Genomic DNA, 56,410 nt, shown 5'->3' on the forward strand with positions numbered 1-56,410 from the left:
CAGTGATCGGCCAGCATCGCGGCGAGCGCAGCGGCCTGGCCCACGGTGGGCCGCATGAGGAACTTGTACGCACGGATCATCCAGCCCACCCCCTTCCGGTCGGGCCCGTCGATCATACTACGCTTGGTCTATGTCACCACGCTGGGAACCAAATACCGATATCCGCCGGGGTCGCCACGTCATCCACAACCTTCATGTCCACTTGGTCTTCGTGACCAAGTACCGGCGTGAGGTCTTCAACGACGAGATGCTGACGCGCTGCGAGGAGATCATGCGGAACGTGTGCACGGACTTCGGCGCGGACCTGACCGAGTTCAACGGGGAGGGCGACCATGTCCACCTGCTGGTGCACTACCCGCCCAAGGTCGCCCTCTCGAACCTGGTCAACTCGCTCAAGGGCGTGTCCTCGCGCTACCTGCGCCAGGAGTTCACCGGCCGCGTCAACCGCTTCATCATGCACGGCCGGTTCTGGTCCGGCTCCTACTTCGCCGGATCATGCGGCGGAGCTCCGCTGTCGATCGTCCGTCAGTACATCGAGCAGCAAAAACGTCCGTCGTAACCTGCGGGTCAGAGCAGGTCAGAGCAGCCCTGAGATCGGATTCCCTCCCCGCCCAAAGGCGGGGATTCCCTCCGAAGAGAGGGATGGCGGGACAGAGCGTCCAATCTCTCCCCATCACCCCCCCAGATCGATGCCGATCGCCCTCGCCTCGCCGCCGAACCGGCGCCGGAGAAGAGCCGCGCCGGGGACCCTTCCCCCACCCCCACCAGCCGTCACCCGCCGAGACGGCCCGGCGTGCATGCGAGGCGCTGGTGCGCACCGCCCACGCCGGGTGCCGACGCAGCGGGCGGCTGATCGCAAACCCGGCTCGGCCACCCGTCTTTCCGGGCCGCCCGCTCGCTTCTCACCCGTGCTGGAGCGACCCGAATCAAGGGTCGGCCGTAGGCCGATCGCCGAAGGCGACGCGCAGCGCCCTTTACTCGGGTCGTGGAAGCACGACACTGGCAAAGAAGCGGGCGGCCCCCACGGCCACTTCGCGACGTACGTTTGCCGACAGGAGAGGCGAGGTGGCACAGGGCAGCCCCCGTGGTTGCTAGAAGTGGTCGGGCAGCCAGGGCTCGAACTGTGTCGTGCTGCGGACGAGGGTCGCGAGTGTCTTCTCCGATACGGCGTGGACTCCGGCCAGGCGTGCTGAGGTGGTGGACCGGTAGCCGCCGGCGTACCAGACCGCGAGCTGGTGCCGTGTAAGGGTCACCTGTCCCTGAACGTGGGTGGGGACGATCTCGGCCGTTCCAGCCTTGATCTGGAGCATCCACTTGCCCCGGTCGCCGACCTCGTTCTCGATCTCGATCGGTACGGCGGTGGTGAGGTCGCCCGGCCAACCGCGGAGCCGGATGGCCTCGGGGAGGTCGAGGATGCGGAGCATCCAGGGGTGCCAGGCTTCGGCGGTGGTTCGGTGGTGGCGGAGTCCGTGGAGGAGGGTCGGGCAAGGGGGGAGGGCGCCGCGCCGGAAGGTGATAGTGCGGGCGCGGGTGTTGTGACGACCGAGGAAGGCGAGCATGGCGGCGGCGGCTGGCTGGCTGGCGGCCCAGAAGTCGTGGACGGTCAGGCTCGTACCGTGGCGCTCGTGCCGTTTGGTGGTGAGGCTGAGCAGGCCGGCGGTGGGGTGGCCGGGCTGGGCGAAGCGGTAGGTGGTGAGGTTGCTCTTGTCCTGCTTCCACCGGGTCCACCAGGTGGGCCGGTGGACGGGGCCGTTCCACTGGCGGGCGAGGTCGCGTTGGAGAGCTTCGGCTTCGTCGGTCAGTCCGTGCTCGACTTCGAAGTCCTCAGTGGTGAAAGAGCGCTTGAGGTCGTCGGTGGCCACAGCCCAGGCGAGAACGTTGGTGGGGGCTTCCCATCCGAGGCGGCGGGCATAGCCGGTGGAGGAAGTGCTGATCGTGGAGATCACGGCTCCGCGCTCGATCAGAGGGCGCAGCCGTTCGGCCGTCATTTCGGTGGCCAGGTGCTCGCCGCGTTCCTCGGGGGCCACGCAGCCGTCGCCGAGGCAGGCGCTGGGGACGGGAGCGCCGCCGAAGAACTGGTCGACGAGGAGGCCGAGGCCGCCGGCGACGACCCGGCCGTCGCGGACGGCGACCTGGAGGTCGGCGTGTTCGCACAGGTGGGTGATGTCGCCGATCGGGTGGCCGTAGGCGCGGGTGGCGAGCTGGTCGTATTGCTCCCACCGGCCGTCATCGGCTGGGGCGAAGGTCAGTTGGTTCATGGTCCGCCTTCAGTAGTGGGTGGCGTCGCGGGCGGCGTCGGCGTCCAGGGGGACGAGGAAGGCGCGGGTGAAGGTCAGGACGCTGATGCCCGCCTGGTTGTGGGCGGTGGTGTGGCAGGTGATGACCCCAGTGTGGGGACGGCTCTCGCAGGCCCGGCGGGTGAGGATCTTCGTTTCGGCGTACAGGGTGTCGCCGATGTGGACGGGCGCGGTGAAGCGCACGTGGTCGACGGCGAGGTTGGCGGTGGTCAGGCCGCTGATGCTGCGGACGGTCATGCCGGCCACCAGATTGAGGGTGACGCCGGAGCAGGCCAGGATGCGGCCCCACTCGGTCTGGCTGCTGTAGTGGGCGTCGGTGTGGATGGGGCCGACGTTGCCGCTCAGGGCGGTGCCGAGGAGATTGTCGACTTCGGTGACGGTCCGGCCGGGCCGGTGCTCAATGACCAGGCCGGGGGCGAGTTCGGGGTAGGAGAGGCCGACGCTCTCTCGGATCCTGTCCTCACCGATCTGTCGGTAGCCGTGGGGCAGGCCGGTGCTCATGACGTACGGTCCGCTTCCGCGACGAGAGTGCGGGCGGCGTCGAAGAAGGGGGTGCCGCGCATGTGTCCGTCCACAGTGGTCACCGTTCCGCCACTGGCGTCGGCGGCTGCGACGATGGCGCGGGCCTGGGCGATCTCCTCGATGGTGGGGGTGAAGACGTCGTTGATCACTTGGACGTGGCGGGGATGTACGCAGCCCTTGCCGTAGAAACCAAGTTCCTTGGCCCGTTCGGCGTCGCGGCGCAGGATGCCGGGGTTGTCGAGTTCCCAGGTGGGGGCGTCGACGGCGAGGATGTTCGCGGCGGTGGCCGCGTTGATGAGGGCCGAGCGGGCGTAGTGGAGGGCGTCCCAGCCCAGGCCGCAGTGGACGGAGGCGGCGTAGTCGGCGGAGCCGAAGATGACGCCGTCGAGCCGGGCCGCGCGCATGATCGCGGGGAGGGTGTCGAAGGCACGGGGGCTTTCGATCAGCGCCCAGATGCCGGGGGCGTAGTCGTCGGTGTCGAGCGCGGCGGCGACGAGTTCGATGTCGCGGGGGGATTCCACCTTGGGGACCACGATGAGGTCGGGCCGGGCGGTGTAGACGGCGAGGGCGACGAGGTCCTTGATGCCGTGGATCGTCGTGAGGCTGTTCATCCGGATGCCGCGGGTGCACGGCGGGTCGGGGAGGGCGAAGAACGACTCCGAGGCAGTGCGGGCGGTCTGCTTGTCGGGGAGGGCGACGGAGTCCTCGATGTCGACGACGGCGACCGCGGCGCCGGACTTCTGTGCGCCGGCAAAGCGGTCCCTGTGCAGGCCGGGGGTGATGATCCAGGCCCGCCCGGGCCGACGGCTGGTGCTGGTCATGGGGTGGTCACCTTCCGCTGCGCTTGCTGATGATGAGGAGGTCGAGCCGGCCGAGGGTGGTGGCGTCCTTGATGTCGCTGTCGCTGATGTCGATGCCGTAGCGGTCGGTCAGGAGGACGGACAGTTCGACGACGGCCAGGGAGTCGAATCCGGCGTGGTCGAGGCTGGCGTCGTCGGTGAGCCGTTCGGCGGGCAGCTTGAGGTCGTCGGTCAGGATGTGGACAAGATCACCGGTCATGCCCGGCTCCTTCCGGAAGGTGGGTGAGGGGGAGGTCTGGCCAGATGAGGGTGGTGGCGCCCCAAGTCAGTCCGGCGCCGAATGCGGTGAGCAGGGTGCGATGTCCGGGCTCCAGGCTGCCGTCGGCGGCGGAGCGGGCCAGGAGCAGGGGGATGGACGCGGCGCCGGTGTTGCCGAAGTCGCCCACGTTGCCGAGCTGGTGGTCGTCGGGGACACCGAGGTGTCGGGCGACGAACGAGGTGATGCGGCGATTGGCCTGGTGCGGGATCAGACGGTCGATGTCTGTAACGTCCCAACCGGCGGCGGTGACAGCTTGGCGGGAGGCGGTGGACATGCGGTCGACCGCATGTCGGAAGACGTCGGCTCCGTCCATGTGCAGGGTGCCGGAGCGGGAGGCCCGGATCAGGTCGGCGCCGGTTCCGTCGCTGCCCAGGACCACCGGCCCGAGCGCTCCGGCCTCGTCCGCGCTGCCGCGGCGCAGCACCACGGCTCCGGCGCCGTCACCGAACAGCGGGACGGTCGTGCGGTCCTCAGGGTCGGGAAGGGAGGCGAGACGGTCGGCGCCGACGACCAGGACGGTCCGCGCGGTGTCGGCGGCGATGAGCCCGGCCGCGGTGGCGAGGGCGTAGAGGAAACCGGTGCAGCCGGCCGCGAGGTCGTAGGCGGGAACTCCAGTCAGCCCGAGCCGGGTGGCCACGGCAGGTGCGGTGGCCGGACAACAACGGTCCGGGGTGGTCGTGGCCACCACCGCGGCCTCCACCGTGACCGGTTCACCGTCGGCGAGGGCCTGGGCCGCCGCACGGACGGCGAGGTCGGTCGTGGACAGGTCTACTCCGGCGACATGCCGTTGGGTGATGCCGGTCCGCGAGCGGATCCACTCGTCCGTGGTGTCCAGACGTGCGGTCAGGTCGGCGTTCGTGACGATGTGCGGGGGCAGCGCCGCGCCGACTCCGCAGATCACGGCTGCCCTTGCGGCGGCCTCGGATGCGGCGGTCATCAGGTGGCCGCCTTGAGCTGCCGGGCGACGTCACCGATCAGGTCTTCCTGCCCGGCGACGACCTGCCGCTCACCAAGGGCGAGGAACAGGTCGACGGGGTCGACGCCTTCGGCGTGGGCGATCTGCTGGACAGGCCGCCTGAAGCCGGAGAACACCCCGGCGAGCCCGCTGGCCACGGCGGTCGAGTCGATGGCCGACGGGGCCTTCATCAGGCGGTCGGCGGTGATGTCCGCGGCGGTCAGAACCTCGCGCAGACCGATACCGGTCTCGATGCCATGGCGTTCGAGAACGGCCACGAGGACTTCGAGCTGAGTGTTGCCGGCCCCGGCGCCGAACCCGCGAGCGGTCGCGTCGATGACGGACGCCCCGGCGTCCACGGCGGCAAGGCTGTTCGCCACGGCCAAGCCCAGGTTGTTGTGGCCATGGAAGATGACCGGCACGTCGACGGCGCTGGCGACGGCGCGCACCCGCTCGGTGACGTCGGCCGGGAGGTAGTGGCCTGCAGAGTCCATGATGCCCACAGCCTGGGCGCCGAACGTCGCCATCAGGGCGCACTGTTCGGCGAGTTCGTTGGGTCCGGTCATGTGGCTCATGAGTAGGACGCCCTGGGCTTCGGCACCGAGGTCGCGGGCAACGCCGAGGTGACGTTCGGTGACGTCGGCCTCGGTGCAGTGCGCGGCGATCCGTACGACGTCGGCGCCGTGGTGGACGGCGGCCACCAGGTCATGGGAGGTGCCCCAGCCGGGGGCCATGAATACGGCCATCCGCGAAGAGGTGAGGGCCTCGCGGACGATGGTGAGCATCGTGGCGTCGTCGAGCGCGGCGCGGCCGATCTGGAGACTGGAGGCGCCCAGGCCGTTGCCGTGGCCGACCTCCACCACCGGCACTTTGGCGGCGTTCGCGGCGGTGGCGTAGGCGCGGAGCTGGTCGGCGTCGAGCTGGTGGCCGACCGCGTGGTGGCCGTCGCGCAGGGTCGGGTCGTGCAGGAGGATCCGGGACCGCTTGCGCGGGGGTGTGTCCATGGACGGGTTCCCTTCATCGGGAGGTGGCGGCCGACTGCTCGGCGAGCAGGACGGCGGCGGCGTTGATGATGTCGACGCTTCCGGCGTGGCGGGGCAGGCGGCTGCCGGAGGCGGTCACCTCCACCGCGACCGAGATCCGGCCCGGGGCCACGGCAAGGGAGGTCACCTTGTATCCGGGCGTATAGGCGCGCACGGCCTTGGCGGCGGTCGCGATGCTCGTGCGGACCGGTGCGGCACGGATGTCTTCTGCGAGGGCGGTCATGGCCACCCGGAACGGCGGGGCGGGACGGGCGGGGCTGAGGTTGACCATCACCTTTGCGTCCGGGGCGGCGGTGAAGGTCCGGATCGCGGCGGAGGTGGTGGCGATGTACTGGTCGAGGTTCAGGCGAGTGGCCCGGCCGGCGCTCGCGCTCGCCCCGGTGGAGACCACTTCGATGTAGGTGGGGGTGCAGCGCTGTGCGATGGCGTGCAGGACCGGAATGGCCGCCTGCCCGCCGCAGCTGACGAGGTTCAGGTGCCGGTGGGTCGCCGCCCGGTGGCTGTTGACGCCCGGGACGATGACCGTGCCGAGTCCCGTGGGGGTCAGGTCGATCAGCGTGGTGCCGGTCGGGCGCAGCGCGGCCCAGTGCTCGGCGTGGCTGTCGGCGTTGGTGGCATCGAAGACCGCGTCGAACGGGCCGCCCTCCACCACGGCGTGAATCCCGCCATCGGTGGCCGGGTGGCCCATGGCGGCCGCCCGACGCAGTCCCAGACTGTCCCGGTCGCGGCCTGCCACCAAGGCCAGTTCCAGCTTCGCCGACCGACGGATCTTGTCGGCGAGGTCGATCCCGATCAGGCCCGCGCCGAGTACGGCGACACGCAGACGCTGTCCATCCGTAGCCATCGGCCGCTCCTTCGTCCAAGGGGAGGGGTGGTGCATGAGGGGTGCGGCGCCGGGGTCGGCACCGGGCTCCGAGGATCAGCACACGTGCAGTTCGACCGGCGGCAGATGCGGCGAGCGGGCGCGTACCGTGCTCCGGACTTCCAGAGGGAGGCTGGCGTGCACGGCCCCGGCCAAGGCCAGCTGCCCGGCGCGCAGCCGGTCGCCGCAGTGGTGGAGCCGACCGGCGAGCCAGACCAGGGCACGGAGCGGGTCCCCCAGGACGGCACGGCCCGCTCCGGTGACCACCGCGGAGCCGTCGACACTGACGACCAGCGCCTCGGCGGACAGGTCCATCTCCGCACTCAGCGGCACCATGGACCCGGTGACGACCCGAGCGCACGACGCGTTGTCGGCGATGCTGTCCGCGATCGTGATCCGCCAACTGGTGAAGCGGGTGTCGATCACTTCCAGGGCGAGGAACACCTCCTTCACCGCCGCCCGTGCCTCGTCCTCGCTCACGTTCGGGCCTGCCAGATCGCAGCCGAGCCGGAACGCGATCTCGGCCTCTACCCGCGGCTGCATCAGCACCGAACGGGCCACGGCGCTGCCGGTAGGGAGCACCATGTCGTCCAGCAGAACGCCCCAGTCCGGCTCGTCGACGCCCATCTGCTCCTGCATGGCCTTGGAGGTCACCCCGGCCTTGTGGCCGACGACGCGGGCGCCACCCGCGATCCGCTGGGTGACCGCCGCCTTCTGCACCCGGTAGGCCGTAGCCAAGGGCAGTCCCGGCCGCCGCGCGGTCAGCGCCTCGATCGGCACCTGCTCGTACTCCGCCGCGAGCAGAGCCGACGCCGAGGCGGCGATCCAGCGATCCTCCTGGTCGTCCATGGCAATCCCTCCTCGGGGCATGGGGCATCACATGCGGTTCGCGGATGTGGGCACAGGAGCAGATCCGGGGGCGGCACTGGTACCAGCCGCCGGGATCTGGCCTGATGGAGAGTCAACCGGCGTTCGCCGCACAGCGGTACCGTGTCGGGCAGGCCAAGCGGTATATCGCGTATATCCGGACAGGTGCTCATGACCACCCGTATGCCGAACATCCAGCTCAGCGCGCTTGTCGCCGAATCCGGCCTCACCTACGAGGCGCTGGCCAAGGCGGTCTGCGCGGTCGCCGCCGAATGCGGCACACACTTACGCACGAACAAGTCCAACGTCGAGCACTGGCTCAGCGGATCCGTGCCCCGCGGCGACACACCCCGTTACCTTGCGGTCGCGCTCTCCCGACGCCTGGGATGCCTCCTTACCCCCGCCGACCTCGGCTTGCTCTCCCCACCAGAGGCCGAAAATGACACCATCGGGCTGTCCCTCGGGAGCGACCCGATGGATGTTCTGCTACCGATGTGGAGGTACGAGTTGGACCGCCGCCGCTTCCTGACGGCCTCCGCCTACTCCGTGGCAGCCGCAGCCCTACCCCTCAGCCACCTTCAGGACATCGCCTCCCGCACCCAGGCCGCTCGCACCGGCCACATTGTCGGCATGGCCGAAGTCGCCGCCGTCCGCGACATGATCCACGCGTTCTCGGAGATGGACGAACGTCACGGCGGTCAACACGGCCGCAGCGCCCTGGTCACCTACCTCCGCGATGACGTCGCCTCGCTGTGCCGGGCTCGGTTCCGTACTGACGAAGCCCGCCGGCAGATGCTCTCCGCCGCCGGCCGAGGCGTCCACCTGCTGGGCTGGAAAAGCTACGACGCGGGTCAGCAGGGACTCGCCCAGCGCTACTACCTCCAGTCCTACGCCCTGGCCGCCGAATCCGGACTGCGCGGGCACGACGGATTCGTGATGCGCACGATGGCCATGCAGGGCCTCAAGCTTCACCGCCCCGAGCACTGCCTGGGCCTGGCCGAGACCGGCCTGTACCGCGCCAAGGGGCGGGTCGACGCCCAGACCGAAGCCCTCTTCCGCGTCGTCCACGCCCACACCCTGGCCAAGAGTGGCAAGCGCCGCGCGGCCCTCGCCGAGGCCGAACACGCCCGTACCCTGCTGACCGCCGCTCCCGGCGACGAGGTGCCGTTCTGGGCGCTGGCCTGGGGCCCACCGGCCGCGTCGGTGTACTCCCGCACCGCCAAGGTCCATGAGACCCTGGGAGACCACCGGGCCGCCGCCGAGCAGTACGCGCTGGCCGCCACGGCCCGCCCGGCAGACACCTACGCGCGCATCGTCGCCCTGGACCTGGTCGCGGGCGCCGAGATGCACCTCAAGCGCGGCAGCATCGAGCAGGCGTGCGCCACCTGGCATCGGGCCATCGACCACATGGACGGTGTCCGCTCCGTCCGTACCCGAAAGGCGGTCTCCCGCATGCGCGGCGACCTCGCACGCTTCCGGTCCCGTGGCCTGCGGTGCGTGGCCGAGCTCGACGAACGGGGACGCGACCTCCTCTCCGGCGTCTGACCTCAGCGGCACCCGGAGAAACGGCGGACGACCGGCTCCAGGTAGTCCGCGTGCGGACCGGCCAGAACGGCCAGTTCGTCCGGTGAGCGCACCAGAGCGATGCCGTCGAGTTCAGGTTCACGGCCCTGGGCGCGCTCGACCGCCGCAGCAGCGGTGAAGTCCGCGCGCAGCGTCGCCTCGGGAAGGGCCGGTGCCAGGTAGGTCAGGCCGACACTGCCGTTCTCGCCGCGCGTGACCACCCACAGCTGCAGGTCCTCGAAAGCCAAGCCGATCCCCAACTCCTCTACCAGCTCCCGCGCGGCCTGGCCGGCTAGTGCCGACTCGTCCAGTCCCGCCTCGCCCCGGGGCGGCTCCACCGATCCCCCTGGCAGCTGCCAGCGGCCCGGGGCGGCCGTGGAGGGCGACATCCTCGCCACCAGCACACGGCCGTCGTCAGTCGGCTGGACGACGTTTACGAACAACGAGGGCAGCGCAGTGGCACCAGGAACGCGACGCAGAGCGTAGTGCCGGTAGGTCACACGCACCCACGACAGACGCAGGACGCGCGGCCCAGTCCACTCCAGCCCCCCACACGCCACCACAGGCCCGTCGAAGAGAGAGGGGTTGGCCCGCACTGCCATGTCCCACACCCGGTCCCGGGCCTCAGCGTCCCGGGGCGGCACCGGCGGCTCCGCAGCTTCGGCCAGCAAGACCCGTTCAGCCTCGAAGAGGGCAATGCCCGCGGGGGGCAGCGTCTCGGTCACCGGCCCATCGTAGAACCCACTCCGACTCGCGTCCCTCGCCGTCCGGCGTGACTCGCCGACCACCTGGGAGAACGCGGGCCGCCCCGCACCCACTGTCAAGATCATCTCGTAGCGGCTTTTGGGCTCACCTTGGATTGGACTCGAGACAGGGGCCTGACGCGTTCGCCCCGGGCCTTCGAAGGATCCGTCGTCGCCGACGTAGGAGGCGCGTGGCCGTCAGGACCCGCTCGGCCGGCACAGCAGGGGCTTGTCCAACTCCGAGCAGGGGCGGTGGCCCTCGGCGCGGATGATGTCCTTGCCGACCTCGTTGGCGAGGTAGCGCAGGAAACCCGCGGCGATCGAGTCGGCCGGCGGTTCGCCGTAGGTGTAGGCGATCTCCGTCTGCCAGTACGGGTACGCCCCCTGGTCGGCGCCCTCCAGGGTGGCCGGCAGCGGCTCGCCGTCCAGGACCTGTTCCTGGAGCGTGGTGCGGGTGCCGGAGCCCGGATTGCGGCTGACGAGGTGGACGGGCAGGTCGTTGCCCTTCACCTGGTTCCAGTTGGTGATCTCTCCCGCGTAGAGGCGCCTGACCTGTTCCAGCGACAGGTCGCGGACCCCGGCGTCCTTGTTGACCACCAGGGTGAACAGGGACAGGGCGACCGGTCTGGGCAGCAACTGCGGGCGGCCGTCGGACTTGGGGCCGTCGCTGAACGCCAGCCGGTCTCCCAGGCCTTGTCCCTCTTCGGGTGCTGCCTTCCCGCCCGCCGAGGCGAGGGCGTCCAGGCCGGGGACACTGCCCTTGAAGGAGTTGTCGGTGAACGGGATGCGGGCGCCGGGGCAGGTCTTCACGTACTGCTCGGCGGCACGCTCCAGCACCGGCTGGAACGCGGTGGAACCGGACAGGTGCAGCGTCCCCTCGGCGCAGTCCAGCGGCGCTGCCCGGGTGTCGTCGTCCCGGACGAAGGTGGACACGGACTGGGCCGTGCTGACCAGCACCAGCAGGGCGAGCAGCCAGCGGACCGGGCGGGAGGCGAAGGGGTAGTACTCGGTCCTCTTGATGGTCCCGCCGCGCACCCCTCCGACGATGCCCGCGGTGATCTCCGGGCCGGGGAGGTCGTCCCCGACGGCGCCGGTGACGCGGTCCAGGACCGCCAGCACCTTGTAGTGCGCACGGCGGTTGAGCTTCACCTTGGGGAGGGTGATGACACCGTCCGTGGCACCGAGGCCCTGGGTCCCCGGTTCGAAGAAGTCGCGCAGCACGGGGTGGCTGCACTCCGTCACGACCATGCCGACCACGCGGCGGCCCGGGAACGCCGCCCGTATCCCCACCGGGTCGTCGGCACGGGCGACGTAGTCCCCCTCGACGATCGGGGTCCAGCCGACGTTCTCGATGCGCAGCAGCACGACCGACGGGTCGGCCAGGCCGACGCCGTCCCATTGCATGCTCTGGAGCACCCCGGCCGCCGGCCCGGGGACGCCGGAGCCCGAGTCCCGGGCGCTGGTGTCCATCTGGACGCGGTAGCCGAGCCGTTTGCGGCCGGCCAGGAAGAACTCCCACAGGGCGGCGGTCACGGGCACGGCGAGGCCGAGCACGGCGATCAGCGATTCCCACGGAACACCGTTCATGACCCGACTCCCCCGACAGGACGCACATGGATGGGGAGGCCATGCTGTCCGGGACGAAGCGATCGCGGGAACAGGACTGCTGACCTTCCGTCAGAAGTTCACCGGTGTGTCATCCGGGGCACGGGGTGTTTCCCGGACGTTGGTTGCCGTCGCTGTGCGGGCCATTGACGCGCAAGGGGTTCGATTCTACGTTCCGTCCGAAAAGACGATCGTTGTTCGAGATATGGAACAGGAGCGTCCCCGTGAGCCGCATGCGCAGACGAACCGCACTCCTCGCTCTCCCCGCCGCCGTCCTGCTCGCCCTCGTCCCGACCACGGCGTCGGCGTACCCCGACCCGGGCCGGGTCACCGGGTCCGTCGTCACCCACGACCCGACGATGATCCGCACCTCGTCCGGGCAGTACCGGCTCTACGCCACCGGCGGCGGCATCAGCAGTAAGACATCGACCGACCGCACCGCCTTCTCCGCCGGCGCGGACGCCTTCGGCTCCCGGCCCGGCTGGTGGTCCCGGTACTCCAGCGTCCCGGAGGCCTGGGCGCCGGACATCTCGTACCACGGCGGCAAGTACCTGATGTACTACTCGGTCTCGTCGTTCGGCTCCAACACCTCCGCCATCGGGCTGGCGGGCTCCACCACCGCAGCGCCGGGCAGTTGGAGCGACTACGGCATCGTCTACACGTCGGGCTCCGCGAGCGACTACAACGCCATCGACCCGAACCTCTTCGTCGACGACGACGGCACGTGGTGGCTGTCCTTCGGCAGTTGGTGGACCGGCATCAAGATGATCCGGATCGACCCGGCCACCGGCAAGCAGCTCGCCTCCGACACCGCCCGCCGCTCCCTCGCCTCCCGCCCGACCGGGACCAAGGCCGTCGAGGCCCCGTACATCGTCAGGCGGAACGGGTACTACTACCTCTTCGCCTCGTACGACACCTGCTGCGCCGGCACCAGTTCCACCTACAAGGTCAAGGTCGGCCGGGCGGCCGACGTCACCGGGCCCTACCTCGACAGGAACGGGGTGTCGATGATGAACAACGGCGGTACGCCGGTCCTCGAGTCGCACGGCAGCGTCATCGGACCCGGCGGGCAGTCGATCATGAACGACGTGGACGGCGACCTGATCGTGTACCACTACTACGACGGTGACGACCACGGCACGCCCAAGCTCGGCATCAACCTCCTGGACTGGAGCAGCGGCTGGCCCGTCGCGTACTGACCCGCGCGACGGCCGAGGCGGTCGCGACGGCCGCGGCGATCACTCCGTGTCGTCGTGGCCGCGCAGGTGGAGCGAGCGGAGGGCCACCTCCATGGCGAAGCGGTGGTCGGGGTCGGCGAGGCGGTCGCCCAGGTAGGAGTCCAGTGTCCGCAGGCGGTAGCGGACGGTCTGGGCGTGCACGCCGAGCATCTCGCCGACCTGTTCCGCGGGCGCCCGGGTGGAGACGTGGACCCGGAGGGTCTCGACGAGCCGGTCGCGCCGCTTGGCGGGTAACTCGTCGAGCGGGGCCAGTTCACGCGCCGCGACCCGGTCGACGAGGGCGGAGTCGGACAGCAGCCACAGCGTCGTCAGGTGATCCTCGCAGCGGACCAGCGGAGCGTCGGGTATGACATCGTCGTCAACGAGCTGCAGCACACGGCGGGCCCAGCGGACGGAGTCGGCGGCCTGCGCGATCGGTACGGTCAGGCCCACCGCGGCGCGGGTGCCGGCCAGGGCCGTGCGGATCATGTCGAGGCGGGCGGGGGTGAGGTCCCCGGGGACGAGCAGGTGCGGCTGCGGTATGTCCAGGTCGGCGAGGACGTCCCGGTCGAGTGCCGCCTGGATGTGTTCCGGCACCGGAGCGTGCAGGGCGACGAGGAAGCACGACCGGGGCAGCTCCCAGGCGGCGGCCTTGCACAGTTCGGAGACGGTCGCATGCGGCAGCGGTGAGGCGGCCAGCAGCAGGTGCAGCAGTTGTCTTCGTAACGCGGACTCCTCGGAGGCGGCTCGGTCCCGTACCTCCACGTACCCCTCGCGGGTGACCACCTCCAGTTCCTCGACGTAGGCGAAGAGGGCGTCGGCGAAGGCGAGGATGAGCGTGGGGGAGAGGCTGAACTGCCGTCCCAGTGTCTTGGCCCGGCGCAGGGTGATGCGGGCGCCGAGCCGGTAGGCGCTCTGCAGGACCTCCAGGTCACGGCCCTCGTAGGCCTCCACCCGGCCGAACCGGCGCAGCAGTTCGTCCCGCAGTTCCGAGCTGCTGGCGGGGTCGGCCACCCGGTCCACGAAGGCGGTCAGTGCCTGTTCGACTCCCTGGCGGATCGCGTCCCCGTCGGGGCCGTTGAGCAGCCTGCCGTACACCGGGTACGCGCGGGTGACCTCGGTTCGTATCTCGTTCAGCAGCCCCGGGAGCAGCGGGCGCATGAAAGCCGCGAACTTCTTGGGGAGGGGGTCGAGCGGTTCACCGAGCACCGACGGACGCGCGATTGAGGGCATGAGTGTTCCCTTGGTCTGCGACATGTCCGGTGGGGTGGCCGGCCGGGCCCCGCCTTCGTCGGGCGGAGCCTGGACCGGTCCACGGGGTGTTCACCGGCTTGGCAAGCCGACGGTAAATCAACTTCTGTGTGATGTACATCTCTTGGGGAGGAAACGTGCCACAGTTGTGTGAGTGCGCGGTCGTTACTTGACGGCGGAGTGCCAGTTCTCCGCCAGGACCTTGCCGGCGTCGGGGACGACGGTCCCGGGTGCGTTGAGGCCGGTGAGGTGGGTCTGTGTGTTGTCGAGGGTCACGCTGTTGTTCCCGGCGGCGGAGGGCAGCCCGGTCTTCGCGTTGACCGCCGCGTTGATCAGACCGACGTTCAGGCCGCAGCCGGTGGCGCCGGGCACCGCGAAGGTGCTGTCGTTCTGGGTGGCGCCGCTGAGGTTGATCCGGCTCATCTCGCCGGCCGGGTCGGTGGTGCCGTCGCCCTGGAAGAAGGTCATTCCGAACGCCGGGTAGGTGCGGTTCTCCGGGCGCAGCACGATCGGGTCGGCGAGCGTTCCGATGTAGCAGTTGTCGCCGAGGAGCGGGTTCTCCAGGTGAATGCGGACCGGCAGGGCGACGATGGGCATGTCCGTGAGGACCCCTGCGGTCTGGTCGAAGGCGTAGGGCGCGCCCGCGGACTCCATGGTCGCGGTGATCTTGTTGAGGCTGGAGTTCTCCAGTGACTCGCAGATGCCCGTGATCACGAATATGTCGCTCGGACACATCAGGCCGAGCAGCCCGCCGGGCACGGCGGCGGGCTCGGCGACCAGCGCGCCGGAGGCCGGCGCGACCACGCTGCTGGTGCCGTCCGCGTTCTGGACGACGCCGATCTGGAGGTTGGTTCTGCCGGTCGTCACGGTGGTGTCGCCCAGCTTGATGGAACCACTCGCCGAGGTGGACACCACACACTGCGGGGTCTTGTCGAAGCCGTCGGCGGCCAGCATCGCCGGGGCGTCCACGGGGCAGCGGGTGAAGGGGGCCCACTCGCCGTTCAGGGCGGGGTCGGCGGCGGTCGCCGTGCCCAGGGAGGCGAAGGCGCCGAGCGCGGTCAGCGCGGAGACGGTGGCGAGGCGGGTGCGGGTGCGGGTGGAGATCGGGGGCATGGCGGTGGCCTTTCGTGGAGGCTTCCGGGATGGGGTGGGGCGGCTCAGCGTTCAGCGACCGGGATCTGGTAGGGCTGGAGATCCTTGGTGCACTCGCCCTTGGTGTTCGGGGTCTGGTACACGGGGTTGGCGATCGAGCACGTCTGGCCCTGGACCTGCTTGATGAAGTTGCCGGGACCGGAGACGGAGGCGGTGAGCAGGCGGTCGAGATCCTCGACGTCGGTGCCGCAGCCGGTGAAGGCGGGGACGGTCGTCTCGCCGGACAACACGCCGCCGGTGAGGAGCAGGTAGCCGGTGGCAGGCTGGCCGAGGAGCTGCTCGCCCCGGCCGTACACCACGACGTGGTCGCCCGGGAAGTTCGCCGGGTCCGGGTCCTCGGAGGTGAGGGACGTCTCGGTCCGGCACTCGGAACCGACGTCCAGGGGCGTCCCGTTGACCTCGAGATCCAGCACGTGCAGGACCAGCGGGGCCCGGACATAGGTGTCCGTGGTCGTGGAGAAGTCGGTCAGGCTCAACTTCACGCGGGAGTCGATCCGCATCGTGCCCGTCTGCTCCAGCACCATGGTGGCCTTCACCGGGGCGAAGTCGAAGGACAGGAAGGTCGCTTCGAAGGGCGGTGTCTGCTTGCGCTCCTGGTAGTGGAAGTTCGCGTACGACACGGTGTCGAACACCAGGTATCCCGGCTCCGGGGGACCCGGCACGGGGATGCCCTGCTCGATGAGCACGCAGGACGGCGGGAGGTACGCGGCGCCCTTCACCTTGTTCACGTTGGCGTAGCCGGTGATGTAGGCGTTGAGCGACACGTCCGTGGGCGGGTGCTGTTCGTCGTAGCGGCAGGGCGGGACGTCGTCGCGGTCCGCGGCGGTGCCGGGGGTGTTCTCCAGCACCTTCGGTGACCGCTCGGACTGCCGTTCCCGCTGCTGGTCCCCCTGTCCGTCCCCCTGTCCGTCCCGTTGCCCGTCCTCCGGCGCACCGGACGTCTCGGCCGCTCCCGACGAGGACGGCGAACCGCTCGGTCCCGACCCGCCGGTGCCGACCGGGACGGTGGCCAGCAGCCCCTGGTCCGGCGCGTCCTCGGCCAGGGTGCAGTCGACGGTCAGCGAGCCGGGGGCGGTGGCGGCGCCGGGGTCGCTGACGGCGGGGTCCGCCGCCTCGAGGGCCAGGTCGACCGCGAGGGCGCCCGCGGAGAACGTCAGGTCGCCGTCGCCGCGGCCGGCCACCGAGGGGACGTCGCCCTTCGCGACCAGCGTCAGCGGCCCCGACTCGGGCAGCGCGACCGGCTCGGCGCTGCCCCGCCAGGTCGCCGTGGCCGTGGCCGCGTTCTGGGCGACGCCGACGGTGAGCCGCGTGGCCGCCCGTATCCCGGTCGCGTCGAGCGCGGTGAGGTCCGCGACCGCCTCCTCGGGCAGCTCCACGGTGGTGGTGACGCCCGAGGGCGTGAACGCCTCGCCCACCTCGGCCCGTTCCGGGAAGTCCGCCGAGATCCGGACCGTCGCGGGCAGTTGCCCCGAGGGGAGGGCGCAGACGTAGGGGAGTTCGGCCTCCACCTCCTGGGTGCCCGTGGCCGAGGCGGTGGTCGGGATCAGGGCGGCGAGCACGACGAACGCGGCGGTCGACGTGGTCCGGACCCGGACCCTGAGTGGCCGCGAGGCGGCGGTGCGTTGGGCTTTCATGCGACTCCGCTCGGACGTGGCGTGAGGGCGTGCGGCGTGAGGGCGTGCGGCGTGAGGACGCGGCGCGTGACGGCGCGGTGGGCCCTGCGCCGCGTGAGGCCGCGGCGCAGGGCCCGCGAACGCCCGGCCGGGGTGCCGGCCGGGCGGACGTGCGCGGGTTGCGGCTACGGGTTGGAGCCGACGATGGTCGGGATGGTGTCGGTGCCCGTCACCTTGACCGCGTAGTCGCCCTTGAAGGTGGGCTGGGTGTCCTCCGTGACGATCGCGCCGCAGTTGACCGGGTTGCTGACCACCAGTTCACCGGCGACGCTGTCGACCGACAGGATGCCGGTGGAGTTGGTGTAGGTGGCCGAGGCCTGGCCCGTCACCGTGAAGCCGCAGGCGCCGGCGGTCACGTTGGCCGTGACGTTGCCGACGTAGCCCGTGGTGACGCCCCCGGCGGCGTCGTAGTCCTCCGCGACGACGTCCCAGGGGGTGACCGACGTGGTGGTGACGTTGCCCAGGACGCTGGTGCACGGCGAGGCGGACGTACCGAAGTTCATGGTGTCGATGTCGGCGACGTCCCCCGGGTTGCCGGTGGTGCTCGCCATCGTCCCGGCCGCGTCCGAGACCGTACAGGTCATGGGGATGGTGGCGGTCAGCACGATGTTGCTGACGTTCGTCGCGTCGAACAAGGCCGGCGACGGGCTGACGGTCCACACCGTGGAGGGCGCCGCCGAGGCGGTGCCGACGGTGAGGCCCAGTGCGGCCGCGGCCGCACACGCCATGACAAGTGTCCTGCTCGTGTTCTTCTTCATGACTCGGGACTCTCCTTGAGGGTTGACCGGCGGAGAGCCGTGACGTTACTCGTGGGAAACATAGCCGAACAATGCGGCAGTCCATGATTCTTTGAAATGTGGAACAAGCTGTTTCCGGCGTGAGTGATTCGAGGTTCGTCTTAGTCACGTGCTGCCAAGGTCGAACCGTACGGCCGACGGTGGTCCCAGCTCCGCGCCCGGCACCCGTATCGGGGCTGCGATGCTCACCGGACGACAAGTTGCCGGCAGGTTTTTGTGCTCTTCCTGACAGGTTCCGGATGGCTGAAGTCGGCTTCCCGGAAAACTCCGATTCCGGTGTTGCCCGCCGAGGTTACTCGGCCGTAACGTGCCGTTGCAGTGCTCGGTTCCAGGTCGGTGGCCCCCGTCGGCCGGAGCCATGACGGACGCTTTTCGGCCCTCCCTTCCATCGGGCCGGGGTGTCCGTCGGCGGGGTCCCGCGGGATCCACACCCCCCGGAACCGCGTGACCCCGCCCTGTCTCCCCGGAGACAAGTGCGGGGCGGGCAGGTTGTCTGCGCGGTGACAAGTTCCACCGGGGCGCCAAAGATCCGTGCCGCACCCGTTGTCAGTGCGCTCCGTGCCGACTTAACGTGCGGGCCCGCAGCGCGTATCCGAATGACGTCCGCTGGAGGTGATATGGGAATCGAGGTAGTGGTCGAGGGTCTGACCAAGTCCTTCGGTAAGCAGAGCATCTGGCGGGACGTGTCACTCACTCTTCCGGCCGGAGAGGTCAGCGTGATGCTGGGCCCGTCCGGCACCGGTAAGACGGTTTTCCTGAAGTCGCTCATAGGGTTGCTCAAACCCGAGCAGGGCCGTGTCCTCATCAACGGAGTGGACATGGTGAACAGCCCGGAAAGGGACATCTACGAGACCCGTAAACTGTTCGGTCTCATGTTCCAGGACGGCGCCCTCTTCGGGTCCATGTCCCTTTTCGACAACATCGCATTCCCGTTGCGCGAGCACACCCGCAAGAAGGAGTCCGAGATCCGCCGCATCGTCATGGAGCGCATCGAGGTCGTCGGGCTGCTGGGCGCGGAGGGGAAGCTTCCGGGAGAGATCAGCGGAGGCATGCGCAAGCGGGCCGGACTGGCCCGCGCGCTCGTCCTCGACCCGCAGATCATCCTGTGCGACGAACCGGACTCCGGGCTCGACCCGGTCCGCACCGCCTACATCTCCCAGCTCCTCATCGACCTCAACGCGCAGCTCGACGCGACGATGCTGATCGTCACCCACAACCTCGACATCGCCGCCACCGTGCCCGACAACATGGGGATGCTCTTCCTGCGCGAGCTGGTCACCTTCGGCCCGCGCGAGGTGCTGCTCACCAGCGACGAGCCGGTCGTGGCCCAGTTCCTCGGCGGCCGGCGCGAGGGCCCCATCGGGATGTCCGAGGAGAAGGACGCGGCCACCCTCGCCGCCGAGGCGGACGCCGCCACCGCGACCTTCTCCGCCGAGCCCGACGCGCCCCGGGTCATCGTCCCGCAGTTGGAGCCCTCGCCCGGCCTGCCGCCGCGCCAGGCCGTCGTCCGGCGACGTGAGCGTGTCATGGGCATGATTGACACGCTGCCGCCCGCCGCGCGCTCCGCCATCCGGGAGACCTACGCGAAGGACTCCGCGGCGGCCACCGCGAAGAACTCCGAAGCGGCCACCGCGAAGACGTCCGAGGCGACCACCCTGCGGATGCCCGCCGCCGGGAGCGGCGCGTGATCACCGGCGCGCTGCGGCAGACCGGCCGGCTCTTCGCCCTCGCCCTCGAGGTCAGCCGCGCCGTCTTCCGAAGACCCTTCCAGTTCCGCGAGTTCGTCGAGCAGTTCTGGTTCGTCGCGAGTGTCACCATCCTGCCCGCCGCCCTCGTCTCGATCCCGTTCGGCGCCGTCATCGCCCTCCAGGTCGGCTCCCTGACCGAGCAGTTGGGCGCCCAGTCGTTCACCGGAGGCGCCAGCGTCCTGGCCGTCGTCCAGCAGGCGAGCCCGCTCATCGTCGCCCTGCTCATCGCCGGCGCCGGCGGCTCGGCCATCTGCGCCGACCTCGGCTCCCGCAAGATCCGCGAGGAACTCGACGCGATGGAGGTCATGGGCGTATCCCCGGTGCAGCGCCTGGTCGTGCCCCGGGTGCTGGCCGCCATGGGCGTCGCGGTCCTGCTCAACGGCCTGGTCTCCGTCGTCGGCATCCTCGGCGGCTACTTCTTCAACGTCATCATGCAGGGCGGCACCCCCGGCGCCTACCTCTCCAGCTTCTCCGCCCTCGCCCAACTGCCCGACCTGTACATCAGCGAACTCAAGGCGCTGATCTTCGGGTTCATCGCGGGCATCGTCGCCGCCTACCGGGGCCTCAACCCGCGCGGCGGCCCCAAGGGTGTCGGCGACGCCGTCAACCAGTCCGTCGTCATCACGTTCCTCCTGCTCTTCTTCGTGAACATGGTGATGACGGCCATCTACCTCCAGATCGTCCCGCCGAAGGGAGGCTGAGGTCCGATGGCCTCCCCGCTCGTCTGGCTCGACCGCTCCGGCGACCAACTGCTGTTCTACGTCCGGGCCCTGCTGTGGATCCCGCGGACCCTGCGCCGCTACCTCAAGGAGGTGCAGCGCCTCCTCGCCGAGGTGGCCTTCGGCTCCGGCGGCCTCGGCGTCATCGGCGGCACCATCGGCGTGATGATCGCGATGACGCTCTTCACCGGAACCGTCGTCGGAATCCAGGGCTACGCGGCCCTCGACCAGATCGGCACGGCCGCGTTCACCGGATTCGTCTCCGCCTACTTCAACACCCGCGAGATCGCCCCCCTCGTCGCCGGACTCGCCCTGTCCGCGACCGTCGGGGCGGGCTTCACCGCCCAGCTCGGCGCCATGCGCATCAACGAGGAGGTCGACGCCCTCGAGGGCATGGGCATCCGCTCCATGCCCTACCTGGTCACCACCCGCATCATCGCCGGCGTCGTCGCCATCATCCCGCTCTACGCGATCGGGCTGCTCTCCTCCTTCCTCGCCTCCCGCTACGTGACGGTCCTGTTCAACGGGCAGTCCCGGGGGACCTACGACCACTACTTCAACCTCTTCCTCTCGCCGACGGACGTGCTGCTCTCCGTACTGAAGGTGCTGATCTTCAGCGTGATGGTGATCGTCGCCCACTGCTACTACGGCTACCGCGCCTCGGGCGGCCCCGCCGGTGTCGGCGTCGCCGTCGGCCGGTCCGTGCGCAACGCCATCGTGCTGATCAGCGTCACCGACTTCTTCCTGTCGCTGGCCCTGTGGGGCGCGACCACGACCGTGAAGGTGGCGGGGTGAGATGAGCGGACCCCGAGGAGCACGAGGAGCACGAGGAGCACGAGGACAGACGCTGCGTCACCGGGCCGCCGGGGTGGTGTTCGTGCTGGTGCCCGCCCTGCTGATCTGGCTGGCCGTCGCCGTCTACGACAAGAAGTTCACCGACTCCGACCCGGTGGTCGTCGAGACCGGCAGCGTCGGCAACCAGATGAACCCGGGCGCCGAGGTGAAACTGCGCGGCGTCGTCATCGGCGAGGTCCGCGACATCGACGCCACCGGCGACGGGGCCCGGCTCACCCTCGCCATGAAGCCCGGCACGCTGGACGACGTACCGTCCGACGTACGCGCCCAGATGCTGCCGACCACCCTGTTCGGCGAGCGGTTCGTGGCCCTCGTACCGCCCGAGGACGCCTCGGCCGAGCCCCTGGCCGCCGGAGCCGTCGTCCCCCAGGACCGCTCCGCGAACGCCATCGAACTCCAGCAGGTGCTCGACAACGTCCTGCCGATGCTCACCGCCGTCCAGCCGCAGAAGCTGTCCGCGACCCTGTCGGCCGTCTCGCAGGCCCTGGAAGGCCGCGGAGAGCGGCTCGGCGAGACGCTGAGCCTGCTGGACGACCACCTGAAGGAGTTCAACCCCAACCTGCCCGCCCTCAACCGTGACCTCAAGGAACTCGTGAAGGTCAGTCATGTCTACGCGGACGCCGCTCCCGACATCATCACGGCGCTCACCGACTTCACCACCACCAGCGGCACCCTCGCCGAGCAGGAGGCCGAACTCGCCTCCACCCTCGGCGCCACGACCCGCACGGCCGAGGACGTGACGGCCTTCCTGCGCAAGAACGAGGACAACATCATCAGGCTCGGCGCCACGAGCCGGCCCACCCTGGAACTGCTCGCCGAGTACTCCTCGGCCTTCCCCTGCACCCTGCGCACCCTCGCCGAGTTCGTACCGGCCATGGACAAGGCGCTCGGCAAGGGTACCGACCGGCCCGGCATCCACGTCGACGTCACCACCGTCGCCTCCCGCGGCGCCTACCAACCGGGCCGCGACACCCCGGCGTACGACTCCGGCGGCGGACCCCGCTGCCCCGCCGTGCCCTACCTCGGCTCGCTGCCCCGGCCCACCGTGCGGGCCGCCTCCGCCGCGGCCGACCAGGACCTCGGGCCCGCCAACTCCCCGCAGGAGAACGACCTCGTCAACGAACTCATCGCCCCCGCCGCCGGCGAGAACCCCGGCGACCTGCCCGACTGGAGCAGCCTGCTCGTCGGCCCCGTCTACCGCGGTACGGAGGTGACGCTGGAATGACCAGGACCGGCAAGGACAACGCGCACACCCGGCGCCGCCCGCTGACCGGGCCGATCCTCAAGTCCCTCGTCTTCGTGGTGGTCACCGCCCTCGCCACCACCGTGCTCGGCCTCAGCGTCGCAGGCACCGGCGTCGACTCCGGCACCGGCACCACCACCTACAAGGCCCTGTTCACCGACGTCACCGGGCTCATCGACGGAGACAGCGTGCGGATCTCCGGGGTGGAGGTCGGCGAGGTGACCGACATACGCGTCGTGCGGCGGCGCACCGCGCAGGTCACCTTCACCGTCCGCGAGGACCGCACACTGCCCAGGTCGACCACCGCCGCCGTGAAGTACCTCAACATGGTCGGCCAGCGCTACGTCTCCCTCCGCCGCGGCAGCGGCGACCTCACCGGCACCCTCGAGGAGGGCGGCACCGTACCGCTGGAGCGCACCACGCCCGCGCTCGACCTGACCCTGCTCTTCAACGGCTTCAAACCGCTCTTCGAGGGGCTCTCCCCGAAGGACGTCAACGAACTCGCCGGATCGATCGTGCAGGTGCTCCAGGGCGAGGGCGCCACCGTCGACAGCCTGATCCGCCACATCGGCTCGCTCGGTACGACCGTCGCCGCCAAGGACAAGGTGATCGGCCAGGTCGTCGAGAACCTCACCACCGTCCTGGACACCCTCAACGACCGCGAGGACAGCTTCGACGACCTCGTCGTCACCCTCCAGGAACTCGTCACCGGCTTCAACAAGGACCGCAAACCCCTCGGCGAGGCCGTCGCCGCCATGGGCGACCTGACCACCGTCACCGCAGGCCTCCTCGAGGACGGACGCGCACCCCTCAAGAAGGACATCCGCGAACTGGGCCGGCTCTCGAAGAACCTCGGCGAACACACCCCGCAGATCGAGGACTTCCTTGAGAAGACCCCCGCCAAGATGACCGCCCTGACCCGCCTGTCCTCCTACGGATCGTGGTTCAACCTCTACCTCTGCGAGGCGCGCGTGAGCGGAGTGACCACCTCCGACGGCTCCGAACCGCCGACCGGCATCGCGATCACCGAATCGAGGTGCCGCGGATGAAGCGCCCGCGCATCAAACCGGTCAAGGAGCGCAACCCCGTCGCCGTCGGCGTCGCCGGACTGCTCGTCCTCGCCCTGATCGCCCTCCTCGTCTACAACATCGACCGGCTGCCGTTCGGCGGCGGCACCGCCTACAGCGCCGACTTCTCCGAGTCCGCGGGCCTGGACGAGGGCGACGAGGTGCGCATCGCGGGCGTCAAGGTCGGCAAGGTCACCGGCGTCGCGCTCGACGGTGCCAAGGTCAAGGTCACCTTCGAGGTCGAGGACGCCTGGCTCGGCGACCGCACCACCGCCGCCATCGCCATCAAGACCGTCCTCGGCGACAAGTACCTGGCACTCGACCCGCTCGGTTCCGGCCGGCAGGACCCCGGCAGCCGCATCCCGCTGACCCGCACCACCTCTCCCTACGACGTGACCCAGGCGTTCCAGGATCTCAGCGGCACCGTCGACGACATCGACACCCGGCGGCTCGCGGAGAGCTTCGAGACCATCTCCGACACCTTCAAGGACTCCCCGCCCCACGTACGCAAGGCCGCCACCGGGCTGTCCGACCTGTCGCAGTCCATCTCCAAGCGGGACTCGGAGCTCTCCGAACTCCTCAAGGGCAGCGCCAGGTTCACCAAGACCCTGGCGGACAAGAAGTCCAGCTTCGAGACCCTCATCGAGGACGGCGGCTCCCTGCTCGGCGAACTGCGGGACCGCCGCACCGCCATCAGCGCCCTGCTCAAGGGCAGCCAGGAACTCGGAATCGAACTCGGCGGCCTCGTCAAGGACAACGAGAAGCAGCTCGGCCCCACCCTCAAGGCCCTCAGCCGCGTCACCGGCGTCCTGGCGAAGAACAACACCCAGCTCGGCAAGACCCTCGCGCTGGTCGGCCCGTACTACCGCCTGGTCGGCAACACCCTCGGCAACGGCCGCTGGTTCGACAGCTATCTGTGCGGTGTCGTGCCCCGCGCCTACCTGCCCGAGACCTCCCAGCCCGAGACCGGATGCCTGCCGCCGAAACAGCCGGTGGCGGCCCAGGGGAGCGGTGAGTGATGAACCGACGCCGAAAGATCCTCACCGGTGTACTCGCCTTCGTCGTGCTCGCGGCCGGCGGCCTCGTCACCGCCCGCGTCCTCGAAGCCGACGGCACCCGTGTCACCGCCTACTTCGACCGCACCATCGGCGTCTACGCCGGGTCCGACCTGCGCATCCTCGGCGTACGGGTCGGCGAGGTGGAGTCGGTGCGGCCCGAGGGCACCACGGTCCGCGTCGGCCTCCGCCTCGACGACGGGGTAAAGGTCCCCAAGGGCGCGCGGGCCGTCGTCGTCGCGCCGAGCGTCGTCGCCGACCGCTATGTGCAGCTCACCCCCGCCTACAGCAAGGGCGCCGCCCTCGCCGACGGCGCCGTACTGCCCGCCTCACGCAACCGGGTCCCCGTCGAGATCGACCAGATCTACGACTCCATCACCGAACTCGGCGAGGCCCTCGGCCCGGACGGCGCCAACTCCGAGGGCGCCCTGTCCGAACTGCTGAAGACCGGCGCCGCCAACCTCGACGGCAACGGCGAGCTCATCGGCGACAGCGTCGAGCAGTTCGGCAAGGCGGCCAAGACCCTCGACGGCAGCAGCGGCGATCTGTTCAAGACGCTCGGCAGCCTCCAGACCTTCACCACCATGCTGAAGAACAAGGACACCGACGTGCGCACCGCGCAGGAACGCCTGGACGAGGTCGTCAGCTTCTTCGCCGACAACAAGGACGACCTCACCGGTGCGCTGGAGGAACTCGGCAAGGCCCTCGGCCAGGTCAAGACCTTCATCGAGGACAACCGGGGCGAGCTGAAGAAGAACGTCGACCGGCTCGTCCCCATCACCCGGACCCTGGTCGAGCAACGGGCCTCGCTGGCCGAGGCGCTGGACGTGGCACCGCTGGCCGCGAGCAACGTCGTGAACGCCTACAACCCCGACACCCGCACCCTCGACGGCCGCGCCAACCTCAACGAGATCAGCATCGGCGGCCCGCTGCTGCCGCTGCCCGCGACGGGCGCGACCGACGAGGACAAGACCGACGAGGAGAAGGGGGCGGGCCGATGAAGCGCGGCGCGCTCACCGCGGGACGAACCGCGGGCCTCACCGCGGGCGGACTGATCGCCGTCGGTCTCGCCTTCGCCCTGACCGTCGGCGGGGTCACCGTCGTACCGCACGGCTTCGACGGCATCGAGGACCTGCCGCTGCCCGGCGGCGCCGACCTCGGTGATCACCCCTACACCGTCACCGCGGAACTCCAGGACGTGCTCAGCCTCGTCCCGCACTCCGCGGTGCGGGTCAACGACGTCGCCGTCGGCCGGATCACCGACATCGAACTCGGCAAGGACGACTGGTCGGCCCGCGTCACCATGGAGATCAACGGCGAGGTGCGACTGCCCGCCGACGCCACCGCCCGGCTCGAACAGTCCAGCCTGCTCGGCGAGAAGTACGTCCAGCTCGTCGCACCCGCCAAGAAGACCGGAACCGGCCGGCTGGCGGACGGGAGCGTCATCCCGCTGTCCCGCACCAGCCGCAACACCGAGGTCGAGGAGGTGTTCGGCGCCCTGTCCCTGCTCCTCAACGGCGGCGGCGTCAACCAGCTCAAGACCATCACCCAGGAACTCAACTCGGCGCTCGGCGGCCGCGAACCCGAGGTCCGCTCCATGCTGAAGCGGGTCAACACCCTGGTGACCGACCTCGACGACCACCGGGGCGACATCACCGACGCCCTCGACGCCGTCAACCGGCTCTCCGCCACCCTCGCCACCCGCAAGGACGACGTCGGCACCGTCCTCACCGACCTCTCGCCCGGCCTGAAGACGCTGGAGAAGCAGCGCGGCTCCCTGCTGACCATGCTGCGCTCCCTCGACACGCTCTCCGGCGTCGCCGTCTCCACCATCAACGCGAGCAAGGACGACATGATCGCCGACCTCAAGGCCCTCGCGCCGACGCTGAAGGCGCTCGCCGACGCGGGTACGGACCTGCCCGACTCGCTCCAGGTGCTGCTGACGTACCCGTTCACCGACGAGGTGCTGAGCGGGGTCAAGGGCGACTACCTCAACACGTACCTGACCATGGTCGCCGTGCCCGGGACCCAGGTGATCCCGCCGCTCGTGCCCGAGGGCACGGCCTCTCCGTCCGCGTCCGCGTCCACGTCGGGGGACGGCGGGGCGGGTGCGGCCGCGAAGAAGCAGTCCGCCGCGCCGCTGCCGCTGCCCTCCGTGTCACCGACGGCTCCGGACGGAGGTGGGAGCAGGTGATCACCCTCGCCGTACGGTTGAAGAACCTCGCCTTCCTCCTCATCGCCGTCCTCTCCCTCTCCTACCTCGGCATCCGCTACGCCGACCTCGGCCGGTACATCGGCGTTGCCGACTACTACACCGTCGACGTACAACTCCCGCGCACCGGCGGCCTGTTCACCCACTCCGACGTCACCTACCGGGGCGTGTCGGTGGGCCGCGTCGGCCCCATCGACCTCACCGCCGAGGGCGTCGTCGCCGAGCTGCGCATCAAGAAGTCCGCGCCCCGCATCCCCGCCGACACCAAGGCCGTGGTCGCCGGGCTCTCCGCCGTGGGCGAGCAGTACATCGACCTGCGGCCCGAGAGCGACGGCTCCCCCTACCTCGCCGACGGCACCCGCATCGAACAGGCCGACACCCAGGTGCCCGCACCCGTCACCGACGTCCTCACCAGCGTCGACGACCTCGTGAAGTCCGTCCCGCTGGAAGATCTGCGCACGGTCGTCGACGAGTTCGGCAAGGCCTTCGAAGGACACGGCGACGACCTCCAGGTGCTGCTCGACAGCGGCAGCGACTTCGTCGAGGCCGCCGACCGCGCCCTGCCGTCCACCACCCTGCTCATCAACGACGGGGAGACCGTCCTGCGCACCCAGGCCGAGGAGTCGCAGGCCATCCGCGACTTCGCCGTCGGGGCGAAGGAACTGGCCGCCGCCCTCAAGGGCTCCGACGCCGACCTGCGCCGCCTCCTCGCGGTCACACCCGACGCCGCCACGCAGGTCAGCGGCCTGCTGCGGGACCTCGACCCGAGCCTCGGCGTGGTCCTCGCCAACCTGCTCACCACCTCGGAGGTCGCCGTCACCCGGCAGCGCGGCATCGAGGAACTCCTCGTGAAGTACCCGGCGGTCGTCTCCGCCGGCGCCAGCGCAGTCGACGGAGGGAAGCTGAACCTCGGCATGGCCGTCACCTTCTTCACCCCCCTGCCCTGCACCGACGGATACGGCGGCACGCGCTACCGCAACGGCCTCGACCTCGGCACCGCCCCCGCCCTCAACACCGGCGCGTCCTGCACCGCCCCGGCGTCGAGCGGGAAGAACGTGCGCGGCTCTGCCAACGCCCCGAAGGGCGGCGCGGTACCCGACCCGGCCAAGCCCGGCTCCCTGCCCTCGGGCAGCTCCGGGACACCGGCGAAGGACGGGTCCACGGCGCTCCCCGGCGCACTCGCCCTGCCCGGGCAGAGCGGCGAGGCACCGGCGGACCTGTCGGGGCTCCTCGCCCCGGCCACCGGAGGCACGCGATGAGGCGGGCCCGCGTCCTCACCGGAGCGGGGCTCGCGCTGGCCCTCGGCCTGTGCGGCACCGGCGCGTGGACGTACGCGCAGGCCCGCACCGACGACTCGCTCGCGTACGGCCGGGAGCGGGACGAGGCGCTCGCCGACGGACGCGAGGGCATCGCCGTGCTCACCACGCTCGACGCCTCCACCCGGCAGCGGGCCGAGCGGAGCATCCGGGACTGGCGCGCCGTCTCCACCGGTCCGCTGCGCAAGGAACTCGGCGGCACCGAGGCCAAGGCGGGGGCCTCGGCACGCGCCACGGTCACCGACGCCGCCGTCACCGCGCTCGACACGCGCTCCGGTACCGCCAAGCTCATCGCCACCGTCCGCGTCGAGGTCACCCCCGCCGACACGAAGAAGCCGTCCACCGACCGCAAGCGCCTGGAGGCGGTCCTCACCCGCACGGACGAGGCGGAGTGGAAGGTGAGGGCGCTGAGCGCCGTACCGGTCGTGGGGGAGAAGGGAGGCGAGGACGGATGACACCGATGACACCGACGTGGTGGCCGCCGCGCAAGGGCGATTCCCCGAAGCCCGACACGGAAGCGTCCCTGGACCCGGCCCCGGACGACCTGGCCCCGGACGACCCGGCCCCGGAGGCGGACCCCGCGACCGCGCCCGCCGGAGACGAGTCCGCGCCCGCCGACACGGAGAGCCACGGGGACGGGCGCCTCGAGGACGCGCTGTCCGGAAGCGAGCCTGCCGAGGGCGCGCACGCCGAGGACAAGCCTGCCGCGGTCGTCCCCGGCGAGAGGCAGAGCCCGAGCCCCGGGGATGCGCACGACATGGACGCACGCCCCGGGGGCGCGCCCGCCGGGGACGAGTCCGAGCCCGGCGCGGACGTGCCCGGCGACGCCTCCGCACAGTCCCGGTCGGGCGGGCGGCTGCGGTGGGCCGCGGTGGCCGGGAGCGCCGTGGTCCTCGTCCTCGGCGGCTGCGGCTTCTTCTACGGAGCCCACCAGTTGAAGTCGGCCGCGTCCGCACAGAACCACGCGCTCACCGACACCGAGGCCACCACCCGGGTCGCCGGCGACATCGGCAACGCCCTCGCCCGCGTCTTCTCCTACACACCGGACGGCACCGCGGCCGCCGAACGCTCCGCGGACACCGTCCTGGACGGCCGCGCCGCCCGCCAGTACGAAACCCTCTTCGCCCGGGTGCGCGACGACCTCACCGACCAGCGCGTCACCCTGAGCACCCGCGCCGTCCGCACCGGAGTGGTCGAACTCGACGGCGACGAGGCCCGCCTGCTGGTCTTCCTCGACCAGACCTCCCACCGCGGCAAGGACGCGGCCACCACCGCGGCAGCCCAGCTCAGCGTCACCGCACGGCTCGAGGACGACCGGTGGCGGATCGTCGACATCAAGGCCCGCTGACCATGCGCGGCAGACTGGAGTACCCCATGAACCGCGCGGTCCGCGTCCTCCGCGTTCTCACCACAAGCCGCTCCCGGCCGCTGCCCGCCCTGGCCCTGGCCCTCACCCTCGTCGCGGGTGGCTTCGCGGCGTGGGCGGGCCAGGACTGGTACCGGGCGGCCCACGACGAGCAGGCCGCGTACGCCGCGCAGCGGGACGCGGCCCTCACCGCCGGGGAGCAGGCCGTGCAGAACCTGAACACGCTCGACCACCGCGACCTGAAACAGGACCTCGACCTCTGGGAGTCGTCGACCACCGGCGAACTGCACGACCAACTGACGTCCGGCCGGACGGAGTTCGCCGCGCAGGTGAAGGAGGCGAAGACGGTCAGCACGGCCCGGGTGCTGTCGGGCGCCGTCACCGAACTCGACGACCGGGCGGGCCGCGCCCGGGTGCTGGTCGCCCTGCGCGTCACCGTCAAGGCGGCCGACGGAGCGAAGACCGACAAGGACAGCCGCATGCTCGGCGAACTCACCCGCACCGACGGCCGGTGGAAGCTGAGCGCCCTGGGCCAGGCACCCGTGGGCGGCACATCGGCCGGCTGACCGGTCCCGTACCGCAGCAGTCGGCCGCAGCGAGGAGGACACCGCACCATGTCGACGACCCGACACCACATCAACCGTCAGCGACGCCGTCAGGCCCGTGAGACCGGGCCCGCCGCCTCCGCCGGGAGCCCGCAGGGCGCGGGAGCCCGGACCGGTACGGGCGGCACGGCCGTCCTGTCCCGCTCGGACGCCGCCGACGCCCCGCCCTCGCCTTCACCCACCACGCGCAAGCCCGAACCGGCCACGGCCGGAGAGAAGGCGGTGCGGGCCCGGAGGCGCCGCCCCGTGGGCCTCGTGGTGCTCTGCGCCCTGACACTGCTCCTCGGCGGGTTCGCGGGCTGGGCGCACTCGGAGGCCGAGGCGCTCAGGACCGAGCCCGCACGGAGCAACACCGCCCTGACCGACCTCGCCCGCACCAGCGAGATCAAGGGACAGGTGGCCAAGGCCGTCGACCGGCTCTTCTCCTACGACCACGCAGACCCCGGCGCCCTCGAGAAGGCCGCGAAGGAACTGCTGACGGGAAAGGCCGTCGACCAGCACCAGGAGCTGCTCGCCGACGTCCGGAAACGAGCCGACGCACAGAAGGCGGTGATCACCACCACGGTCACCGAGAGCGCGGTCGAACGGATCGACGGCGACCGGGCCCGGGTCCTCGTCTACGCCGACCAGAGCAGCGTCGCCACCACCGGGAGCAAGACCCCGGCCGACAAGAGCGACAAGGACGACAAGGCCGACGAGGGCGTGTACGCGGCGGCCATGGTCGCCGTCGACGTCGTACGCCGCGACGGCCGCTGGCTCGTCTCCGGCATAGACACTTTCGGCCGCTGAGCGCCCCAGCCCTCGCCCCCGCCCCCACCCCGCACCTCCGACGGATCCGACAGGAGTGACGACCATGTCCATACGCCGTGCCCGACGCCTGTATGCCGGCCGGGCCCGCAGGGGACTGCGAACGACCGCCCTCGCCGTGGCGGCCATGGCGGCCCTCACCGCCTCCCAGGCGCCCGGACTCACCCGGGACGCGAAGGACGCCCACGCCGGACCGGCCGCCGACGACCTCGGCCCGCCGACGGCAGGCGGCCCGTTCGCCGAACTCGCTCCACCGGGTGACGGCTCCTACCACACCGAACTCCCGCCCCTGACGGCCAGGAACGGCACATCGACCGCACCCGCCCCCGCCCCCGCGCTCGCGCGGGACATCCGCGCCCAGTCGGGCATCCCGGCCACCGTGCTGCGTGCCTACCGCGCCGCCGAGACCTCCGTCGGCAGGTCGGACCCCGGGTGCCGGCTGCCCTGGGAACTGCTCGCGGCGATCGGCAAGGTCGAGTCCGGCCAGGCGCGCGGCGGCGCGGTCGACCGGAACGGCACCACGCGGGGCCGCATCACCGGGCCGCCCCTCAACGGCCGGGGCTTCGCCCTGATCCGGGACACGGACGGGGGCGTCCACGACGGCGACACGGTCTACGACCGGGCGGTGGGCCCGATGCAGTTCCTGCCGTCCACCTGGGCCCGCTGGGGCGCGGACGGCAACGGCGACGGCCGCGCCGACCCGAACAACGTCTTCGACGCGGCGCTGGCGGCCGGACACTACCTGTGCGCCGGCGACCGGGATCTGGGCCGGGCGGCGGACCTGGACCGGGCGATCCTCAGCTACAACAACTCCCGCACCTATCTGGAACTGGTCCGGCACTGGCTGGAGTTCTACAGCCGGGGAGTCCATACCGTCCCCGACGGCAAGGGCGTCGTCCCGAAGAGCCCCGGCGCGGGCGGCGACACCCCGGCGACCGAGCCCGTCGACGGTGAGGGCGGCGGCCAGGGGAACGAGGCCGGGAACGGGGACGGGGGCGGCGGCATCGTCATCGGACCGGACCCGAGTACCACGCCGGGCACGCCGGGCAGCCCCGGACCGTCCCCTTCCGCGCCCTCCACGTCACCGGCCCCGGACCCCTCCCCGTCGCCCACCGAGACCCCGACCGGGACCCCCACCGACAGCGCGGCACCCTCGCCGGACCCGACCGGCCCGTCCCCTTCGCCCACCGACCCGGACGACTGCTCCCCGCAGCCGGGAACACCGTCCATCGACCCCACGGCCTCCCCGACCGGCGCACCCTGCCCGAGCCCGTCCACCACCTCGTCCACCTCGGCCGGGTAGGCACGGCCGAGGGGCTCAGCCCGCCCGGCCCATCCCCGCCGCGTGGGGCCAGCCCGGCGACGGGACCGCTTCCAGGCCGTTGGTGCCCCTGACCTGGGCGGCCGTGAGGCCACCGCGGGCCGGGACACCGGGCGGCGTGGGGCCGGTGGGCGGCGGGTACGCGGCGGCCGGTGCGACGGGGGCAGGCGCCGGGACCGGGGCGGGCATGGGCTGCGGGAACGGGAGCGGTGCCGGCTGGGGGACCGGCACCGCTCCGGGATACGGCACCGTGCCGGGATACGGCGCCGGCTGGGGGACCGGCGCCGGTTGCGGGACCTGCTGGGGTGCCGTCGGCACCGGCACCGGGCCGACGGTGGCCGCCGCCGGAGCGACGGGCACCGCGGCGGGGAGCGGCATTCCGGTGCCGGCGGTCTCAGCGGTGATCGCGCGCATCCCGTTCCCGTTGGTCTCGTACATCAGCCGGTCCACCGCCGCCGTGCCCGAGGTGTAGCCGTTCCCGGTCCCGATGGCGGGCTCCGGCTCGGGCACGGCGGCTCCCCTCCTGGACCCGTAGAGCACCTGTTCCAGGCCGGACACCAGGCGACGCACGTCCACCTGGGGGCGCACCACGAGACGCAGGAAGCGGCTGGACGAACCGATCTTGTTGCCGCACTCACGGACCAGGACCCGGTGCTCGGTGAGCATGCGGTCCCGCACGGCGGTGCCCTCCGCGCCCACAGGGAGGCGGACGAAGAGGAAGTTGCCCTGGGAGGGGTAGACGGTCAGGCCGGGCAGCGTGGACAACTGGCCGGTCATCTCCAGGCGGTCGCGGCGCACCTGGTGCAGGCTCTGCGCGTACTCGGCGCCGTGGTCGCGCAGCATGAACACCACGTACTCCGCGAAGGAGTTGAGGTTCCACTTGGGGAGCATGGCGCGCACCCGGCCCGCGAGCGCCGGATTGGCGACGAGGTAGCCGAAGCGGATGCCGTGCAGCCCGAAGTTCTTGCCGAGGCTGCGCAGGACGACGACGTTGGGGCGCAGCATCGCCTCCTGGACCACGCTGGGATCGGCCTCCGCGTCGGCGAACTCCAGGAAGGACTCGTCGACGACGACCAGGTCCCGGTCGGCCATCGCGTCCATGAACTGCACCAGCGCCTGCTTGTGCAGGTAGCCGCCGTCGGGGTTGTTGGGGTTGCAGATCACCACGGCCCGGGTCCCCCTGGCCCGGATGAACTCGGCGTACCGCGCGAGGTCGAGGGCGAAGCCGCCGGCTTCCTGGAGCGGGAACATGTCGACCCGTTTGCCGGTCTCCATGGGCTGGTCGGTCCAGCGGCCGAAGGTGGGGACGGGGACGGCGAGGGACTCCCGGACCAGCAGATGGTCGATCCAGGTGATCAGCTCCGTGGAGCCGTTGCCCATCGCCACGCACTGCGGCGGGAGTTGGAGCAGACTGCACAGCTCGGCGGTGATCGTGTCGGCGCTGCTCGGGTAGTACGTGATGATGTCGCGCAGCCGGCCGGCCATCTCGTCGAACATCGCCGGGGTGGGGAAGTACGGGTTGCAGGGGATGCAGAAGTCCACCGGCCCCGCGCCCGCCGCCTCGCCGCTCTCCCGCGTCAGCGCCGCCATCGACGGGCTGTGCGCCGCGGTGCTGCGGAACAGCGAGGTGACGTTGCCGGACAAGTGGACCTCCGTAGGTGGGCGGCCCGCGCGGGGGACACGGGCCGCCCCTACATACGGAGGCGGACGGGGCGCCGTTCAACGCGTGTGAAGAAAGTGTGCACTCAGGTTTGAGCGCGGTTCGGGCGGCGCCTCACGCGTCGAACGAGTGCACCGTCGACGTCCGGTAGGTCTCGCCGGGCCGCAGCACGGTCGACGGGAACGACGGCTGGTTCGGCGAGTTGGGGAAGTGCTGCGTCTCCAGGCACAGGGCGTCGCCCTGGCGGTAGAGGGCGCCGCCGGTGCCGGTCAGGGTGCCGTCGAGGAAGTTGCCGGAATAGAACTGCAGGCCCGGCTGGTCGGTGGCGATGCGGAGAGTGCGGCCCGAGGCGCGGTCGCGCAGGGTGGCGATGTGCTCGGGGCGGCCGGTGACGCCCTTGTCGAGGACCCAGTTGTGGTCGAAGCCCTTGGCGGTGACGAGCTGCGGGTGGGCGTCCCGGATGTCCCGGCCGACGGGCTTGGCCCGGCGGAAGTCGAAGGGCGTGCCGGAGACCCGCGCCAGCTCGCCCGTCGGGATCAGCCCGTCGTCGGTGGGGGTGAAGCGGGACGCCTCGATCGACAGCTCGTGGTCCTCGACGGTGCCGCTGCCCTCGCCGGCCAGGTTCCAGTAGACGTGGCTGGTGAGGTTGACGACGGTGGGTTTGTCGGTGGTGGCCTCGTAGTCGATGCGCCAGTCGCCGCGCCGGGTGAGCGTGTACGTCACCTTCGCCCGGAGCGTGCCCGGGTAGCCCATCTCGCCGTCGACGCTGGTGTAGTGCAGGACCAGGCCGACGTCGGAGCCGTCGGTGAACGGTTCGACGTCCCACACCCGGTAGTCGAAGCCGAGGGCGCCGCCGTGCAGGGAGTTCTCGCCGTCGTTGACGGAGAGCTGGTACGTGGTGCCGTCCAGGGTGAAGCGGCCCTTGGCGATGCGGTTGCCGTACCGCCCGATCAGGGCGCCGAAGTGCGGGCTGCGGGCCACGTAGTCGTCGAGGTTGTCGAAGCCGAGGGAGACGTTCTCGTGGCGGCCCCGGCGGTCGGGGATCTCCAGGCACTGCACCACGCCGCCGTACGACAGCACCTTCATCCGCGTGCCGCCGTTCTCCAGCGACCAGCGGTACACCTTCGTGCCGTCGGCGAGCTTGCCGAAGAGCTCCTTCACCGGCTTCCTGCCTCCCAAGGCGTGTGCCGTGCCGCCCACCGTGGCGGCGGCGATGCCGGCCGCGGCCGCTGATGCGAGGACCGTGCGTCTGCTCAGTTCCATGTGCGGCTCCAACTCCCGTGAAGAAGCGGGCCCCGCCCGCCACGGCCCGCCACGGCGGGCGGGCGCCACGGCGGGCGGGGCCCTGGTGACCTACGAACCGACCTTGCGCTTGTTCCACACGTCGAACCCGACCGCCGCCAGCAGTACCGCGCCCTTGATGACCTGCTGCCAGTCGGTGCCGATGCCGACGAGGTTCATGCCGTTGTTCAGCACGCCCAGGACCAGACCGCCGATGATCGCGCCGAGGACCGTGCCGACGCCGCCGCTCATCGACGCGCCGCCGATGAACGAGGCGGCGATGGCCTCCAGTTCGAAGTTGAGGCCAGCCTTGGGCGAGGCCGCGTTGAAGCGGGCGGCGAAGACCAGACCCGCCAGTGCCGCGAGCATGCCCATGTTCAGGAAGACCAGGAAGGTGACCTTCTTGTCCTTCACGCCCGACAGCTTGGCCGCCGGCAGGTTGCCGCCGATGGCGTAGATGTGGCGGCCGATGATCGCGTTGCGCATCAGGTAGCCGAAGCCGACGACCAGCACGCCCAGGATGAGCAGCACGACCGGGGCGCCCTTGTAGCTGGCGAGCAGCAGCGTGATGGTGAGGACGGCGGCGACCAGCGCGACCAGCTTCAGCAGGAACAGCTTGACCGGCGGCACGTCGAGGGAGAACTCAAGCTGCCGCCTGCGGTCGCGGACCTCCTGGTACACCACGAAGGCGATCAGCGCGAAGCCCAACAGCAGGGTGAGATTGTGGTAGTTGGTGTTCGGGCCGACTTCGGGCAGGAAGCCGTTGGCGATCTTCTGCAGGTCCTTCGGGAACGGGCCGAGGGTCTGGCCCTTCAGGACGATCTCCGTCAGACCGCGGAAGAGCAGCATGCCCGCCAGGGTCACGATGAACGACGGTATGCCGAGATACGCGATGAAGAACCCTTGCCAGGCGCCCGCGACGGCGCCGATGGCCAGACACAGGATCACCGCCACCGGCCAGGGCAGATCGTTCCTGACCATCAGGACGGCGGCCGTCGCGCCGATGAACGCCGTCAGCGAGCCGACCGACAGGTCGATGTGGCCCGCGATGATGACGAGCATCATGCCGATGGCGAGGATCAGGATGTAGCTGTTCTGCAGCACCAGGTTGGAGACGTTGCGCGGCAGCAGCAGGTCGCCGTCGGACCAGACCGCGAACAGCACCACGATCAGGCCGAGGGCCATCAGCATGCCGTACTGGCGCATGTTGCGGCGCATGCCGTCGAGCATCAGTTGCAGCAGGCCGTCGCCGGAACCCGCTCCGTCCTTGCCGGGTGGCGCCGGGGCCGGCGTCTTGGCGGTCACGTCCGTGCTCATCGGCTTACCTCTTCGTCCTTCTGGTCCTTCTGGTCCGTCTTGTCCTTCGTCATCCGACGCATCAGCGCTTCCTGCGAGGCCTCGGCCCGCGAGAACTCACCCGTCAGCCGCCCCGCCGCCATCGTGTAGATGCGGTCGCACATGCCGAGCAGTTCCGGCAGCTCGGAGGAGATGAAGACGACCGCCTTGCCCTGGGCCGCCAGCCGGTCGATGACCGTGTAGATCTCGTACTTGGCGCCCACGTCGATGCCGCGCGTGGGCTCGTCCAGGATCAGCACCTCGGGACCCGCGAAGATCCACTTGCTGAGGACGACCTTCTGCTGGTTGCCGCCGGACAGCTTGCCCGCCGGCTCGAAGACGGTCGGCGCCTTGATGTTCATGGACTTGCGGTAGTCCTCGGCGACCTGCCGCTCCCCGTGCTCGTCGACGATGCCGCGTTTGGAGACCTTGCCGAGCGCGGTCAGCGAGATGTTCCGGTTGATGGTGTCGATGAGGTTGAGGCCGTAGTGCTTGCGGTCCTCGGTGACGTACGCGATGCCGTGCTTGACCGCCTCCGGGACGGTCCTGGTGCGGATCTCGGTGCCGTCCTTGCGGACCGTGCCGCCCGCGTACCGGCCGTAGGTGCGGCCGAAGACGCTCATCGCCAGCTCGGTGCGGCCGGCGCCCATCAGTCCGGCGATGCCGACGATCTCGCCGCGCCGCACCTCGATGGAGACGTCGTCGACGACCTTGCGCTGCTGGTCGATGGGGTGGTGCACGGTCCAGTCGCGGATCTCCAGGGCCGGGGCGGCCCCCTCCTCGGGCCGGTGCGGGGTCCGGTCCGGGAAGCGGTTCTCCAGGTCGCGGCCGACCATGCCGCTGATGATCCGGTCCTCGGTCGTCTCCTTCGCCTTCACGTCGAGCGTCTCGATGGACTTCCCGTCGCGGATGATCGTGACCGAGTCGGCGACCCGGCGGATCTCGTTCAGCTTGTGCGAGATGATGATCGAGGTCATGCCCTGCTCCTTCAACTGAAGGATCAGGTCGAGGAGTTTGCCGCTGTCCTCGTCGTTGAGCGCCGCCGTCGGCTCGTCGAGGATGAGCAGCTTCACCTTCTTCGACAGCGCCTTGGCGATCTCCACCAACTGCTGCTTGCCCACGCCGATGTCGGCGACGCGGGTCTCGGGGTGCTCGTCGAGACCGACCCGGCGCAGCAGCTCGGTGGCGTGCTTCAGGGTGTCGGTCCAGTTGATCAGTCCGCGCTTGGCGTGCTCGTTGCCGAGGAAGATGTTCTCCGCGATGGACAGGAACGGCACCAGCGCCAGCTCCTGGTGGATGATCACGATGCCGTGCTGTTCGCTCGCCCGGATGTCCTTGAACCGGCAGGTCTCGCCCTCGAAGAGGACGTCCCCCTCGTAGCTGCCGTGCGGATGGACTCCGGAGAGCACCTTCATCAGGGTTGACTTGCCGGCGCCGTTCTCTCCGCAGATGGCGTGGACCTCGCCCTGGCGAACGGTCAGCGTGACGTCCGACAGCGCTTTGACACCGGGAAAGGTCTTGACGATCGAGCGCATTTCCAGGACGGGTCCCGCCATGGTCGTGCCTTCCAATCCTTGATGGGGCCCGGTTAGCTGAGCTGGTCCTCGGTGTAGTAGCCGCCGTCGACGAGGACTTCCTTGTAGTTGCTCTTGTCGACGCTGACCGGCTCCAGCAGGTAGGCCGGCACGACCTTGGCACCGTTGTCGTACGACTTGGTGTCGTTGACCTCGGGCTTCTTGTCGTTCAGGACCGCGTCGACCATGTTCGAGGCGACCTTGGCGAGCTTGCGCAGGTCCTTGAAGACGGTCTGCGTCTGCTGGCCCGCCTTGATCGACTTCACCGAGGCGATCTCGGCGTCCTGGCCCGTGACGATCGGCATGGTCTTGCTGCCGGAGCCGTAGCCGTCGGACTTCAGGGCGGACAGGATGCCGATGGAGATGCCGTCGTAGGGCGAGAGCACCGCGTCGACCCGGGCGCTGCGGTAGCTGGAGGTGAGCAGGTCGTCCATGCGGCTCTGCGCGGTGCCGCCGTCCCAGCGCAGGGTGGTGACCTGGTTGAGGGCGGTCTGCTTGGACCGGACGACCAACTGGCCCTTTTCCATGTAGGGCTTCAGGACGTTCATCGCGCCCTGGAAGAAGTACTTGGTGTTGTTGTCGTCGTTGGAGCCGGCGAACAGCTCGATGTTGAAGGGGCCCTTCTTGCCCGCCTTCAGACCGAGCTTGTCGACGATGTAGCTGCCCTGCAGCTCGCCGACCTTCTCGTTGTCGAACGAGGCGTAGTAGTCGACGTTCTCGGTGCCCAGGATCAGCCGGTCGTAGGAGATGACCGGGATGTCGGCGTCCTTGGCCTGCTGCATGACGTTGCCGAGGGACTTGTTGTCGATCGCGGCGACGATCAGGGCGTCCACACCCTGCGTGATCATGTTCTCGATCTGGGAGACCTGCTGGTCCGGGTCGTCCTGGCCGTAGACGAGCTTGGTCTCGAACCCCTTGGCCTTCAGTTCCTTCTCGACGTTGGCGCCGTCGGTGATCCAGCGCTCGGAGGACTTGGTCGGCATCGCGATGCCGACGGTGGCGCCGTCGCTGCCTCCCTTGTTGTCGTCCTCGCTGCCGCCCTCGCTGTTCTGGCCGCAGGCGGTCAGCGTGAGGGCGAGGGAGGCGGCGGAGGCTATGGCGGCGAGTGCGGCTCTGCGGTTGCGCATGGTCATCATCCTTGATGTGGAGGCTGGGCCCGACGACACAGGTGTGTGGGATTGTGCGCGGTCATGTCTTCTTTTGTGAAGGGAGTTTCCGGAACGTTATGACGAGATCTCGAACCGGTTGAGCGACCCCGGCAGCCGGGTGCCGAGCGGCGCCATCCCCCCGTCCGCTCCGTGCCGGGCGAGCAGGTCGAGGGCGAGCCGGCCGCGCCGCACCCGCTCCTTGGCCGTGGCCAGGGTCAGTTCCCGCAGGTGGTGCCCGTACGGATAGATCCCGGGCGCCTTGGAGAGGCCGAACTTCAGGTACAGCGGGGCGCCGCGCCGGACCAGCTCGGCGACCTCGTACATCCGCACGTAGCCGCCGAGGTCGTCGGGAGCCTCGATGTACATGTCCATGGGCGCGGCCGAAACCCGTCGTATTTCGGTCAGATGATCTGGCGTCAGGTCGCTGGGGACGTTGATGGAGTCGGCGCCGAGCCGCTCGTACACCGCGTACGAGGCCGGGTTGACCGGCCCGACGAGCGCCGAGAGCTTCAGCGTGGTGCCGGCGGGGATGACACCGGCGCTCCGGGCCCGGTGCAGCGTCCACAGCACGCCCTCGTCGGCGACCAGCAGGCACGTGACGCCCAACTCGGTTGCCCGGACAGCGTCTTCGACGCACCCGGCGACCGCGGCGTGGCCGCGCGCCCGAAGGCCCGCGCCGCCCGAGTCGGTCCGGGTGGAGCCGCCGATGTCCCAGGTGCCGCGCGGGCCGGTGAACAGGCAGAGCTCGATGTCGCGTTCGGCGGTCGCCTCGACCATCTCGGTGATCTCCGAGTCGGTCAGCATCCACACGCCGCTGCCCTGGCTGATCCGGTGGATCGGCACGTCCAGCCGCGAGGACTCCTTGAGGACCACCCCCAGCGCCTCCGGCCCCTCGCAGGAGGGGATCTCGGTGCGCCAGCGGCCACCGCCCGGGAAGGAGTGCGGCGAGGCGTCGGCGGGATCGGGGGCGGGCGCGGCCAGGCCGAGGGCGGTGAGCGCCTGCTCACCGGGCCTGCGTGCGGCGGCCGTGGCGGAAGCGTCGGTCACAAGCTGTCCTTAGTGTTCGGTATGTCGGACGAGGTTCGCGACGGTGGGCGCGAGACGGTCCGTCCGGTGGGTGTACGCCGGTACGGAGGCCGTCAGGTCGCCCCCGTACCGGCGTACGGCTCAGGGGCGGGCGTCCGGATGCACCGGATGGACCGGATCGGTCGGATGGACCGGATCGGTCGGATGGACCGGATCGGTCGGATGCACCGGATGGGCCGGTTGGACCGGATCGGTCGGATGCACCGGATGGGCCGGTTGGACCGGATGAGCCGGATGCAGCAGCACCTTCCCGACCTTCGGGTCGCCGGAGCCCACCAGCCCGATGGCCTCGGAGAACTCCGCGAGCGGCAGTTCGTGCGTCACCAGCGGCCGCGGGTCAAGGAGGCCGGCCGCGAAGACCCGCACCGTGTGCGCCCAGGCGTCCGGCGGCGCTCCGAAGACGGTGTGCACCTCCAGTTGCCGTACGACCAGCCCGGTGGGGTCGAGACCGTCGGCACCCGGCGCCGGGATGCCGGTCAGCACCAGCCGGCCGCCCCTGCGCAGCAGCGCGGCGGCCGTGCGGGCGGCGTCCGCGGACCCGGCGGTCTCGATCACGACGTCGAAGTCGTCCGGGAGCGGCCGGTCCTTCGTACGGAAGTCGGTCGCGCCGAACTGCCGCGACAGCGCCTCCCGGTCCCCGCGGGTACCGACGACCAGCAACTCGGCCGGGGACGCGGCGCGCAGGAACTGCACCGCGAACATGCCGAGCGTGCCGGTGCCGACGACGGCGACCCGCTCGCCGGGCCGGGCGTTCGCCTTGAGCGCGGCGGCGGCGATGCAGGCCGCGGGCTCAAGGAGGGCGGCGGCGGTGAGGTCGGCGTCGTCCGGCAGGACGTGCAGGAGCCGGGCGGGCAGGGTCAGCGTGGGGGCCATGGCGCCCGGCTGGGTGAACCCGGTCTCCTCGTACCCCGCCGTGCACAGTGTCGTCTCGCCCGCGTGACAGCGGTCGCACACCTGGCAGTTGCGAAAGCCCTCACCGACCACCCGGCGCCCGACCAGCGACGCGGGCACCCCGGCGCCGGTCCGCGCCACGGTCCCGGACCACTCGTGCCCGGGGACGAGCGGGTAACGCACGTACCCCTCGGGCCGGTTGCCCTGGTAGACCTCGCGGTCGCTGCCGCAGATCCCGGCCGCGTGGACGCGCACCAGCGCCTCGCCGGGCCCCGGCTCACGCGGCTCGTGCGGAACGAGCCGGTGCACCCCCGGCGCCTCGACGACGACCGCGTCGCTCATGCCTCGGCCCCCTTGGGCCTGCGCTGCTCCCAGCCCTCGGCCCACAGGTCGAACCGCGCCTGCTGCTGCGGGAACTCGGCCGCCGCGTCGGTGTCCAGCTCGACGCCGAGACCGGGCGCGTCGGAGACGTGGAAGCACCCGTCCTCCGGATCGACCTGCGGAGCGCCCTTCACCACCTTCTTGATCTCGGCGTCCGCGAAGTCGTTGAAGTGCTCCAGGATCTTGAAGTTCGGGGAGGTGAACCCGACCTGGAGGGAGGCCGCGGTCAGTACAGGACCGCCCACGTTGTGCGGGGCGACGAGGGTGTAGTGCGTCTCGGCGGTGGCGGCCAGCTTCCGCGTCTCCCAGATGCCGCCGATGTGACCGACGTCGGGCTGGACGATGTCCACCGACTGGTCCTCGAACAGCTCGCGGAACTCGATCCGGTCGTGGATGCGCTCACCCGTGGCGACCGGGACGTCGACCTTCTCGGCGACCTTCCGCAGCGCCTTGAGGTTCTCCGGCGGGACCGGCTCCTCCAGCCAGGCCGGCTTGAAGGGCGCCAGTTCGTGCGCGAGCCGGACGGCGGTGGAGGGCGAGAACCGGCCGTGCATCTCCAGCATCAGCTCGGCGTCGGGCCCGATGGCGTCCCGCACGGCCTCGATGAGCGACACGGCGTAGTTCGTCTGCCGCTGGTCCAGCTCGAAGTGCCCGGTGCCGAACGGGTCGATCTTCAGCGCCCGGTACCCGCGCTCCATGACGCCCTGCGCGGCCTTGTGGTACGCCTGAGGGGTCCGCTCGGTCGTGTACCACCCGTTGGCGTAGGCCTTCACCCTGTCGGTGACCCTGCCGCCCAGTAGCTGCCACACCGGGACGCCGAGGGCCTTGCCCTTGATGTCCCAGCACGCCATCTCGACGACGGCGATGCCGGACATCACGATCTCGCCGGCGCGGCCGTAGTCGCCGTACTTCATGCGGCAGACCAGGTCCTCGACAGCGAACGGGTCCGAACCGAGAATGTGGTTGGCCTCGGCCTCCTTCAGATAGCCGAGGAGCGCGTCGGTGTGCCCCAGCATCCGGGTCTCGCCGACTCCGGTGAGGCCCTCGTCGGTGTGCACCTGGACGTAGGTCAGGTTGCGCCACGGCGTCCCGACCACGTGTGTGCTGATTCCGGTGATGCGCACGGCGGCTGCCCTTCGCTCTGTTCGATATTTCGTCACTCGTTCGAAATGCTGGCGTGACAGTAAGGACGGGGTGCTCGGAGTGTCAATGGGTCGGACACATAACGGTTTCGGCAGTTTCGAGGGCGGGGAGAAGATGCGGTCGCGGGCTTCCCCACACAACATTCACAGTGACCTCTAGGAACGCACCCGTCCCGGAACTTAACCTTCCCGCGACATGGACTACTGCAACCCGTGCCGAAGGCACCTCAACGGCGCTCTCGCCTGCCCGGGGTGCGGCACGCCTGCCGAAGAACCTCACGCGTCCGACGCGCGGCTGACGGCGAGTGAGGAAGCCTCGCCGCGCCTCGCGGACGAGGCGGACGGGTCCGACGAGACCCCCGACGACGCCGAACCCGGCGCCCGGTCCAGCCGCCGTGACCGCAAGGCCGCCGCGCACCGCAGGCGCCGCCGCAGGACCCTGCTCATCGCCGCGGGCTTCGTCCTCGCGGCCGGGGGCCTGAGCCTCGCCGAACTCGGCACGGACGCCCCGCACTCCCCGCAGAAGCCGGCGGCGGCGGGCGGCGAGACGCCGGACGGCGAGTCGCCGCGGGAGGTGGGGGAGGCGTCGGCGGTACCGGTCGACGCCACCTCGGGCACGACCACGACCTCGGGCACCCCGTCCGCCGGTGCGTCGGCGTCGACAACGGTGTCGGCATCCCCTTCGGAGTCCCCGGAGGCGACGAAGCCGGAAACGGCCACCGAGCCCAACCCTCCGGCGGCCTCCCGCTCCCAGTCCCCGGGCCCCACCGGCCCCGCGAACACGGACCCGTCGTCCCCCGACTCCAACGACGACCCGCCCCCGACGACGACCCCTGCCCCACCGGAACCCCCGGACCCGACCCCGACGGAGACCTGCGACCGCTTCCTGTGGTGGTGCACGTAGAGGTTCGAGGGCAGCTCGCTTTTGGGGTCACGTGTCGAGCAGGCTGGGGGCGAAGATGTCCTCAGAGGTCAACAACTGCTTGGACAGGCCCTGTTCGTGGTGGTAGCGCAGGAAGGTGTCGACGGCCTTGCGGTTGGCGTCGACGCCGTAGGGCCACCAGTCCTCCCCCAGCAGCGCACGGTTCTCGGCGAAGAGCTCGCTGAACCAGGGGGTGATCACGGACATGTGCTGCTTCGCGGCGTCGGCCCGGTACCGGTCCTGCACGATCTCCTTGGCCTGGCTGAACGCGCGGTAGACCGATTCCACCAGGCTCGGCTCCGCTGCCAGTTCGCGGCGGATCGCGACGACGTGCATCATCGGGAAGATGCCGGTGCGGCGGTAGTAGTCGCGCTCAACGGCTTCGTAGTCGGGGAAGAGCCGGCGGATCTTCTTTGTCGAGCCGTCGAGCAGGCCCTGCGGCACGTCGACGGACATCAGGGCATCTATCTCCCCGCTCTCGAGCATGGCCCCCAGGGTCTGCTCACCCTCGGTGTGACGGACGTACACGCCGTCCGGGACGGGCTGGGGGATCCAGTCGAAGGACGGGATCGGGTGGTCGGTGCCGCCGATCACCCAGTTCATCCGGTCCGGCGTCACCCCGAAGTCGTCCGCCAGGACACCCTTGGCCCAGACGCCCGGGTCGTGGCCGTACAGCGCGAACTCGCCGACGGTCCTGCCCGCCAAATCCTCCGGCCGCTCGATCCCGCTGTCGGTGTTCACGAACCATGCCGAGTGGCGGAAGTTGCGGTTCGGGAAGATCGGCAGAGCCAGGAACGGCGAGTCGTCCAGGTCGAAGGTGCGCAGGAAGTAGGTCAGCCCGAACTCGGCGATGTCCAGATCGCCTTCGGCCATGCGGTGGAAGACGTCGGAGATGAGCGGCGAGGTCTCCAACGCCGCGCTCACACCGTCGATCGTGACCCTCCCGTCGAAGAGGGGTTCAGTGTGCTCGTAGCGGTAGACACCCACGGAGAGGTTTCGATCGCCCATGACAGGCCCCTTCTGTTTACGTGAATGACCTTTCACTTTTAGACTGGAACTGCGACCTGTCAATGTCAAGGCGAATCATCGTTCACGTTTGGAGGAGGGTCGGCCTGTGCCCCGCATCACCCCTGCTCGCCGGGAGGCGAACCGCGCTCAGATCATCGCCGCAGCGCGGCGCTGCTTCGCCCGCGACGGTTTCCATCAGACCTCGATGCCCGACATCGCCACCGAAGCGGGCGTGGCGGTCGGCGCCCCGTATCGCTACTTCACCGGCAAGGACGAACTGATCCTGGAGATCGCCGGGGAGGCGTTCCGGCTGATCTTCGATCCGATCCGGCGGATCGTCGACGCGGCCGAGAACGTCACCGCCGCTGATCTTGTCGAGGCGGCGATGACCCGGGTGAGCGGTGACGAGGCGGCCGACGCGGCGGGCAACACCGTTCCCGTCGACGAGCTCCTGCGCTGCGCCGTCCAGTCGTGGGCCGAACTCCTGCGCGACGAGGGGCTGCGACAGCGCGCCAACACCGGCTTCGAACGGGTCCGCGGGCGGGTGGCCGACGCGCTGCGCGCCGGTCAACGGGCAGGCACTGTGCCGGCCGAACTCGACCCCGACCGCGGATCGCGGGTGGTCATGGCGCTCCTGCACGGGTTCGTGCTGCAACGCACGGCATTCGGGCTCGAAGACACCGCCGGCTTCGCACACGAGGTCCGCCTCGCCCTCAGGGATGCAAGCGTGCTGAAGCTGAACGAGGACCGGCGACCGGACGGTGGCTGAAGCGGGAGCGCGGTGCGTTCCTGGTGGCGGCCCCCCGGAGAGTGGTCGACGTCGGTGAGCCGGGCCGTGCGTCAGCAGACGGCCTCCCCAGCCCCTTCGCTCGGCGACACGGTCTTGAGAACCACCCAGACGCTTTTGCCGACAACTTCCTGGGTGACCCCCATGTCGTCGGCAACGTCCCGGGCAAGTCGTAGACCGCGCCCGGAACATGCCTCCGGGTCCGCCTCCGGGACGTCGACATCGAGCTGTCGGTCGCCGCTGTCACGCACCGCGAGGCGGATCACCGAGCCGTCGAGCGTGAGACTCACGCAGTACTCCCTGCCGGGCGGCGCTCCGTGGAGGATCGCGTTGGTGGCCAACTCCGATACGCAGAGCGTTATGTCGTCCAGCCGATCGGTGCGACCCCATCCCGTCAAGACCTGACGAACGAAGGCACGGGCGTCGCGCACCGAGGCGCGCGAGCGTGGGAAACGGCGGTGTCGCGACAAGGACACGGGGGCCACCTCACGGAGTTGGGGGCGTCCGACGAAGCGCAACCTTATCGCTTTTCGTGAAAGGTGGCTAGGTGGCATGATGGTGAGGAACACACGGGCGAAGTCGCCTAACGTTGGCCCCCGATGGGCGTAAGTGTCGGCCGCGAGGAGGGCCTCATGAGTGCGAGCAGTTGGGTCAGCACGTCTCTTCCGTATCTGACGCCGCAGGAGAAGGGCCACGGCGACGCCTGGGGCGCGGAGGCCGAGGCGCAGGGCCGCCGGGGAACCCAGCGCATCCTGCATGCCGGCGAGGTACCGGCGCCCGCCGAGGTGGCGAAACTTCTGGGCATCGCCGAAGCAGAACCGGTCGTCGTGCGTCGGCGTCTGATCCTCCTCGACGAGCTGCCGAACGAGCTGACCGACACGTACTACCCGCTGGCCGTCGCCCAGGGCACCGCCCTGGCGCGCACTGCCAAGATCCGTGGCGGCGCGGTCACGCTGCTAGCCGAACTCGGCCACATCGGCGTCCTGGTGCGCGAGGACGTGACGGCCACGATGCCGGACGAGGGAGAGCGCCGGACCATGGAGACCGCCCCCGATGAACCGGTGCTGCGGCTCACCCGAGTGACGCTCGACCGCGAGGACCGCCCGATCCAGGTGGATCGTATGGTGATGCCTGCCCTGCGGCAGAGGCTGCGCTACGAGATCGAGATCGGATGACCGTGCCCCAGGCGGAAACGGAAGGCGTCGACGGTCGCTCCCTCCACGAGCGCATCGCCGCCGACCTGCGCGACGACATCATGAGTGGCGAACTGGCGCCAGGCGCGAGCCTCCCCTCCACGGCACGGCTCAAGGAGCGCTTCGACGCGTCGAACGCCACGGTGCAGAAGGCGTTGCAGCTCCTCAAAGAGGAGGGTCTCGTGGTCGGCAGGGCCGGAGCCTCCGTCACCGTCCGCGAGCACCGGCAGCGTACGGTCTCACCGGCCGCGCTCACGACAGCGGACCGCTGGCTCGCGGAGGCCGCCAAGCACGGCACCCGCGCCCGCAGCGTCCTCCGTGATGTCGCGGAGGTCCGCCCACCCGTCGACGTCCGTTCCGTCTTCGGCCTCTCCGTAGACGGCACGGCACTGCTGCGCAGTCAGATTCTCCTGATCGACGACGAACCCGCCGAACTCGCCGACTGCTATTACCCGTTGGGCATCGCCAGGGACACGGAGCTCATGGAGCGGCGCCGGATCAAGGGTGGTGCACCCGCGCTGCTGGCCAAACTGGGCCACCCCGCCCGCCGAAGCGTGGACCGAGTCTCCGCGCGGATTCCGACCCAGGAGCAGTACCAGGCACTGCACCTCACCAGCAGCACGCCCGTCCTGCGCACCCTCCGGGTCGTCCACGGTGACGGTGACGGTGACGGACCGGTCGAGGTGACGGTCATGGTGAAGGCCGGGCACCTCTACGAGTTGCAGTACGAGTTCGAAACGCGGTGATGGTCAGCCTTCCGGCGAGCCCTCCCCGACCATCAGCCGCAACGCGTCCCGCAGGGCCACCCGTTCCCCCTCCGAAAGCCCCGCCAGTGGCTCCCGTGCGAACCGCAGTGACTCCCGCAGCCCCCGCGCCACCCGCCGTCCCTCCTCCGTCGCCGCCGCGACCTTCACGCGCCGGTCGCCGGGGTCGGGCCGCCGTTCGACCAGCCCCCGTGCCTCCAGCCGGTCCACGATCCCTGTGACGTTCGACGGCTCGCACTTCAGCTTGTGGGCCAGCTTCCGCATCGGCAGCGGCTCCAGCGACAGCAGGCTCAGCAGCTTGGCCTGGGCCCCGGTCAGGGCGCGCTCCGCCGCCGCCTCCTCGTAGTCCGCGTGGAAGCGGGCCACGACCTCGCCGATCAGCTCGACGACCTCGAGGGTGAGAGCGTCGGGTCGGCGCGTCGTGTCGCGTGGTGTGGCCATGGAATCCAGGGTACCCATTTGTTTGACATTCTGAAATGTTCAGCCGCATGGTTGTTTCAGGTACTGAAACACTTGCCATCCAGCCCAGGAAGGTCCCCATGACCGAGTCCCCCGCCCTCCCCGCCGTCAACCGCGAATGGCACCTGGTCACCCGCCCGGTCGGCTGGCCGAAGCCCGAGGACTTCGCGCTCGTCGAGGCGGAGGTCCCCACCCCGGGTGAGGGCCAGGTGCTGGTGCGCAACCTGTTCGTCTCCGTCGACCCGTACATGCGCGGCCGCATGAGCGCCGCCAAGTCCTACGCCGCCCCCTACGAGCTGGGCAAGCCCATGCTGGGCGGCGCGGTCGGCGAGGTCGTCGCCTCCAACGCCGAGGGCATCGCCGTCGGCGACCACGTCCTGCACTACTTCGGCTGGCGCGAGTACGCCGCCGTGGACGCGAAGAACGCCGTCAAGGTGGACCCGCAGGCGGCGCCGCTGTCGACGTACCTCGGCGTGCTCGGCATGACCGGGCTCACCGCATACGTCGGCCTGCTGCACACCGCCTCCTTCAAGCAGGGCGACGCCGTCTTCGTCTCGGGTGCGGCGGGCGCCGTCGGCAGCCAGGTCGGCCAGATCGCGAAGCTCAAGGGCGCCTCCCGGGTCATCGGCTCGGCCGGCTCGGACGAGAAGGTCAGGCTGCTCCTCGACGAGTACGGCTTCGACGCGGCCTTCAACTACAAAGACGGCCCGGTGCGCGAGCAGCTCCGCGCCGCCGCCCCGGACGGCGTCGACGTCTACTTCGACAACGTGGGCGGCGACCACCTGGAGGCCGCCATCGGCTCCCTCAACCTCAACGGCCGTATCGCCATCTGCGGCGCGATCTCCGTCTACAACAACACCGCGCCCGCGCCCGGCCCGAAGAACCTCCCCCGCCTCATCCAGACCCGCGGCCGCATCGAGGGCTTCCTGGTCGGTGACCACTACGACCTCCAGCCGAAGTTCGTCGAGGAGGTCGGCCCCTGGGTCCGCTCGGGCGAGCTGAAGTACCGCGAGACGGTCGTCCAGGGCATCGAGAACAACCTGGACGCTTTCCTCGGGGTCCTGCGCGGAGACAACACCGGCAAGATGATCGTCAAGCTCTGAGCCCTTGCCGGACTGCCCTTCACTGCACTTCCGGCATGCGGTAACGTCTTTCCGAAATTCGTCGTGATCGTGGGCGCGAGTCACGGCGGACCGAGGAGGAAGACACCCCTATGCCCATCAAGCAGTCCGAGGTCCTCTACACCGCCGTGGCCACCGCCGAGAACGGCCGCGACGGACGGGTGGCCACCGATGACGGCAAGCTCGACGTGGTCGTGAACCCGCCCAAGGAGATGGGCGGCAACGGCGCCGGCACCAACCCCGAGCAGCTCTTCGCCGCCGGATACAGCGCCTGCTTCCAGGGCGCGCTCGGCGTCGTGGCCCGCCAGGAGGGCGCCGACGTCACCGGTTCGACCGTCACCGCGAAGGTCGGCATCGGCAAGAACGACGACGGGTTCGGGATCACCGTCGAGATCTCCGCCGAGATCCCGGCGGTCGACGCCGCCACCGCGCGGTCCCTGGTGGCCAAGGCCCACCAGGTCTGCCCGTACTCCAAGGCGACCCGCGGCGACATCACGGTGACGCTCGCCTGACCGCTTCCAGTCCCCGTACGGCACGTATTTCTGTTGACCAACGGATTGACGGCTCATAGATTCCCGTCTGTCCTGACCAATGGTCCAGACCAGAAATAGGGGTTGGTTTCGGCGTGACGCGGGCAGCGGGAGCGCGGTCGGGAGCAGCCACCGGGGCCAAGCCCACCGAGGCCGGGGAGATCGGCATCTTCTCGCCGCCGTATCTCGCCGCCACGCTGACCTTCGCCGTGGTGATGTTCCTGACCGGCTTCGCCGCGCTCGCCGTGGTGCCCACCCTGCCGACCGCCGCCCGCGAGCTGGACGGTGTGTCCCTGTTCCCCGTCGTGGCGGGCTGCTTCGTCGCAGCGAGCCTCCTCGGCGGGGTGCTCGGGGGGCACTGGGCGGACCGGGTGGGCGCCCGGCGCCCGTTGGCGCTCGGCATGGTGCTGTCGGTGCTCACGCTGCTGGTGTCCGCGTCCAGCACGTCGGTGTGGCAGCTCGCCGCCGGCCGGTTCCTGGACGGGCTGGCCGCCGGCATGGTGGCGGTGTCGGTGACCACCGCCATCGGCCAGGCCTACCCCGAGCACCTGCGGCCCAGGATGCTCGCCATGATGAGCGCGAGCTGGGTCGTCCCGTCACTGATCGGCCCCCCGCTGGCCGGAGTGGTCGTCGAAGCGTGGTCCTGGCGCGTGGTCTTCTACGGGCTGGCCGTGCTGACCGCCCTGCCCGCTCTGGCCCTCGTCGTCGTCCTGCGCGACCGTCCGGGCGGCGGGCGGTCGGACGGCACGGACGCTGCGGCCGGTCTGCCGTCCGCGGACGAACGGGCCGTCCGTCCGCCGCTGCTGGTGGCGGCGATGCTCAGCGTGGGTGCGGCGCTCGGGCAGTACGGCGTGTCCGCCTGGGACGTGCGCCACATGGTGTTCGCCGTCGCCGGCGTCGTGCTGCTCGCGGTGTTCGCGCCCAGGCTGCTGCCGCGCGGGACCTGGCGCAGCGCCCGGGGCCTGCCCACCGCGGTGCTGCTGCGCGGCCTGACCTCCGGCACGTTCTTCACGGTGGAGGCCCTGGTGCCGCTCATGCTGATCACCGAACGGAGGGTCGACGCGCTCGTGATCGGCATGGCCTTCACCGCCTCCGCGCTGCTGTGGGCCGGCGCCTCCTGGGTGCAGGGCAAGGCGCTCCAGCACGTCGCCCGGCACCGGCTCGTCACCGTGGGCGCGCTGGTCATGGCCCTGTCCGTCGCTCTCGCGGTGACCGGCTGCGCCGACGGCGTGCCCGCGGCCACGGCGGCGGCGGCCATGCCGCTGTCCGCCATCGGCATGGGCTTGCTCGACCCCTGCGTCACCGTGCTGTCCCTCAAACACAGCGCACCGCACCGCCAGGGCCGGACCACCGGCGCCATGCAGACCAACATGAACCTCGGTCAGGTCGTCGTACTCGCCCTGGCCTTCGCGGTGCTCAACGGCTCCCTCGCCGCCGGCGCCTCCCCTCTCGGCGGATACGGCCTGGCCTTCGGACTGCTCCTCGTACCGACCCTGTTGGTCGCAGTTCTCGCCGTCCGCGCCCGGGGCGACCGGTAAGGTCGTACCCATGCGCGATCTTGGGGCGGGATTCGGTCATCTCCTGAAGGGCCAGCGCTGGGTGGCCCGGCACGGCAGGAGCTACGGCTTCGGGCTCGTCCCGGGCCTGATCACCCTCGTCCTGTATGTGGGCGTGCTGATCGCGCTCGCGCTGTGGGGCGACGACTTCGTCGGCTGGGCGACCCCCTTCGCCGACGACTGGTCGAGCCCCTGGCTCGGACTCTTCCGCGGGTTCCTCACCGCCGTGCTGTTCGCCCTCGCCCTGCTCCTGGCCGTCCTCACCTTCACCGCGGTCACCCTGCTGGTCGGCCAGCCCTTCTACGAGGCCCTCTCCGAGCGGGTCGACCGCGACGTCTCCCCGGACGGCACCGCTCCCGAGTCCGACCTGCCGCTCTGGCGCGAGCTGTGGATCTCGGGGCGCGACAGCCTGCGGATCCTCGCCCGCGCCGCCGTCTGGGGCGTGCTGCTCTTCGCGCTCGGCTTCATCCCGGTCGTCGGCCAGACGGTGGTCCCGGTGGTCGGCTTCCTCGTCACCGGCTTCTTCCTCACCGAGGAGCTGGCCGCCGTCGCCCTCCAGCGCCGCGGGGTCGAGCTGCGTGAGCGCCTCGCGCTGCTGCGCTCCCGCAGGATGCTGGTCTGGGGCTTCGGCACCCCGCTGGGCGTGTCCTTCCTGGTGCCGTTCGTCGCGGTGTTCCTGATGCCGGGCGCGGTCGCGGGCGCCACGCTCCTCGCCCGCGAGCTGCTGGGCGAGGAGACCCGCGACGGGGACGACCGCGACGGGGACGACCGGGCCGGCGACGGTCCCGCGGGCGACGGTCCCGCGGGCGGCGACCCGGCCGGTGGCGGCTCCGCCGACCCGTCTGTCAGCTCCGGTCCGGCCCCGACGCGCTGACCGCCACGGTCAGGATCGCCCGCGTCTGCGCCATGATGTCCAGCCGGTTGCGTACGAACGCCGGGTCGGTGACCGCGCCCGTCGCCGGGTCGGAGTTCCCGGCCCCGAACTGGAGCACCGGCGTGTGGACGTGCCCGCCCGGCAGCGTGCCGTGCAGCCCGAGCCGGTCCCGCAGCAGCGTCGCGCGATAGGCGATCTCGTTGGAGAGGTAGTTCCCGCCGCCCCCCGCACGGGCCGTCGAACCGGGAGTGGGCCCGTCCGGCCGGACGACCGACTCGGTCCCTCCGGCCGGGATCTCGGTCACGCTCGTGTTGTCGTACACCGGGAAGCGGCCGGTGTCCGCGGCCGTGATCGCCGCGTACGGCAGCGTGGTCGTCGTCCACTGCGGCTGCGAGGCCGGGTCGGCCACGGGGACCGTCTCCGTGCGGGAGACGTTGTCGTTGTCGGGGAAGCCGCCCCGCCAGGCCCCGTTGGTCCGCTCCACGTCGAACCGCCCGACCCTGCCCTGACTGACGGTGGTGAACAGGTCCACCCTCGGCAGATACGGCCGCAGCGCCCGCTCCACCGTGCCGTCCGCGAAGTCCCGCCACCGCACCGGGAACATCGCCGTCTCCACCCGCGCGGGGCCGTCCGGGGTGTCGATCACCGTGCCGTCCAGCGCGAGCGCGACGGCGCCGGACGGGTTGGAGATCCGGATGCCCCGGTCCAGGGTGGTAACTGCGCACCGGGGTGCGTACGAGGTCGTGTTAACTCGATCGCGTGACATTCCGGGAGCGGGCTTGCGGTGCTCTGGGCTGATCGGGTTAACGTGACCGTGCGATCTGGGACGCCGGGAACGGAGCCAGCGTGCGGAGCCCCCTCTCCTCCAGGGAGAAGGTTTGGGGCCTCTCCGTCGCCCTCTGTCCGTACCCATTCGGCCAGGCCGCAAGGGAACCGGCCTCCCGGGATCGGACCACGGACAGGATCCGTGTCGCCGCCTCGGGGTTGAGTACGCCAGGGACCAGTGCGCCCAAGACCGTTCGGGGCGCGCGGCTGAGAGGGATTCGCTCTTGCTCAGTCTTCAGGAACGGTCGAAGCCGGTGAGCAGCACATGCTCATGCACCGGCCCCCGCCCTTGCCGTGCCCGGTGTGCGGCAAGGGCAGGTTGCTCTGACGGTGCGAGGTGCGCTCCAGCTCCGTCGGCAGTGCGGTCCGCCGCCGCTCCTCGACGGTCGGTGCGGGGGCGGTGCCCGCCGGGGGAGTGGCCGTGGCCGCCGTCGCCGTCGTGGGGGCCGCGAGTCCCGCCACCAGGGCCAGTCCGAGTACGCCGATCCGAACGCGTATGGGTGTCAAGGGAGTCCAGGTCCTTCCGTCGCCGTGGGGTGCGCTGCCGGACGGCGGAAGTATCGCGTGACGGAAGGGGCGCGCGCTACGGCACGGGCGGGGTGGACGGGTCGCGCTCCCGATTCGAACGCTGGTGAGCGAGGCAGGATGAACACGTTCACGGAGTCGACGAGGAGGTCCCCGCGGTGGCGGACTCAGAGGCACGGGCAGAGGCAGAGGCAGAGGTAGAGGCAGGGACAGGGACGCGGGAGACGGGGACGCGGGAGATGGGGACGCGGGCGGCGGTGGGCGCGGAGGACGCGGCCCGGGAGGCGGCCGTCGAGGCGGCACTCGCACGCCTCGGCCTGGACGCGAAGGCCCGGCTGCTGTCCGGACAGGACATGTGGACGCTGCCCGCCCTGCCGGAGATCGGTCTGAGGTCCCTGGTGATGTCCGACGGCCCCGTCGGCGTGCGCGGCGTCCGCTGGACCTCCGACGACCCGTCCGTGGCCCTGCCCTCGCCGACCGCGCTCGCCGCCTGCTGGGACCCCGGCCTCGCCCACCGGGCCGGGGTGCTGCTGGCACAGGAGGCCCGCCGCAAGGGCGTCCACGTGCTGCTCGCCCCCACGGTCAACCTGCACCGCTCCCCGCTCGGCGGCCGGCACTTCGAGGCGTACAGCGAGGACCCGTACCTGACCGGCCGGATCGGCACCGGCTACGTCCGGGGCGTCCAGTCCGGCGGCGTCGGCACCACCATGAAGCACTTCGTCGCCAACGACGCCGAGACCGACCGCTTCACCGTCGACAACCTGGTCTCCGAACGCGCGCTGCGCGAGCTGTACCTGGCCCCCTTCGAGGCCATCGTCGAGGGCGCCCGGCCCTGGGGCGTCATGACCGCCTACAACTCGGTCAACGGCCCGACCATGACCGAGCACCACCACCTGGTCAACGAGGTCCTGCGCGGCGAGTGGGGCTTCGACGGCTTCAACGTCTCCGACTGGGCGGCCGCCCGCTCCACCACCGGCGCCCTCAAGGGCGGCCTGGACGTGGCGATGCCCGGCCCGAGGACCGTGTACGGCGAGGCGCTCGCGCGGGCCGTCCGCGCCGGCGAGGCCGAGGAGGCCGAGGTGGACGCCGCCGTACGCAACGTGCTGCGGCTCGCCGCCCGCGTCGGCGCCCTCGACGGCGCCGAACCGGCCGTCACCGAACCGCCGGAGCCCGTGGACGGCCCCGCACTCGCCCGCGAGATCGCCCGCCGCTCCTTCGTCCTCGTCCGCAACGAGGGCCCGGCGCTCCCGCTGCGGCCCGGCACGGTCGCGCTGACCGGCGCCGCCGCCCGCGACGCCCGCGTCCTCGGCGGCGGCTCCGCCACCGTCTTCCCCGCGCACGTCGTCAGCCCGCTGGACGGCCTCACCGCGGCCCTCCCGGCCGGCGCCCTCACCTACGCGGTCGGCGCCGACCCGAACACCGAACTCGCCGTCGCCGACCGGGGCTTCGAGCTGCGCGCCGTCTGCCGCGACACCGCCGGCGAGGTCATCGGCACCGGGGCGGCACCCAACGGGCACATCCAGTGGATGGGCTCCGACCTCCCCGCCGGCGTCACCCACGACAGGCTGCACACCGTCGAATTGACCGGCACCTTCACCCCGCGCGAGAGCGGCCCGCACACCTTCGGCATCAAGGGCATGGGCGCCTTCACCCTCACCGTCGACGGCACCACGTACTACGACGACCACCAGCGCCCCGCCAAGGACGACCCCTTCCTGACCTTCTTCGGCGCCCCCGAACCCCGCGCCGAGGTGGAACTCACCGCAGGCCGGCCCGTCGACGTCGCCCTCCGGTACGTCGTCGACCTGCCCGGGGGCACGGCGATGAAGGTCGTCACCTTCGCCCTCGCCCACGCCGAGCCGCAGCGCGACCCGGACGAGCTGATCGCCGAGGCGGCCCGGGCCGCGGGCGCCGCCGACACCGCCGTGGTCGTCGTCGCCACCACCGACCGGGTCGAGTCCGAGGGCTTCGACCGCACCGACCTGCGGCTCCCCGGCCGCCAGGACGACCTGGTCCGCGCGGTCGCCGCCGCCAACCCGAACACCGTCGTGGTCGTCAACTCCGGCTCCCCGGTGGAGCTGCCGTGGCGCGAGGACGTCGCCGCCGTACTGCTGAGCTGGTTCCCCGGCCAGGAGGGCGGCGCGGCCCTGGCCGACGTCCTGACCGGCGCCCACGAGCCCGGCGGCCGGCTGCCCACCACCTGGGGCGCCCTGGCCGACGCGCCGGTCACCCGGGTGACCCCGGCCGGCGGTGAGCTTCCCTACGACGAGGACGTCTTCATCGGCTACCGGGCCTGGGACCGGGCAGGACGCACCCCGGCCCATCCCTTCGGCCACGGCCTCGGCTACACCGACTGGACCTACGAGTCCGCCGACGTGGAGGGCACCACCGCGAGGATCCGCGTCCGCAACACCGGCGACCGCCCCGGCCGCGAGGTCGTCCAGCTCTACCTCGCCCCCGCCGAACGCGACGCCGCCCGCCCCCTGCGCCGGCTGGCCGGGTTCGCCGGGGCCGAGGCCGCACCCGGCGAGTGCGTCGAGGTCACCGTCGAGCTGCCGCGCCGCGCCTTCGAGAGCTGGGACGGGGCGACCGGCTCGTGGGTGTTTGTGAAGGGTTCGTACGAACTCCAGATCGGACGCTCGATCGCGGACCGCCGGATCACCGCGACGATTAACGTCTGACTCCGGGACGCCCGCGAGGGAGTGCCCCCGCGAACAGCCCCGGTCCGGGACCTGACGGCAGGGCCGGGGCTGAGCGGTGGGCGCGCGGCCTCCGCCGACGCCCGCCGACGCGTCGAGAACTCGCCGGCGCACCGAGAACCTCGCTAGCGCACCGAGAAACTCGCTAGCGCACCGAGAAACTCGCTAACGCAACCGAGGAACGCGCTAGCGCACCGAGAAGCCGTACACCGTCTCCGAGCGGAACACCTCGCCCGGCCGCAGCACCGTGCTCGGGAACTCCGGCCGGTTCGGGGAGTCCGGGAAGTGCTGTGTCTCCAGCGCGATCCCGTCCCCGGGGGCGAGGGGCTCGCCCAGGTGGTCGGCCGTGTAGAGCTGCAGTCCCGGCTCGGTCGTCGCCACCGTGAGCACGCGCCCCGACGCCGGGTCGTACAGCTCGGCGACCTCCTCGGCGGTGGCGGTCACGCCCTTGTCGAGGACGAAGTTGTGGTCGTATCCCGAGCCGGTCTTGCGCGCCTGCCGGAAGTCGAAGCGGGTGCCGGTCACGTCCTCCGGGCCGCCCGTCGGGATCAGATCGGCGTCGACCGGCGTGATCCGGGAGGCGGCGAGCCGCAGCTCGTGCCCGCCCGCGTGCCCGGAGCCGCTCAGGTTGAAGTAGCTGTGGTTCGTCGGGTTCAGCACGGTCGGCGC

At 70.8% G+C, this 56,410-nt stretch carries 52 protein-coding genes and 2 pseudogenes (1 of these 54 cut by a window edge); 26 read left to right on the forward strand and 28 right to left on the reverse strand.

Going from position 1 to position 56,410, the window contains the following annotated elements:
- Window positions 1-130: 130 nt before the first annotated feature.
- A complete protein-coding gene (gene tnpA / locus KUM40_RS09770) occupies window positions 131-559 on the forward strand; it encodes an IS200/IS605 family transposase (protein ID WP_217165159.1) in 429 nt (142 codons plus the stop codon).
- 532 nt (window positions 560-1,091) lie between these two features.
- Here tnpA and eis read toward each other — a convergent pair.
- From eis to KUM40_RS09810, 8 genes are all read right to left on the reverse strand, one after another.
- Window positions 1,092-2,258, reverse strand: coding sequence for an enhanced intracellular survival protein Eis (gene eis, locus KUM40_RS09775; RefSeq protein ID WP_217165161.1), 1,167 nt, complete (start codon window positions 2,256-2,258; stop codon window positions 1,092-1,094).
- A gap of 9 nt (window positions 2,259-2,267) precedes the next feature.
- Window positions 2,268-2,798: a MaoC/PaaZ C-terminal domain-containing protein gene (locus tag KUM40_RS09780; protein ID WP_217165163.1), complete on the reverse strand. Its 531-nt coding sequence runs from the start codon at window positions 2,796-2,798 to the stop codon at window positions 2,268-2,270.
- Entirely contained in the window at window positions 2,795-3,640 is an 846-nt protein-coding gene (locus tag KUM40_RS09785; RefSeq protein ID WP_217165165.1) for a CoA ester lyase, read from the reverse strand. The genes KUM40_RS09780 and KUM40_RS09785 overlap by 4 nt, the downstream gene beginning before the upstream one ends.
- A gap of 7 nt (window positions 3,641-3,647) precedes the next feature.
- Window positions 3,648-3,878 carry an acyl carrier protein gene (locus KUM40_RS09790; protein WP_217165167.1) on the reverse strand — a complete coding sequence of 77 codons (231 nt, stop codon included), beginning with the start codon at window positions 3,876-3,878 and terminating at the stop codon, window positions 3,648-3,650.
- A complete protein-coding gene (locus KUM40_RS09795; protein WP_217165169.1) occupies window positions 3,868-4,875 on the reverse strand; it encodes a beta-ketoacyl-ACP synthase III in 1,008 nt (335 codons plus the stop codon). The genes KUM40_RS09790 and KUM40_RS09795 overlap by 11 nt, the downstream gene beginning before the upstream one ends.
- Window positions 4,875-5,897 carry a 4-hydroxy-2-oxovalerate aldolase gene (gene dmpG / locus KUM40_RS09800; protein WP_217165171.1) on the reverse strand — a complete coding sequence of 341 codons (1,023 nt, stop codon included), beginning with the start codon at window positions 5,895-5,897 and terminating at the stop codon, window positions 4,875-4,877. Before dmpG ends, KUM40_RS09795 begins: the two co-directional genes overlap by 1 nt.
- 13 nt (window positions 5,898-5,910) lie before the next feature.
- Complete coding sequence (locus KUM40_RS09805; protein WP_217165173.1) at window positions 5,911-6,780, reverse strand: acetylating acetaldehyde dehydrogenase; 870 nt, start codon at window positions 6,778-6,780, stop codon at window positions 5,911-5,913.
- 75 nt (window positions 6,781-6,855) lie between these two features.
- On the reverse strand, window positions 6,856-7,647 hold the full coding sequence (locus KUM40_RS09810) for a 2-keto-4-pentenoate hydratase (RefSeq protein WP_217165175.1): 792 nt from the start codon (window positions 7,645-7,647) through the stop codon (window positions 6,856-6,858).
- Window positions 7,648-7,836: 189 nt separating this feature from the next.
- On the opposite strand from KUM40_RS09810, the gene KUM40_RS09815 reads away from it, so the two are divergent.
- The gene (locus tag KUM40_RS09815) at window positions 7,837-9,210 is read left to right on the forward strand and encodes a hypothetical protein (protein ID WP_217165177.1); all 1,374 of its coding nucleotides are present in this window, start codon (window positions 7,837-7,839) and stop codon (window positions 9,208-9,210) included.
- 2 nt (window positions 9,211-9,212) lie between these two features.
- Here the strand turns inward: KUM40_RS09815 and KUM40_RS09820 are convergent, their stop codons facing one another.
- The gene (locus KUM40_RS09820) at window positions 9,213-9,953 is read right to left on the reverse strand and encodes an NUDIX domain-containing protein (protein ID WP_308401105.1); all 741 of its coding nucleotides are present in this window, start codon (window positions 9,951-9,953) and stop codon (window positions 9,213-9,215) included.
- 216 nt (window positions 9,954-10,169) lie between these two features.
- Window positions 10,170-11,558 carry a substrate-binding domain-containing protein gene (locus KUM40_RS09825; protein WP_217165181.1) on the reverse strand — a complete coding sequence of 463 codons (1,389 nt, stop codon included), beginning with the start codon at window positions 11,556-11,558 and terminating at the stop codon, window positions 10,170-10,172.
- 251 nt (window positions 11,559-11,809) lie between these two features.
- Here KUM40_RS09825 and KUM40_RS09830 point away from each other — a divergent pair, with 251 nt between their 5' ends.
- Window positions 11,810-12,775 carry an arabinan endo-1,5-alpha-L-arabinosidase gene (locus KUM40_RS09830; RefSeq protein WP_217165183.1) on the forward strand — a complete coding sequence of 322 codons (966 nt, stop codon included), beginning with the start codon at window positions 11,810-11,812 and terminating at the stop codon, window positions 12,773-12,775.
- A gap of 39 nt (window positions 12,776-12,814) precedes the next feature.
- Here KUM40_RS09830 and KUM40_RS09835 read toward each other — a convergent pair whose 3' ends face one another.
- The 4 genes from KUM40_RS09835 to KUM40_RS09850 all read right to left on the reverse strand — a co-directional run bounded on the left by KUM40_RS09835 (window position 12,815) and on the right by KUM40_RS09850 (window position 17,627).
- On the reverse strand, window positions 12,815-14,026 hold the full coding sequence (locus KUM40_RS09835) for a helix-turn-helix domain-containing protein (protein ID WP_217165185.1): 1,212 nt from the start codon (window positions 14,024-14,026) through the stop codon (window positions 12,815-12,817).
- 183 nt (window positions 14,027-14,209) lie between these two features.
- Entirely contained in the window at window positions 14,210-15,157 is a 948-nt protein-coding gene (locus tag KUM40_RS09840) for a hypothetical protein (RefSeq protein ID WP_217165186.1), read from the reverse strand.
- A 44-nt stretch (window positions 15,158-15,201) separates the two neighbouring features.
- Window positions 15,202-16,830 (reverse strand): DUF6801 domain-containing protein, encoded by a 1,629-nt coding sequence (locus KUM40_RS09845; RefSeq protein ID WP_217165188.1) that lies wholly within the window; start codon window positions 16,828-16,830, stop codon window positions 15,202-15,204.
- Window positions 16,831-16,994: 164 nt separating this feature from the next.
- Window positions 16,995-17,627 (reverse strand): hypothetical protein, encoded by a 633-nt coding sequence (locus tag KUM40_RS09850; protein WP_217165190.1) that lies wholly within the window; start codon window positions 17,625-17,627, stop codon window positions 16,995-16,997.
- A gap of 656 nt (window positions 17,628-18,283) precedes the next feature.
- On the opposite strand from KUM40_RS09850, the gene KUM40_RS09855 reads away from it, so the two are divergent.
- The 14 genes from KUM40_RS09855 to KUM40_RS09920 all read left to right on the forward strand — a co-directional run bounded on the left by KUM40_RS09855 (window position 18,284) and on the right by KUM40_RS09920 (window position 31,962).
- A complete protein-coding gene (locus tag KUM40_RS09855) occupies window positions 18,284-19,354 on the forward strand; it encodes an ABC transporter ATP-binding protein (protein WP_217165192.1) in 1,071 nt (356 codons plus the stop codon).
- Window positions 19,351-20,115, forward strand: coding sequence for an ABC transporter permease (locus tag KUM40_RS09860; protein WP_217165194.1), 765 nt, complete (start codon window positions 19,351-19,353; stop codon window positions 20,113-20,115). Before KUM40_RS09855 ends, KUM40_RS09860 begins: the two co-directional genes overlap by 4 nt.
- Before the next feature lie 6 nt (window positions 20,116-20,121).
- Window positions 20,122-20,928, forward strand: a complete 807-nt coding sequence (locus tag KUM40_RS09865; RefSeq protein ID WP_087791077.1) for an ABC transporter permease — start codon at window positions 20,122-20,124, stop codon at window positions 20,926-20,928.
- 1 nt (window position 20,929) lies between these two features.
- Entirely contained in the window at window positions 20,930-22,213 is a 1,284-nt protein-coding gene (locus KUM40_RS09870) for an MCE family protein (protein ID WP_217165196.1), read from the forward strand.
- Window positions 22,210-23,280: an MCE family protein gene (locus KUM40_RS09875; protein WP_217165197.1), complete on the forward strand. Its 1,071-nt coding sequence runs from the start codon at window positions 22,210-22,212 to the stop codon at window positions 23,278-23,280. Before KUM40_RS09870 ends, KUM40_RS09875 begins: the two co-directional genes overlap by 4 nt.
- Window positions 23,277-24,317, forward strand: coding sequence for an MCE family protein (locus KUM40_RS09880; RefSeq protein ID WP_217165199.1), 1,041 nt, complete (start codon window positions 23,277-23,279; stop codon window positions 24,315-24,317). Before KUM40_RS09875 ends, KUM40_RS09880 begins: the two co-directional genes overlap by 4 nt.
- A complete protein-coding gene (locus tag KUM40_RS09885) occupies window positions 24,317-25,354 on the forward strand; it encodes an MCE family protein (protein ID WP_217165200.1) in 1,038 nt (345 codons plus the stop codon). Before KUM40_RS09880 ends, KUM40_RS09885 begins: the two co-directional genes overlap by 1 nt.
- Window positions 25,351-26,547: an MCE family protein gene (locus KUM40_RS09890; protein ID WP_217165202.1), complete on the forward strand. Its 1,197-nt coding sequence runs from the start codon at window positions 25,351-25,353 to the stop codon at window positions 26,545-26,547. Before KUM40_RS09885 ends, KUM40_RS09890 begins: the two co-directional genes overlap by 4 nt.
- Window positions 26,544-27,824 (forward strand): MCE family protein, encoded by a 1,281-nt coding sequence (locus tag KUM40_RS09895; RefSeq protein WP_217165204.1) that lies wholly within the window; start codon window positions 26,544-26,546, stop codon window positions 27,822-27,824. The genes KUM40_RS09890 and KUM40_RS09895 overlap by 4 nt, the downstream gene beginning before the upstream one ends.
- A complete protein-coding gene (locus tag KUM40_RS09900; RefSeq protein WP_217165206.1) occupies window positions 27,821-28,336 on the forward strand; it encodes a hypothetical protein in 516 nt (171 codons plus the stop codon). Before KUM40_RS09895 ends, KUM40_RS09900 begins: the two co-directional genes overlap by 4 nt.
- A gap of 302 nt (window positions 28,337-28,638) precedes the next feature.
- On the forward strand, window positions 28,639-29,229 hold the full coding sequence (locus tag KUM40_RS09905; RefSeq protein WP_217165335.1) for a nuclear transport factor 2 family protein: 591 nt from the start codon (window positions 28,639-28,641) through the stop codon (window positions 29,227-29,229).
- A gap of 26 nt (window positions 29,230-29,255) precedes the next feature.
- Window positions 29,256-29,813, forward strand: a complete 558-nt coding sequence (locus KUM40_RS09910) for a nuclear transport factor 2 family protein (RefSeq protein ID WP_217165336.1) — start codon at window positions 29,256-29,258, stop codon at window positions 29,811-29,813.
- A gap of 48 nt (window positions 29,814-29,861) precedes the next feature.
- Complete coding sequence (locus KUM40_RS09915; protein ID WP_217165214.1) at window positions 29,862-30,641, forward strand: hypothetical protein; 780 nt, start codon at window positions 29,862-29,864, stop codon at window positions 30,639-30,641.
- A gap of 64 nt (window positions 30,642-30,705) precedes the next feature.
- Window positions 30,706-31,962, forward strand: a complete 1,257-nt coding sequence (locus KUM40_RS09920) for a lytic transglycosylase domain-containing protein (RefSeq protein ID WP_217165215.1) — start codon at window positions 30,706-30,708, stop codon at window positions 31,960-31,962.
- Between the two features lie 15 nt (window positions 31,963-31,977).
- Here KUM40_RS09920 and KUM40_RS09925 read toward each other — a convergent pair whose 3' ends face one another.
- From KUM40_RS09925 to KUM40_RS09960, 8 genes and pseudogenes are all read right to left on the reverse strand, one after another.
- Window positions 31,978-33,624 carry a histidinol-phosphate transaminase gene (locus tag KUM40_RS09925; protein ID WP_217165217.1) on the reverse strand — a complete coding sequence of 549 codons (1,647 nt, stop codon included), beginning with the start codon at window positions 33,622-33,624 and terminating at the stop codon, window positions 31,978-31,980.
- 130 nt (window positions 33,625-33,754) lie between these two features.
- Window positions 33,755-34,903, reverse strand: a complete 1,149-nt coding sequence (locus tag KUM40_RS09930; protein ID WP_217165219.1) for an aldose epimerase family protein — start codon at window positions 34,901-34,903, stop codon at window positions 33,755-33,757.
- A 90-nt stretch (window positions 34,904-34,993) separates the two neighbouring features.
- A complete protein-coding gene (gene mmsB / locus KUM40_RS09935; protein ID WP_217165221.1) occupies window positions 34,994-36,238 on the reverse strand; it encodes a multiple monosaccharide ABC transporter permease in 1,245 nt (414 codons plus the stop codon).
- Complete coding sequence (gene mmsA, locus KUM40_RS09940; protein ID WP_217165223.1) at window positions 36,235-37,812, reverse strand: multiple monosaccharide ABC transporter ATP-binding protein; 1,578 nt, start codon at window positions 37,810-37,812, stop codon at window positions 36,235-36,237. Before mmsA ends, mmsB begins: the two co-directional genes overlap by 4 nt.
- Before the next feature lie 32 nt (window positions 37,813-37,844).
- On the reverse strand, window positions 37,845-38,957 hold the full coding sequence (chvE, locus tag KUM40_RS09945; RefSeq protein WP_217165225.1) for a multiple monosaccharide ABC transporter substrate-binding protein: 1,113 nt from the start codon (window positions 38,955-38,957) through the stop codon (window positions 37,845-37,847).
- A gap of 96 nt (window positions 38,958-39,053) precedes the next feature.
- Entirely contained in the window at window positions 39,054-40,025 is a 972-nt protein-coding gene (locus KUM40_RS09950) for a hypothetical protein (RefSeq protein ID WP_217165227.1), read from the reverse strand.
- A 270-nt stretch (window positions 40,026-40,295) separates the two neighbouring features.
- A pseudogene (locus KUM40_RS09955) lies at window positions 40,296-41,297 on the reverse strand (zinc-binding dehydrogenase); the annotation flags it as partial.
- Complete coding sequence (locus KUM40_RS09960) at window positions 41,294-42,460, reverse strand: mandelate racemase/muconate lactonizing enzyme family protein (RefSeq protein WP_217165230.1); 1,167 nt, start codon at window positions 42,458-42,460, stop codon at window positions 41,294-41,296. The gene KUM40_RS09960 and the pseudogene KUM40_RS09955, both read right to left, overlap by 4 nt.
- A gap of 214 nt (window positions 42,461-42,674) precedes the next feature.
- On the opposite strand from KUM40_RS09960, the gene KUM40_RS09965 reads away from it, so the two are divergent.
- Window positions 42,675-43,382, forward strand: coding sequence for a hypothetical protein (locus tag KUM40_RS09965; protein WP_217165231.1), 708 nt, complete (start codon window positions 42,675-42,677; stop codon window positions 43,380-43,382).
- A gap of 27 nt (window positions 43,383-43,409) precedes the next feature.
- On the opposite strand, the gene KUM40_RS09970 is transcribed toward KUM40_RS09965, so the two are convergent.
- Entirely contained in the window at window positions 43,410-44,408 is a 999-nt protein-coding gene (locus tag KUM40_RS09970) for a 4,5-dihydroxyphthalate decarboxylase (RefSeq protein WP_217165233.1), read from the reverse strand.
- Window positions 44,409-44,514: 106 nt separating this feature from the next.
- On the opposite strand from KUM40_RS09970, the gene KUM40_RS09975 reads away from it, so the two are divergent.
- Entirely contained in the window at window positions 44,515-45,177 is a 663-nt protein-coding gene (locus tag KUM40_RS09975) for a TetR/AcrR family transcriptional regulator (RefSeq protein WP_217165236.1), read from the forward strand.
- Window positions 45,178-45,248: 71 nt separating this feature from the next.
- On the opposite strand, the gene KUM40_RS09980 is transcribed toward KUM40_RS09975, so the two are convergent.
- The gene (locus KUM40_RS09980; protein ID WP_308401108.1) at window positions 45,249-45,749 is read right to left on the reverse strand and encodes an ATP-binding protein; all 501 of its coding nucleotides are present in this window, start codon (window positions 45,747-45,749) and stop codon (window positions 45,249-45,251) included.
- Between the two features lie 78 nt (window positions 45,750-45,827).
- On the opposite strand from KUM40_RS09980, the gene KUM40_RS09985 reads away from it, so the two are divergent.
- Window positions 45,828-46,370 carry a GntR family transcriptional regulator gene (locus KUM40_RS09985; protein WP_217165239.1) on the forward strand — a complete coding sequence of 181 codons (543 nt, stop codon included), beginning with the start codon at window positions 45,828-45,830 and terminating at the stop codon, window positions 46,368-46,370.
- Window positions 46,367-47,134 carry a GntR family transcriptional regulator gene (locus tag KUM40_RS09990; protein ID WP_217165241.1) on the forward strand — a complete coding sequence of 256 codons (768 nt, stop codon included), beginning with the start codon at window positions 46,367-46,369 and terminating at the stop codon, window positions 47,132-47,134. Before KUM40_RS09985 ends, KUM40_RS09990 begins: the two co-directional genes overlap by 4 nt.
- A 3-nt stretch (window positions 47,135-47,137) precedes the next feature.
- Here KUM40_RS09990 and KUM40_RS09995 read toward each other — a convergent pair whose 3' ends face one another.
- A complete protein-coding gene (locus tag KUM40_RS09995) occupies window positions 47,138-47,593 on the reverse strand; it encodes a MarR family winged helix-turn-helix transcriptional regulator (protein ID WP_217165243.1) in 456 nt (151 codons plus the stop codon).
- Window positions 47,594-47,691: 98 nt separating this feature from the next.
- Here KUM40_RS09995 and KUM40_RS10000 point away from each other — a divergent pair, with 98 nt between their 5' ends.
- From KUM40_RS10000 to KUM40_RS10015, 4 genes are all read left to right on the forward strand, one after another.
- Window positions 47,692-48,714, forward strand: coding sequence for an NADP-dependent oxidoreductase (locus tag KUM40_RS10000; protein WP_217165245.1), 1,023 nt, complete (start codon window positions 47,692-47,694; stop codon window positions 48,712-48,714).
- 110 nt (window positions 48,715-48,824) lie between these two features.
- A complete protein-coding gene (locus tag KUM40_RS10005; RefSeq protein WP_217165247.1) occupies window positions 48,825-49,244 on the forward strand; it encodes an organic hydroperoxide resistance protein in 420 nt (139 codons plus the stop codon).
- Between the two features lie 179 nt (window positions 49,245-49,423).
- On the forward strand, window positions 49,424-50,800 hold the full coding sequence (locus tag KUM40_RS10010) for an MFS transporter (RefSeq protein ID WP_308401109.1): 1,377 nt from the start codon (window positions 49,424-49,426) through the stop codon (window positions 50,798-50,800).
- 10 nt (window positions 50,801-50,810) lie between these two features.
- The gene (locus tag KUM40_RS10015; RefSeq protein ID WP_217165249.1) at window positions 50,811-51,692 is read left to right on the forward strand and encodes an EI24 domain-containing protein; all 882 of its coding nucleotides are present in this window, start codon (window positions 50,811-50,813) and stop codon (window positions 51,690-51,692) included.
- Here the strand turns inward: KUM40_RS10015 and KUM40_RS10020 are convergent.
- Together KUM40_RS10020 and KUM40_RS42080 are read right to left on the reverse strand one after the other, a co-directional pair.
- A pseudogene (locus KUM40_RS10020) lies at window positions 51,664-52,404 on the reverse strand (pyroglutamyl peptidase); the annotation flags it as partial. The gene KUM40_RS10015 and the pseudogene KUM40_RS10020 sit on opposite strands and share 29 nt — an antisense overlap.
- A 341-nt stretch (window positions 52,405-52,745) precedes the next feature.
- The gene (locus KUM40_RS42080) at window positions 52,746-53,024 is read right to left on the reverse strand and encodes a hypothetical protein (protein ID WP_217165346.1); all 279 of its coding nucleotides are present in this window, start codon (window positions 53,022-53,024) and stop codon (window positions 52,746-52,748) included.
- 257 nt (window positions 53,025-53,281) lie between these two features.
- On the opposite strand from KUM40_RS42080, the gene KUM40_RS10030 reads away from it, so the two are divergent.
- Complete coding sequence (locus tag KUM40_RS10030) at window positions 53,282-55,723, forward strand: glycoside hydrolase family 3 protein (protein WP_217165251.1); 2,442 nt, start codon at window positions 53,282-53,284, stop codon at window positions 55,721-55,723.
- A 204-nt stretch (window positions 55,724-55,927) separates the two neighbouring features.
- Here KUM40_RS10030 and KUM40_RS10035 read toward each other — a convergent pair whose 3' ends face one another.
- On the reverse strand, window positions 55,928-56,410 hold the 3' portion of the coding sequence (locus KUM40_RS10035; protein ID WP_217165253.1) for an aldose epimerase family protein. 498 nt of this gene lie beyond the right edge of the window; only the last 483 of its 981 coding nucleotides appear in the window; its start codon lies beyond the right edge, outside the window; the stop codon is at window positions 55,928-55,930.

The organism is Streptomyces sp. AC512_CC834 (genome assembly GCF_019049325.1).
Taxonomy (GTDB): Bacteria; Actinomycetota; Actinomycetes; order Streptomycetales; family Streptomycetaceae; genus Streptomyces.

Coding starts and splice junctions, on each gene's coding strand:
- tnpA (WP_217165159.1), top strand. CDS start 131: ATGTCACCACGCTGGGAACCAAATACCGATATCCGCCGGGGTCGCCAC.
- eis (WP_217165161.1), bottom strand. CDS start 2,258: ATGAACCAACTGACCTTCGCCCCAGCCGATGACGGCCGGTGGGAGCAA.
- KUM40_RS09780 (WP_217165163.1), bottom strand. CDS start 2,798: ATGAGCACCGGCCTGCCCCACGGCTACCGACAGATCGGTGAGGACAGG.
- KUM40_RS09785 (WP_217165165.1), bottom strand. CDS start 3,640: ATGACCAGCACCAGCCGTCGGCCCGGGCGGGCCTGGATCATCACCCCC.
- KUM40_RS09790 (WP_217165167.1), bottom strand. CDS start 3,878: ATGACCGGTGATCTTGTCCACATCCTGACCGACGACCTCAAGCTGCCC.
- KUM40_RS09795 (WP_217165169.1), bottom strand. CDS start 4,875: ATGACCGCCGCATCCGAGGCCGCCGCAAGGGCAGCCGTGATCTGCGGA.
- dmpG (WP_217165171.1), bottom strand. CDS start 5,897: ATGGACACACCCCCGCGCAAGCGGTCCCGGATCCTCCTGCACGACCCG.
- KUM40_RS09805 (WP_217165173.1), bottom strand. CDS start 6,780: ATGGCTACGGATGGACAGCGTCTGCGTGTCGCCGTACTCGGCGCGGGC.
- KUM40_RS09810 (WP_217165175.1), bottom strand. CDS start 7,647: ATGGACGACCAGGAGGATCGCTGGATCGCCGCCTCGGCGTCGGCTCTG.
- KUM40_RS09815 (WP_217165177.1), top strand. CDS start 7,837: ATGACCACCCGTATGCCGAACATCCAGCTCAGCGCGCTTGTCGCCGAA.
- KUM40_RS09825 (WP_217165181.1), bottom strand. CDS start 11,558: ATGAACGGTGTTCCGTGGGAATCGCTGATCGCCGTGCTCGGCCTCGCC.
- KUM40_RS09830 (WP_217165183.1), top strand. CDS start 11,810: ATGCGCAGACGAACCGCACTCCTCGCTCTCCCCGCCGCCGTCCTGCTC.
- KUM40_RS09835 (WP_217165185.1), bottom strand. CDS start 14,026: ATGCCCTCAATCGCGCGTCCGTCGGTGCTCGGTGAACCGCTCGACCCC.
- KUM40_RS09840 (WP_217165186.1), bottom strand. CDS start 15,157: ATGCCCCCGATCTCCACCCGCACCCGCACCCGCCTCGCCACCGTCTCC.
- KUM40_RS09845 (WP_217165188.1), bottom strand. CDS start 16,830: ATGAAAGCCCAACGCACCGCCGCCTCGCGGCCACTCAGGGTCCGGGTC.
- KUM40_RS09850 (WP_217165190.1), bottom strand. CDS start 17,627: ATGAAGAAGAACACGAGCAGGACACTTGTCATGGCGTGTGCGGCCGCG.
- KUM40_RS09855 (WP_217165192.1), top strand. CDS start 18,284: ATGGGAATCGAGGTAGTGGTCGAGGGTCTGACCAAGTCCTTCGGTAAG.
- KUM40_RS09865 (WP_087791077.1), top strand. CDS start 20,122: ATGGCCTCCCCGCTCGTCTGGCTCGACCGCTCCGGCGACCAACTGCTG.
- KUM40_RS09870 (WP_217165196.1), top strand. CDS start 20,930: ATGAGCGGACCCCGAGGAGCACGAGGAGCACGAGGAGCACGAGGACAG.
- KUM40_RS09875 (WP_217165197.1), top strand. CDS start 22,210: ATGACCAGGACCGGCAAGGACAACGCGCACACCCGGCGCCGCCCGCTG.
- KUM40_RS09880 (WP_217165199.1), top strand. CDS start 23,277: ATGAAGCGCCCGCGCATCAAACCGGTCAAGGAGCGCAACCCCGTCGCC.
- KUM40_RS09885 (WP_217165200.1), top strand. CDS start 24,317: ATGAACCGACGCCGAAAGATCCTCACCGGTGTACTCGCCTTCGTCGTG.
- KUM40_RS09890 (WP_217165202.1), top strand. CDS start 25,351: ATGAAGCGCGGCGCGCTCACCGCGGGACGAACCGCGGGCCTCACCGCG.
- KUM40_RS09900 (WP_217165206.1), top strand. CDS start 27,821: ATGAGGCGGGCCCGCGTCCTCACCGGAGCGGGGCTCGCGCTGGCCCTC.
- KUM40_RS09905 (WP_217165335.1), top strand. CDS start 28,639: ATGGACGCACGCCCCGGGGGCGCGCCCGCCGGGGACGAGTCCGAGCCC.
- KUM40_RS09910 (WP_217165336.1), top strand. CDS start 29,256: ATGAACCGCGCGGTCCGCGTCCTCCGCGTTCTCACCACAAGCCGCTCC.
- KUM40_RS09915 (WP_217165214.1), top strand. CDS start 29,862: ATGTCGACGACCCGACACCACATCAACCGTCAGCGACGCCGTCAGGCC.
- KUM40_RS09920 (WP_217165215.1), top strand. CDS start 30,706: ATGTCCATACGCCGTGCCCGACGCCTGTATGCCGGCCGGGCCCGCAGG.
- KUM40_RS09930 (WP_217165219.1), bottom strand. CDS start 34,903: ATGGAACTGAGCAGACGCACGGTCCTCGCATCAGCGGCCGCGGCCGGC.
- mmsB (WP_217165221.1), bottom strand. CDS start 36,238: ATGAGCACGGACGTGACCGCCAAGACGCCGGCCCCGGCGCCACCCGGC.
- mmsA (WP_217165223.1), bottom strand. CDS start 37,812: ATGGCGGGACCCGTCCTGGAAATGCGCTCGATCGTCAAGACCTTTCCC.
- chvE (WP_217165225.1), bottom strand. CDS start 38,957: ATGCGCAACCGCAGAGCCGCACTCGCCGCCATAGCCTCCGCCGCCTCC.
- KUM40_RS09965 (WP_217165231.1), top strand. CDS start 42,675: ATGGACTACTGCAACCCGTGCCGAAGGCACCTCAACGGCGCTCTCGCC.
- KUM40_RS09970 (WP_217165233.1), bottom strand. CDS start 44,408: ATGGGCGATCGAAACCTCTCCGTGGGTGTCTACCGCTACGAGCACACT.
- KUM40_RS09980 (WP_308401108.1), bottom strand. CDS start 45,749: ATGCCACCTAGCCACCTTTCACGAAAAGCGATAAGGTTGCGCTTCGTC.
- KUM40_RS09985 (WP_217165239.1), top strand. CDS start 45,828: ATGAGTGCGAGCAGTTGGGTCAGCACGTCTCTTCCGTATCTGACGCCG.
- KUM40_RS09990 (WP_217165241.1), top strand. CDS start 46,367: ATGACCGTGCCCCAGGCGGAAACGGAAGGCGTCGACGGTCGCTCCCTC.
- KUM40_RS09995 (WP_217165243.1), bottom strand. CDS start 47,593: ATGGCCACACCACGCGACACGACGCGCCGACCCGACGCTCTCACCCTC.
- KUM40_RS10000 (WP_217165245.1), top strand. CDS start 47,692: ATGACCGAGTCCCCCGCCCTCCCCGCCGTCAACCGCGAATGGCACCTG.
- KUM40_RS10005 (WP_217165247.1), top strand. CDS start 48,825: ATGCCCATCAAGCAGTCCGAGGTCCTCTACACCGCCGTGGCCACCGCC.
- KUM40_RS10015 (WP_217165249.1), top strand. CDS start 50,811: ATGCGCGATCTTGGGGCGGGATTCGGTCATCTCCTGAAGGGCCAGCGC.
- KUM40_RS10030 (WP_217165251.1), top strand. CDS start 53,282: ATGGGGACGCGGGCGGCGGTGGGCGCGGAGGACGCGGCCCGGGAGGCG.